The organism is Persicimonas caeni, from assembly GCF_006517175.1.
Classification (GTDB): domain Bacteria; phylum Myxococcota_A; class Bradymonadia; order Bradymonadales; family Bradymonadaceae; genus Persicimonas; species Persicimonas caeni.
On sequence record NZ_CP041186.1, the window covers coordinates 5,125,885 to 5,183,555 of the forward strand.

A 57,671-nucleotide genomic window follows, 5' to 3' on the forward strand; every position below is an offset into this window, starting at 1 on the left:
CTCGAGGATGCCGATGCGTTGTTCATCTTCACCGAGTGGGAAGAGTTCCGCAGCCCGAACTTCGATCGGCTCAAGGGACTGATGAGCGCTCCGGTCATCTTCGACGGGCGCAACCTGTACCAGCCGGACAAAATGCGCGAGCGAGGCTTCGACTACTTCAGCGTGGGTCGTCCCTAAAATCGATCAGTCGAGCCCGAGTTCGAGTACGCTGTGCCAAAGCGAAGCCGTCACAAATCGACCGTCACGGCCAGAAGGCTTGCCGCCGTCTGTGTAGTCGCCGTGGTGTTGGCAGTCTCGCCGCCGGAGACGGCGGCTTCGGATGAAGAGGCTGTTCGCGGCGGTGCTGCCGTCGAGATGGGCTATGGCCAGTTGGGCGAAGACAGCTTTCTAAACTTGCGACTCAAGCTCGGCTACACCTTCGAGCTTGCGCAAATTGGTTGTGACGAAGACCGAGAGCCTGAAAGTTGCCAGACCCAGCTTCGTCTGGCGGCCCAGGCCCCGCTGCGCCTTCGCGTCCAAGACGCCACGCCGAGTGAAGGCACGTTGCTTCGGCGTGCAGATTGGGACGAGCCGGGCGACTATCTGCGCGTCATTCGCACCGTCGAGTACGGGCACCCCACCGAAACCCTTCATGCCAAAATCGGAGAGCTCGGGCCGGTCTCGCTGGGTCATGGCACCGTCGTAGGCGACTTCTACAACGTCGTCACCGTCGATCATTACCATCTTGGCGTCACCGGAACCGTCAACACTGTCTACGGCGGCTTCGAGATGCTGCTCGACGACGTCATCGCGCCGTCTGTGGTGGGAGGGCGCGCGTTCGTTCATCCGTGGTCCTTCGTCGACACCGATAGCATTCTATCGCGTGTGGCTGTCGGAGCGACTGTCGTGTCGGACGTCAATGCACCGTCCAAGCTCGCCGCCGCAGACACCACGAGCGGCAGAACCGCTGTCGACGATACGTATAACCCGGTGGTGACCGAAGATCAGGCGACCGGCCTTTTGGGTGTTGACCTCGAGGTGACGCTTCTCGACTCCGAGCATGTCGGGGTGGTCCCGTATGCCGACTATGTGCGACACACCAGTCTCGGCTCGGGATTGCACGCAGGCACGTTCATCAGTGTGCGTCCGAACGAATCACTCGAGTTTCTCTCGAAGCTCGAGTACCGCCGGGTCGGCGAAAACTACCTTCCGGACTATGTAGGCCCGCTCTATGCTATCGAGCGCTACCAATTCAAAGGTTGGGGGCTGAACTTGCCTGCGCCGAAGGTGCGCGCGGCCGCGAGCATTGACGCTGGGGCCTCGCACGGATTCTCGGGATCGATCACCGCGCGCATGCATCGCCTCTTCAGCGTCACGGCCACGTACGCGGATCATCAAGGCCCGGCGAATCAAACCGTACGCTTTAGAGCCTCCGCCCGTCCGGTCGAGACCGTTCAGCTGGGTCTTTTCTACCACAAGCAGAATTTCGACGAGTTCTCTCAGGTCCTCGACCTCGACGGTGCATTGGTGGTCGCCGAGTCGCGCGTTGGAATTTACGGGCCTGTCTTCGCCCTGGGCACCTATGGACGCATGTGGCGTCTGGCGGACAACGGGCAGTATCAGACCATCGACGACTGGAATGTGGGCTTGGGCGCATCGATGGGTTTTTAGAGCGGCGCTGCGATGGACCGATTCTCCAAACGTACCGGCGGTCTATGGTTGATGCCCCTGCGGCTATTGGTCGTGCTGGCGATCTGGCTGCCGGTGTTGCTCGCTGCGGGTGGCGGCTACTACCTCGCCCAACTCGCTGACGAAGTGCCGCAGACCCCAGACCTGGAGCGCCTCGTCTCGTCTTCGCCGAGCGCCGTCGAGACACGCACCGGATGGCGCCTCGCTGGGCGCCGTGCCAGCAGACCAATCGAGCTCTACGACCTGTCTCCTGTGACAATCAGCGCGTTTCTGGCCGCCGAGGATGCCGAGTTCTTCGAGCATGACGCGTACAATGCCAAGGCGATTGTTCGAGCCTTCTTGGCGAACATGCGCGAAGGCGACACGGTCCAGGGAGCGAGCACGATCACCCAGCAACTCGCCAAACGATTTGCGTCGCGAGAGAAGACACTTCGGCGCAAGGTCAAAGAATTGTTGATCGCCCGGCGCCTCGAGGCCACATATTCGAAGACACAGCTTCTCGAGACGTACCTGAACACCGTGTACTTCGGTGAAGGCGCTTTCGGCATCTCGCAGGCGAGTTGGACCTATTTCGGCAAGTCCGCAAGCGAGCTCGAGGTGGCCGAGGCTGCTGTGCTGGCGGGTCTGCTGCCGGCTCCGAGTCGGTACAATCCGGTCGCGGATCCTGAGCGAGCGAAGAGTGAGCGTGACGCAGTGCTTCGTCGCATGGCTGAGTTGGAGCTACTCTCCGAGGAACGTGCAAGATCCGAGGTAGCAAGGCCGGTCGAGGTCGTGTCCCAGCGTGACGTGCAGCCAGAGCGCATGCCTTATGCTGCGTCTAGCGCCCTGAGGGCGCTCGAGCGCCATTTCGACGACAAGGCGTGGGCAGAAGGCGGGTATACGGTGGTCATGTCCCACAGCCCGGTCAGGCAGGCGCGTGCGCGAAGGAGTGTGCGCGCCAGCGTCGAGGCACTCGACCGCCGGCAAGGGTGGCGCGGCCCGCTCGGTCGGGCGTTGGATGCAGAGGCCGTCGATTCCCGGCTCGAGCAGCAGCCGACGAATGCCGCGTACGTCTTGGCGCGCGTCGTCGCCGTAGAGCGGGAGCGGGCGATGCTCCGCGCGACAGGCGAGAAGAGGATTTCTCTTGCGCTGGGGCAGGCCAAATGGGCCGCACCGGCCGAGCGCGATCGCCACTATAAGCGTCCAGCCGAACTCGAGGATCTGCGCGATATCTTGCAGCCCAACGACCTCGTCACCGTGCGCCGTGGCGAGGACGGCTGGGCGCTCGTGCAACCGCCATCTTACGAGGGCGCCTTTGTCGCGATCGACTCGCGCACCGGCGGCGTGTGGGCATCGGTTGGCGGTTTCGACGCCGACCAAAGCATCTTTCATCGCGCCGAACAGGGGTGTCGCCAGCCGGGAAGTGTCTTCAAACCGATCGTCTACAGTGAAGCGATTTCGCAGGGATTGACCGCGGCGACCATGCTCGCCGACCTGCCCAAGAAGTTTGCGACCGGCCGCGGCACCATTTGGCAGCCGAAGAACGCCGATCGTGATTTCAAGGGATACGTGATCTTGGCCGACGCCTTGGCGTGGAGTCGAAATATCCCCACCGTGCACCTGATGGAGTATCTGGGGCGCATGAGCGTGGTGGCGCGGGCGCGAAAATTGGGCGTGCGTTCCGAACTCGACACCACGTCGTCTGTGGCACTGGGGGCGAGCTGTGTGCGTCCTGTGGAGATGGCATCGGTCTATGCCGCCTTTCAGCGGGGTGGGCGCATTGTCGATGTCTCACCTGTTGCCCATATCCGTGACCGGGCGGGCGACGTGTTGGTAGATCGGGAGCACTTCGCAACACCCGATTGGTCGACGGCCGCGCGTCTCGATCGCCTCGCTTCGGTCGACAAGCCTGCGAGTTCGGGGGTGAGCAGCGAGGTGGCGTTTATCATCACGCGGTTGCTTCGCCGTGTGGTCACCGCGGGCACGGCCCACGAATTGCCTGATGAGTGGCAAGTCGCAGGCAAGACCGGCACGACCAACGAGTTCGATGCTTGGTTTGTCGGATTCGACGGCGAGTTGACCGCGGCCAGTTGGATTGGAAGCGACAAAAATGAGCGCGCCCTTGGAAACGGCGAGCACGGAGCCACGGTCGCCATGCCAGTCTTCGAGGGGTTCTACGGCGACTATGTCGTCGAGGCGCCTGCGTTGTGGCAGCTTGAGCCACCGGAGCGCGTGGTGCAGCACCGCATTGATGCGCGAACAGGGCTGCGCAGCCGCCCGGGAGAGCCGGGCGTCGAGCTCCCGTTCATCCAGGGCAGCGCGCCCACTGAGTTGGCGCCAACGCGGGGAACGCGTCAGGCCGAGCAAATCGACTCGCTGATTCACGAATTTTAGGTGCTGGGGACCTATTCGTCCTCAACTTCGTACTCGATCGTGCCCGAGCCGGGTGTGGATTGTTTGGCCGGCGTTCCGCTCTCGAACGTCTCGGCGCGGTCGAGGATAGAGGCGGCGAGCTTTCGATGGGCTTCGAAGGATTTGGGCATTGCTTGCAAGCTGTACGACACGATGAGGTCGTCGCGGCGAAAGTGCCACAGCTGTAGCTTGCGCGCGGTCTTGTCGATATTTCCGGAGACACGCACCGTAAGTCCGCGTGTGGGTGTCAGGTCGGTAGGGGCCACCTCTTCGAGCTTGGCCTGTTGGACGGTCGCTTGCAGCGCATCGACCAGGCGCTTGCGGTAGGCGTCGCTGGCGAAATCAGGGCCGAGTGGATTGCCGAGCTCGACGGTTAGCTGAAGCAACGAGCCGTCGCGGTGCTGCGCAAACCAGCGTACCGGCCCGTGATCGGGTTGCTGGACCTTCCAGTCGTCGCCGAGCATCGACAAATCGAGTTCGAGCCCGGTGGCCGGATCTCGCCAGACACGCTCATCGAGGGTCGCCTTTTGCATGGTCTGCACCAATTCGTCGCGGCGCGTGGGCTCGAAGCTCGTGGGCAGGCCCTGTCGCGGTGTCAGTTTGACTGTGTGCGACTCGAGTAGATGCTGGGCGCGCTCGCGCTTTTTGGCGCCCGGCTCTTTGGAGAGGAGCACGCCGACTTTGAGGCCCTGCTGGAACACGACGAAGTGCGCATCTGCATCTTTGGCATTGGCGAAACGTTGACGCAGGCGCTTCTCGAAGGCGCGCGCGACCTGCCGTGCACTTTCTGGGGTGTCCCACAATGACAGCCATTCGAAGCGCGCCGGGGCGTCCTCTGTGGCGTCGAAGACGCGGTAGGCGTCGGAGACGTACCCGGCGTAGACGGTGCGCGCCAGGCGTGGATCGATCACGTCCTCGAGCCACATCGCCGCGATCGAAGGTCCGACGAGCCCCGCTTGGGTGGGCTTCGCGTCTTCAGGCCAAGTCCAATCGCCCACGGGCTCGCCGCCCATCCACTGGTCGGGGCGCACGACGTCTGAGGAGCGCTTGGGCGGCATGAGTCGGGTGAGTTCCACGCCCGACCAGCCACTGCTGCGATACAACGCTGCAGCGAGCGCCCAGCCTTCACGCTGCAGGAGTGCGCGCTCGCGGGCGCGAATCCGGACGGTTGGTGTTGCGTCCTGGGCACCGGTCGCGCGCAGCCACTGAGTCAGCACCGGCAACTCAGTCGCGAGGGCGGGGCGGTCGGTCACAAGCGTCACGTCCAACTCCGGGTGGTGGGCGTCGAGAAGGTGGTGCGTGAGCGCCAGAGAGACCGTCGCGTTTTGGGCTGTGGCGACCGCCAGATGCTCATCCCAGGAGGAGGGTGTCGGCATCGGGTCGAAGTGCTGGGCGTCGATACCCTCGACGAGCGCAGCCAAGATCGCGGCTTCACGTTGTGGGGCGCGAGTGTGTCCGCCAAGGTACAGGACGCGGTTCGTCTCGGCATCGTAACGAGCGAGGTCTCGAAACGGCGGGGTGGCGATGGTTTGGGACGGAGTCGAGTCGACGCCGAAGAGTTGCTCCAATAGGAGTCGTCGCTCCGTGGCGACGGGCTGGGGGAGAGCCGGAGGGGAGCCGAGGTCATCGGCGGAGGAGACGGCGACGAGTTCGGGCTTGCGCTCGAAGGTCCGGTCGCGCAGCGTCTCGGCACGAGCGACCAGCCGGGTTGCTTCATCTTCACTCAGCGCCGCAGCTTCGGCGGGTGACGTCGACGTCTCGGGTCGCTCGGGCTTGGATGTCTCGCAGGCGGCGGCGAACGCCACGAGCGCGGCAGCGAAAAAGACGTAATATCTCATCGACATGAGTCGAACCATAGCTGGAAGAGGAGGCGGACGAATTCGACCGCTATTACTGGGATACGGCGTGAGGCGGCCGACGTCAATTTTCGCGCCACCGCAATTACCCAACCGAACGGTGTCAGACACCGTGTTGAAGTGGCTCAGATGGCCTTCTGGGCTGGATCTGGAGGGGGTGTACGTGGGGAGAGGGGCGGCCGATTGAGTTGGCAGTAGCCTCTGGTTGCAATTGCGTCCAAACCTAGGGGACTGAGAGTCCTTGTCGGGCGGGGCGTTTTGTACTGTACGGGGAGCACGCAGATTCGAGCACGCATATGTGCGCGCTCGCTTCCGGTTTAATGGCGCGAGTGGGGGTACAAAGGCTGGGACAGCGAATTGGGGGGCCTCAGTTGAGGTGAGACGGTGGCTCGCGCCGAATACTGCAGCTGCCGCCCACGCAGAACTGGTGGCCCGGTGGGATGGTCCCGTCGGGAAACTCGACCTCCGACTTGCCCTCGCGCCACCTGCCGACTGCGGTTCGGTACCGATCGACGAGAAGTCGTCGGTCTTCGCGGTACTCCTGGCGCTGCTTGAAATCGCCGCCGTGGCACAGGGGCCGAGGCGCCTTTTTCGGCTTCCTCGGAGAATCGCTCCATTTCACACTGAGCGCCTTCTTTGGCCCAGGGCACGGCACGGTGCGCAGTTTGGCTAGTTCCCCAGCGTGTGTGTGGCACTCGTCGACGATCTTTTGGTGATAAGCCTCGTCGTCGAGGCCCTGCCACTGCGGCAGCTTGGCCATCTCGAGGGCATACCGCTCGGTGGCCATCTCGATGAGCTCGGCTTCGGTCTTGTCCTTGTTTTTCCGTTTGCGCTTCTCCTCCCAGTACGTCTTGCGGTTGACCACCTCGCCCACCATGGGCTCGCCAGACGTGTGGATGTCCCACGAGCACAGCCCTGGCCACTGCTTCGGGTGGTGCACGAGGTTCGATTCACTTGGGTTGCACACGATGTAGCGCAGACGCTGGAGCATCGCCTCGTCTGTGAGGACCTTGGTCGCGGTGTAGCGGCGCTCCCAGAAGGTGCCGGTGCGGTTGCGTAACTTGTTGATCTTTCTGGCCAGCTGGCTCTGGAAGTCGCGCATGAACAGGTGCATCTGCAGCGAGCGGCAGCGCGCCAGGATGTGGAAGTGGTTGGACATGAAGCAAAACGCGAAGATCTCGACCCCATACATCCAGGCGTATTTGGCCAAAAGCCCCAGGATGATGGCGTTGACCTGCTCTTCGGGCAGAAGCGCATAGATCTGGTGCAGCGTGCGGTTGCCGAGTTCGTAAATGGCGTCTTTTTCTTGGTTACGCAGCGGGTGTCCCATGTGCCGTGCTCCGTGAGTAGATGAAGGTTCGTCTACAGCCCTCATTACGGTTTTCGGCAAAAGGGGGCGATTCGTTGCGTGATCGAGCAAATTTTTTTGCGGAGACGCGGCAGAAGATCGGCTCTCCGATCGCGCTGTGACGCGCATAAAAGCTAACCCACACGGTGTCTGACACCGTCTCGGGGGTGGGGCGAGATCGGGGTGGATTTTCTGTTTGCAGAAATGGTGTCAGACACCGTGTGGCTGGTTTGCAGAAATGGTGTCAGACACCGTGTGGGCGGCGTGTCAGTCGTGGTGGAAGATGTGGCAATGCCGTGGCGGTTCCGTTAAGTTGACACTGTGAACGGTAACGTCGCAGGAAGTATCAGTGCCCAGTCACGCTCCGTCCCAACATCCCGTGGTCCTACGCTCAGAGGACTTTCGCTACTTTTTGTGGCGGCGCCACCATCAATCTACTGCGCTCGACGGGTTCGTGCCGGAGTTGTTGGCTACCGACGGGCAGACCGTGCGGAGGATGATTGCCGACCGCACCCAGCTGGCCTTTCAGCAGTTCGACTGTGAGCGCACGGCCCAGGCGATTGTGGACTCGGTCGAGTCTCACTCGACGGCGGGCATCGGGATTTGCGGCTACTCGATGTACTCCGACGCCGAGGCCCTAGCGATCGTGCACACCGGAGAGAAGCTCGACGCCGGATGGTTGGCCTTCCCCTACACGACCAGTGCCTCCGGTCGGCCTGCCGGAATCCCGACCCTGCCGGTCTACTTGAACGAAATTCCGACAGTCCGCCTCTGTGGCGGCGCCCACCTCCACTGGCGGCACTGCCGCCTTGTGCTCGAGGTTGCCATCGAGCAACGCTCCGAGGGGCACGATGCGCCGCTTCAGATCGATCTGCTCGACCACCTTGCCAGTTGGAGACTACGCACCACCGTGCTCGAAAATGGACGCGCCAAACTTGTGCGGCTGCCGGCCAGACAGCACTCGGAGGTCGAGATTTGCCGCCCGTCTCCCACTCGTGCCGAGGCCAGTTTCGAGATTGACGCCAATCTCTATCGCCAACTTGTCGATCGCGACGAACTCAGCGCCTGGCTGGTCCTCGACTTCGACCGCCGCCTGTTTTGTCTTCCGTCTGAATGGGCCACCTGGTGGTTCCAGGTGCGTTTTCCTCGCCATATTCAGTGCTGACCGTGGCGAGCTGTTCTCCTCCACAAGTTGCTTTTTGACGCTGCGGAAACACCTTTGGCGTCGACATTGCCAACAGTGCGCATCTCATGCATCCTCGTGGGCAACTCCCGAGGCTAAAAAATTCTGACATCACGGAGCCACCAAATGAATCCGGACATCTTCCGCAAGTACGATATTCGCGGCATCGCCGAAACTGATCTCGACGACGCGACGGTCGGCCTAATCGGCCGTGCCTTCGGCACCAAGCTAACCCGTCAGGCTGGCAAAGGTCTGCGCGTAGGCATCGGTCGCGACGCGCGCGGCTCGAGCGACCGCATCTTCAAGGGGCTCTCCGACGGACTTCGTAGTTGCGGCATCGACGTCATCGAACTCGGCATGGTGCCCACTCCGCTGGTCTACTTTGCCGCGCACACCCACAAGCTCGACGGCGCCATCCAAATCACCGGCAGCCACAACCCCGCCGAGTACAACGGCTTCAAAATGATGATGGGCACCGACACGCTGCACGGTGAGGCCATCCAGGAGCTTCGTGAGATCGCCGAGGCGGGTGATTTCGCCTCAGGTGACGAGGGCGAATTGCGCGAGTACCCCGATCTCATCGACGAGTATGTCGACTGGGTCAAAAACGACATCGAGCCGGGTGAGCGCACCTTCAAGGTAGCGCTCGATAGCGGCAACGGTGTCGCCGGGGTGGCCGCACCGCGGCTGGTGCGCGAGGTCTTCGGCTGCGAGGTGGTCGAGCTTTTCACCGAGCCCGACGCATCGTTCCCCAACCACCACCCGGACCCCACCGTCGAAGAGAACCTCGAAGACCTGATCGAGACGGTGCGCGAGCAGAACTGTGATCTCGGCATCGCCTACGACGGCGACGGTGACCGTATCGGCGTGGTCGACGAGAACGGCAAGACCATCTGGGGCGACAAGCTCATGATCGTGCTCAGTCGGGCGCTGCTCTCAGAGATCCCCGGCGCCACCATCATCGGCGAGGTCAAGTGCTCCCAGACGCTTTATGACGACATCGACGCCCACGGCGGCGAGGCGATCATGGCGCGGGTCGGTCACAGCCTCATCAAAGCGAAGATCAAAGAGACCGACGCCGAACTCGCCGGCGAGATGAGCGGGCACATCTTCTTCAATGATCGCTTCTTCGGCTTCGACGACGCTCTCTACACCACGTGTCGCACGCTCGAAATTCTGTCGAAGACCGATCAGCCGTTCTCCGCACTGCTCGAGGGTGTACCCGAGACCTTCGCCACTCCCGAGCTTCGCCTCGATTGCGACGAGAAGCTCAAGTTCGAAATCCCCGGAGTGGTCGCCAAGGAGTATGCCGACGACCACGAGGTCAACACGATCGACGGCGTTCGCGTCAAGTTTGACAACGGGTGGGGACTGGTGCGTGCTTCCAATACCCAGCCGGTACTGGTCGTACGTGTGGAAGCGAAGTCGGCCGACGACCGCGACAAATACCTCAAGGAACTCAAAGAGGCGATCGAGCGTGCCAAGCAAGAGTTGAAAGGATAAGGGGCCCGTGCGAGGGCCGTTCGCTCTCCTCCCGATGAAGGGCTACAAGCCCTCGCACGAAAGGTTCAAACTCGCCAGGGAGCGGTGCGCTCCTCGCGCAACTCGACGAGCATCTCGGCCGTCTCCTTGATGACGGGGTGCAGGTGCGTCGAGTTGCGCACCTGGCGAAGCTTGTGGATGCCGAGGGTGGGCAACAGCTTGAGCGACACGCCGGTGCTGTTGTACGGGTTCATGACCAGCGAGTGGCGCACCTCACGTCGCTTGTACCAGCGCTTGTGAAGCGCAATCTTGAGCAAAATTTCGGGGGTGTTCGGGCGTCGTGACGAGATCATCAGCACGTCTTGCTCACGCAGGTTCCGGTTGTCGAGGATCTGCTCGACGACCAACGGGTGCGGGTCGAGCAGAAGCTTCTCGATCACGAGCCGGTTGCTGCCGCGTGCCATCTGGCGTTTCTCGCCGACGGTGACGTCGCGCCCCAGGTCGAGCTTGGGCTCGGGAAGCTTCTTTCCCTTTGGCAGCGCCTGATGAGGCGGTGGGTCACGCAGGATCGCGATGACTCCCTTGCGCTCATCGGCGTGAGCGGCCTCGAAGATGCTTTTGAGCAGGTCATAGTCGTCGTCGAGGCGTTTTCGCACGAGCCAAAGAGTACACGCCATCATCGCATCGATCTCGGGCGATTTTCCCCACAGCGCGCCGCGCATGAGTTGGTCGAGCCACCAGGCAGCCTCCTCGGAGGTGCGCTGGCGGATCGCCTCGTCGAGCGCGGCGACGCGCATGTCGAGCTCGGGGAGCCGCTCGATGCGGTGCAGGTGGGCGGTGTAGGCCTCGTGGAGTTCGTCGAACCCGTCGGCAGCCGGCCGATAGTCTTCGGCCGTATCTTGTTCGGCGCCTTCCAGTTCGGCGCTTTTTAGTTCGGGCGTCTTTGAAGAGTCGTCGCTCATGGCGTGGTGCCCTAGTTGGTCGTGGCCGCGGCGGCTTCGCCTCCTTGCGGCGTTTTCTCAGCGATCTCGACCCGATAGCTGACGTCCGGGCTCTTGAAGGCTTTGGCAGGAACGTTGGTGAAGATGAGGCTAAACGGCTCGGTCGACCGGCTCGCCAACGTGGCCGCGCTCTCGGGCAGCAGAGACTTGGCAGCATCGGCCGAGCCCTGCTCGATGATCTGGGACTGGAGTACCCGAGCTCCGAGCGGCGCCTTCGTTTGAGCGATCACCCGCTCGTTCTTGTCGTACAAAATGCCGCGCACGACGACATCGCCGTAGCCGGTCTGGTCGACGTTTTCGACTTTGCCGCGCACCAAGATGACTTTGTCGGATTTGCCCAGCTCGACGGGGGTGGCGAACACGCCCTCGAAACGCATCGGCTCTTCGGGCGCCGGAGCCGCAACCGGAGCAGCGGCCGTTTTCCACTCCTCGCGTGGTTCGAACTCGGCGCCCTCGAAGGCCACCGAGAGCATGTGCGAGAAGCGCTTGAAGTCGACAAATCCTCCGCTGAGCCCTGCGATGAGACCCACAAAGCCGGCGCCGATCAGAAGGGCGATGAGCGTGAAGTTGGCGAATTTCTGCAGGCCCGAGCCGCCCACCGTGTGTGGGGCAATGGGCTCGTCGACAGCGTCGACTTCCCATCCCCCGTCATTTTGGGTCGACGGGGAGGGCGACGCCGCAGGCTGGGGGGTCGGCTGGGCGGCGGGCTTGGCTGCCGGTGCACGCGCCGGGGCAGCGCCCGCAGGTGCGTTGCTGGCCGCGGCGGGCTTGGCTGCTGCCGCGGGTTGCTCTCGGACCACGCCCTGCTCGGGATCGAATGCCGGGCCGTCCTGACCAAAGCTCGGGTCGACCATTTCCTCGGGTCGGTAGGGGCTGTCTTTTTGAGCCCAGAAGTCGGCATCTCGCTCTTGCGGCGCGGCATTTGCCGGCGCCGCCGGCTGCGCGCCCGCCTGGGCCACGGCGGCAGACGCCTGCGCGGCTGCGGCCGGGCCGGGAGCCGGTGACTGCGTCGGAGCTTGTTGGACCGGAGGCGCCTGAGCTGCGGGCGGAGCCTGAGCCGCCGCCGGCGGAGCTTGAGTCGCCGCCGGTGCACCTTGTGTTGCTGCGGGCGGAGCGTGAGCCGCCGCCGGTGCTTGGGCAGGAGCTTGGGCTGCAGGAGCGTCGTCTCCTTCGTCGAACGCGCCTCCGAACGGATCGTCGTCTCCAGCCGCTTCTTCGTCATCAAACCCGCCCGCGAACGGATCATCCGGATTGTCGGGGTCGGTTACCCGGGTCGCTTCTTCGCCCCAGCCGAGGTCGTCTTCAGGCTCTTCGGTTTGCGCCTGGCTCGCGACTTCCTCGCCCGCTGGGTCCTCGCTCGCTTGTTCCTCGACTGCAGGAGCGTCGGTCGCCGGGGCCTCTTCAGCCTCTTCGTCGGCCGAAGGGCTGCTCAACACGCTCTCCTTTTTGGGCTTGAGATCGAGATTGGCGTGCGGGAATGGGTTGTAATTCGACGAGGCACTCTTCGAGCGCTTTTTGACGCTCCCCGAGTCCTCGGCCTTTGCGGGCATGCCAAACTGGGTCTTGTTGCCTTCGTCTGGGTCGACCGCCTCGTCGTCTTCGTCGGAGGCCGGCTTTCCCGGTGCCGCCATCGGGCGGCCGAGTTGCGTGTGCTCGGCCTCCTCCCACTCGTTTTCCTCGGGCTGCGCGTCAGCAGAATCTTCCTGCGCTGCCAGCGCTTCGTTCTGCTCGCGATCCCCGTCGTTATAAAAGATCTCGGTCTCGCCCGCGTCGTTCGCGCGGATACGAAAGACATGGCTGCACTTCGAGCAGCGCAGTTTGACGCCTTTCTCAGAGACGCGATCATCGGGGAGCTTGAAACCGGTCGAACACTCGGGGCACCGGACAATCATGAAGCGACCTCGGTAAGCTGCGGATCTTTCGGATATCTAGGTGTTCCGACACAACTGTACTACCGACGAGGCTCTTTTTCCAAGGAACTTCAGTGGGGGCACCTGACGAACGGCGTCGTCATCACGGTAAGTTTTCGTGGGGATTGGTCACCGTCGGCTGACGGGTGGGTTGGGCGGCACGCAGGTCGCGCTCGAGTCGCTCCAGGCGTAGCTCGAGGTCGATCACACGACGTTCGAGCTGATGCATGTCGCGATTCATCTCGGGGATGTGGGTGAGCTGGTCGACCGCATCGCGCAGGCGATCGTCGATGCGCCGCTGCATCTCGTCGATGGAGCGCTGAGTCGAGTCGACGAAGTCACGTACGGCCTTGCCGCCTTCCTCGATCGCCTCGGCTTTTCGGCGGAATTCGTCGCGAAATTGAGTCACAGGGGATTGCAACCGATTGATGAAGTCCTCGCCCGATTGGATGATGCCGCGCAGTGCTGACAGCGGCAGCATACTCTGCTTCGACTTTTCCTGCTCGAAGATGATGTGGGCGAGCGTCGCCTTGGTGATGTCCTCGCCGGAGGTATTGTCGACGATCTTGACGTCTTCGCCGGCTTTGACCATCTCCTCGATCTGGTCGAGGGTCACATAGGCGCTCTGGTCGGTGTCGTAAAGCTTGCGGTTGGGATAGCGCTTGATGATTTTCGTCATGAGTCGGCTTGGGCGATGCGGGAACTGCTCGAGAGAGTGCGGCGGAACTTTTCGGCGTCGTCAGACGCGCATTCCGCCGGATGCTCGCCCGTTCTGTCTCAGAAATCAACCCCACCTGACAAGGTAAGCTGGGTGACGTTGTCAGCAAGGACGCCCTCGAGCGAAAAGCTCATGATCCACACGTTGAGCCGGGTGCCCACGAAGAAGCGATTGATCGCCTCGTGGTTCTGCGAGAAGACGAACTCCGGCGAAAATGTCTCGTTGCCGTCGGAGGGATCGTCGTCGAATTGCGGCGGGCGCGGATCCTGCGGGTACGCGTTGAGCAGGCGGCTCGAGGCAATGATGTGCAGCTGTTGGTAACCGGCGTACGGGGCCAGCGACATGACGCCGGAGATGTCGAACGCCTTCGAGATCGAGATATCCCAACCTGCGTTGATCAGGTTGAGATCTTCGGAGCCCAACAGCGTGTTGACCGTGCCGCGTACCGCGATGTCGGGGAAATAATAGAAGCCTTCGTTGAGCGCCCACTTGACGTGGCTTCCCAAACTGAACATCTCGCTGGCGAACAGATAGGCCATGTCCGCGGCGAGTTCGAACGAGAAGGGAAGGCCCTTTCGGATTTGGAGGTGGGCGGTGAACAGCGACGAGGAGGGGTCTTGGTCCTCGACGGCGGTCTGCCAGTAGTCGGCTTCGTTGTCGATGAACGACAGGCTCGTCATCAGGTTGACCGCAAAGCCCGCTTCACCCAGCGTCTCGGCCGGGTTGAGGAAGCGAGGGGCGAGGACCTGGCCCATGTCACGCGCCAGCGCCCGAAAGGCGTCGGTGTCCTTTTCGACCACGCCACAGGCGTTCGTGCAGTCGTTCTGGAACCGTTGGAACGTGCCGAAGCGTGACAACACGAGGTCATTTTCGGCGGCGCTCGCCGGCAGAGCCGACAGAGTCGCCAGAGCGACTACCAATACAGCAAATACGCGTTGCATCTTGGGCATCATACAAGTACCTCCGGCCGCAGATGATGCCGCACCGGACATCAAGCTCACAATAACATTCGGCAAACGCGTCATAGAGACCCGCAAGGTCTAACAAGGCCCCCTAAAACCGTCAAGTTTGAGGGAGGGCCGCGCGTCGGCATTGGTGCGTCATCTGTGCCGATGATAGGGCATCGCGCCTCACGGGTCCAATTAATAACGGAGTCGTTCGAGGCGGACTCATCCCTTTTCTTTACATTTCGCGATTGTCGATGCACCCTTAGCCCGTTAAACCGGAATTGAGTTGTACCGGCCACGGATGCAGTAACCCGTGTTTCTTACCTATTCGACAGCCCCGCGACCCTTCCCGATCCGTTCGGTGTACCGCACCGCGCCTGGATACGGGAAGTCATTTCACTGGCTCGAGGCCGGTTGGGAGAACCGCGAGACGATCGTGTTACTCCACGGCCTGATGGCCCACTCGATGGCCTACCGCAAGGTCGTGCCGAGACTGGCGTCGCGCTATCGCCTGATCATCCCCGACCTTCCGGCCCACGGGCGCGACCAGACTTTTCGCTCGCAGATGCTCGGCCCACGAGTCGACGGGATGGTGGGGTGGCTCGAGCAGCTTCTGGCCGCGATCGACGCCGAGCGCATTCACCTCGTGGGCCATTCGCTCGGGGCGTTGGTTACCTTTATGGCGGCGCGCCACCGCACGTTGTTGTCCGAGGTGGCCACGGTCACCCTGGTCAGCCCGGGGATTCGTCTCGGGGTGCCTCGATGGACGCACCGGGTGGTCGAGAAGCTGCCGTTTCGCCTGGCGAAGCTCGGCGCCAGCCCGCTGGGGATGCGTGCTTACGAGCCGATTCAGTGGCGAAAGAGCCGCATGACCAGCATGGAGATTAACTCGTACGTCGAGCCCTTTCGCGACCCCGAGCGGCTCCGGTTCATGAAAGCGATCGGCACCGATCTGGTGCGCGAGCCCGACCGCCTGGTCGGCGCCGAGCAGATCGACCACCCCACGCTCATAATCTGGGGCGACAAAGATCATTTCCTGCGCTTGGAGACCGGTAAGGTGCTCCAGTCGATGATCGACGGGTCGCACTTCGAAGTGCTCGAAGGCGTAGGTCACTGCCCGATGGAAGATTCCCCCCATGAATTCAGTCGGATCTTGGACCGCTTTATCCGCGGCTGAGTGCTCGCCGGCTCTCCGAGTGGGCGTCAGACCACTAATTCAAACCTCGCGAAGCAACAACTCGCCGGGGTCTTGGCCTAGCTTTTCACGAAGCTCGCGGCGTCCGTCGTCGAGCTCGCTGACGATGATCTTGCCGCTGCCGCTGGCAAGCTCCCCATTCTCCAAGGCTTGATGCCAGCGGAACGTAATCTGCTCGCCCTTGATGGCGCCGATAAGGTGGCCGCGCTTGACCGGGGTGCCCCGGTACTGCGCCTCGAGGGTCGAGCCGGACTGGCGAAACAAGAAGACGCTGCCGGGCGGCAGGGTGGCCTTGTCGGTCGTGTTGTGAATCAGCCGAAAAGCGCACTGGTCGAGGCCTGGCTGCTGGGGCTTGTAGCGTCGCACCATCGGGAAGGAGCCCGACGGTGCGTGAGCAAACGCAGGGTGAGCGCGTACGCCGTAGGGAATGGTGTCGGGCTCGACCAACTCGAAGGAGAAATCGGCGAAGAAGCGCTTGGCCGAGCGTGTGGTCAGATAGATCGCCTCGACGGGCTTGTCGTCCATCGCTTCGCCCAGCACGGTCGCCAGCAGCGAGGCGCCGATGCCGCTTCCGCGCGAGGGCGAGGCCACGGCCAGCGAGTGGAGCACGATGCATTCGTCACTTCGCGTCCAACCCACGCAGGCCGAGATTCCCCCGGCGGCCGTGCACGAGACCAGGTAGGTCGACGGCTCCCAGGGGCCGGCCTGCGCAGCTTCTCGAAGCGGCTCGACTCCGCTGGCCCGCAAAAGGGGGCGAACCTTGTCGATGCTGCGTGTCTCTTCGAGGCGAAAACCGAGGCTGGCGATATGTCGATTGCGTGTCACGGCCTTCCTCCCTAGTCGTCGGCGTGCCGGCAAGGTGCCGGCCCTGTGCTGCTTCATCGGAGCGCCTTACTCGCTGTCGGCGACCGGCTTCGCTTTCTTCATGCAGTCCAGCGAGCTCTTGAGCGCGACGACCTGCTGCTGCAGATCGCTGTTCTCCACCCCGGCCGGCTGCAGCTTCGAGGCTTCCTCGCAAAGCAGGGCCTGAGCTTTCTTGCGCCGCTCGGTGAAGAGATTGTGGGTCTCTTCGCGCTTCTTGCGCGTCTCTTCGACCTCTTTGCGATACTCGGCGGCCTTTTCGGCGTTGCCATCTTTCTCGGCCTGCTCGGCGGCCTTGATGAGCCACTCGTCGCTCGAGCCGTCCGCGCTCAAGACCATGTCGATGCGGCCCAGATACTTGTTGAGGTGATTGACGACCAGGTATTGCGCCTCGACCTGCGTGTCGAGATCGTCGCTTTCTTTGGCCCAGGCCATCGTTTCTTTGTAGACCTTCTGGGCGTCCTCGCCGATCGAAACCGGGTTGGGGGTGTCCGCCTTGCGCGTCTTCATGCGCAGATCGAGCACCGACTCCAGACGCCGCAACCTCAGCCACGCGCTCGAGGGCATCTCCTCTTGCGCCTTGGCGAAGTGCTCGGCGGCGTAGCCCAGCGACTCCTCGGAGGGATCTCCGTCTTTGAGGGCGCTCCGGGCGCGCTGCAGGTTCGACCACTCGGCGCCGTACAGGGTCCACAGGCCCGTCTCTTTGTCGACCCGCACACCCCAGCGCACCGGGCCGGTGAAGGCGTGGGCGCTGACATCGCTGGTCATCTCGAACTTGTCGACCTCTTCGCTGCAGGCGACGTGCAGAATCTCGTCGGCTTTGTCGTCGAACAGTTCGACTTTGTAGAAGCGTCCTTCCGGCTCGGCCTTACGGCACTCTTCGACCGCCTTGGTGATGGCGTTCATCGCCTTCTCTTTCTCACTGGTGCAGCCGGTGCCGAAAGCCGACACGGTCATGCCGGCGGCCAATAGGAAAGACGCGGTGCGAATCCCGCGGAAGCTTCGAGTGGTAGCGCGACCCATGGATATCTCCTCGATGTATCTGTCGTCCGAGCGCTCGAGAGCGCCATTCGCTGTGCTTTTTTTCACGCAGAAGAAGTATCACAGACGCTCGAGATGTAACAGTCGAGGGTGCGGGGCAGGATCTCTGGGGCGCTTTGCGCTATAGTGGCGTCTATGAGCGGAGTGGACGGACAACTCGATCTTTTGGGCGGCCAGGCTCAGGTGCCGCAGGCGAACAATATTCACCTGCTGGTCGTGTTCGTGGAGGCCGTCGAGGCGGGCGTGCGCACGGTCGATGCGCTGGCCGACAAGCTCGACGTCGATGCGCGCACCGTGCGTTACTATGGCGACCTCGCACGCTGGCTGGGGTTTGTGCGCCCGAAGGGCAAAGGAGAGTGGGAGCCCACCGAGACCGGGTCGCTCTTCGCCGACAGCGTCTCGGCACGCGGGCGGCTGTTCAGCCGGGCGGTATTCAGCAAGGACGTCATTAAATTGGCCAACCAGCACAAGCGCCAGGCGCTCGACGAGGGCCGCGAATTGAGCACGCGAGATGCTTGCCTGCGCGCTATCGAGCGGGCGACCGAGCTCTCCGAGTCGACCGCACGTCGGCGAGCATCTTCACTTGCGAGTCTGTTGGAGGCTGCCTATCGCCCCTCTCGGGTGGAATGGGAGAGTGGCGAGGTCCTCGACGACCGGCGCCATCCGGCGCTCGAGTTCGAGGGCGAGTCCTTTCTGACCGCACTGGCCGTGCGGCATCTGGGCGTGCGCCACCGCATGCAGATCGGCTTTCCCGAGCAGGTCGTGCGCTTCACTGCCAACGAGGCGCACAAACTCGAGCGCGCCCATTGGAAGCGTGCGAGTTGGCAGGTCGAGCCCAACACCCAGTGGTTCGGGTCGGTGCCGATCAACGACGTCACCCAGGGGATCGCCATGCGCGGGGGGCGCGATCTGCGCCAGCTTCTGGTGCTCGCGGTGCCTTATGTCACGATGACATGCGCTTTTCTGGCGCTTCGCGACCCCCTCGACCGCCCGCTGACGAGCATCACCGACGACATGTACGGCATTCGCTTCTGGTTCCACGAGACCGATTTGGGAGCGCCACTCGAGGCGCTCGGCACATTGGCCCTCGAGTTGGGGTTGGAGCCGGTCGACGCGCCGCCGCATCTTGCGGGTGTCGAGGATCCGCACGCTGCCGCAGCGGGCGACGCCGGGCTACTCGACGTGCTCCTCACATCCGGCATTTGCCGGCGAAACGACACCGTTATCGAGATTGCCCCGGGCGTGCGCGCAGAATGGCGCGAAGGCTCGGAGGACTCGCCGTCGATTTTGGAGCGGCTGGAGCCGTTGAAGGATGAGATCTTCGAGAGCTTGAGGCGTTCGGGTTCGCGGTGACCCCCCATCCGCCGTTGTCACACCACTAGTGCCCGGACAACGTTCGCGCCGGATCCACGTGACTCGCCTGAAACGCCGGGATGAGCGAGCCGAGCCAGCAGAAGACCACCGCCACGCCCACCGCGCCGAGCATCATCCACGCCTCCACCACGAACAAACTCTCGGGCTTGAAGGGGAACTCTCCCACCTGGGTGGCGAAGAGATAGTCGATCAGCTTGATGACCAAACCGCCCAACACGAGGCCTGCCAGCCCGCCGAAGATGCCCAAGACGGTCGCTTCGCTGATGACCAGCTTGCGGATATCGCCCTTGGTGGCGCCCAGTGCACGCATCAACCCGAGTTCTTGGCGCCGCTCCAAAATGACCATCAGGAAGGTGTGCATGATGTTGACCGCCGAGATGGTCAAGATGATCAGACTGATGAAGTTGAACACCAGCGTCAGCAGCATGATCAGGAGGCCGGCGCGCTGGGCGTCTTCGTACTCGTCGGACAGCGCAAAGCCCATCTCCTCGATGCGCTTGGCCACTCGTGGGACGACTTCGTTGCTCTCGGTCTCGACCACGATGGAGTGGTACTCGCCGTTGTCGTCCTGGTTGCCGAAGCGCTGGTTGAGGCGCTGGACGTAGCCGATGGGGATGGTCGCGCCCAGGTCGATGGCTTTGTCGGAGAAGCCGACGAACTCCATGCGGTAGGTCACGCGCTTTCCGCGCGCGGCGCTGCCGATAAAGCTCTTGCCGAAGACGCCGTCGAAGCGAAAGCCGACGAGCGCGTCCTCCGAGAGCTTCGGCAGTTTGGAGAGCACGCCCCGAGCGCCCCCCATGGCGGTCTGAAAGCTGCCGTTGTAGATCTCGAGCATTTTGGGCGAGGCGATGACCGGGATGGGCATCTGGCACTGTCCCGACGCCTCGTGGCAGTACGATTTGCCGCCACAGACCGGGTCATTTTCGCCCGAGCATGCCTTGGGCTCGCATACGCCTGCCGAGCAGCTATGCCCGCCCGGGCAGTCGGCCGCCTCGGAGCACGACAGCTCTTGGCCCCAGTCGCGAAACTCGAGTTTGCCCGGAAGCTCCTCGTCGACCAGCCGGGGCGGAATGCCATCGGCGATGAGCTCGGCGACCATGTCGCGGCCCAAGATGCTTTTGCCGCCGCGAAGGCTGGCGGGAAAGGTGAGCTTCATCTTCGGGTAGACCTCGGCGACGCCGTCGACACCTGCGAAGCGCTCGACGGTCTTGTCGTCGAGTGACTTGCCTCCGAAGAGCCCTTCGGTCCGCATCCCGGCGACGTCGAAGGTCTTTTTGACGACCTCGAGCTGGCGCACCACGAAGATGCGCTCGAGCACGACCTGTTTGATGCCGCTCCCAAGCGCCGTGAAGAACAGCAGCGTGCTGATGCCCACCACGATGCCGATGCTCGACAATAAGAAATCGCGGCGGTTGCGCCGAATCGATTGGCTGACCAGTTGGACGAGCTTGTTGATTCTCACAGCGTCCCCTCGTTTCCAATGCTCAAGACGCCGAGCTCGTCGGGCTGGACCGGCTCGTTAGCCTCATCGGCGACGAGCACGCCATCTTCGAGGCGAATGATGCGAGATGCCATGCGCGCGATATGCTCCTCGTGGGTGACGACGACCAGGGTCATCTGCTCCTCACGGTTGAGGTCCTGAAAGATCTTCATGATCTGCAGGCCCGTTTTCCGATCGAGGCTGCCGGTGGGTTCGTCACAAAAGATGATTCTCGGCTGGTGGAACAGCGCGCGGGCGATGGCCACGCGCTGTTTCTGGCCGCCGGAGAGCTGGGGAGGGCGCTCGGCCGTCTTGTCTCCCAGGCCCACTTTCTGGAGCAACTCGCGAGCACGCTCATCGGCGCCGGGCGCGGTCGAGTCGGGCTTGGCGCCGAAATACGACGGCAGGCTGATATTCTCGCCTGCGGTCAGGTGGTCGAGCAGGTTGAACTGCTGGAAGACGAAGCCGAACTTGCGGTTGCGAAGCCGCGACAGCTCTTTGTCGGAGAGTTCTTCGAGGCGATGCTCGTCCAGACGCACCGCGCCTTCATAGTTACGGTCGAGCCCGCCCATGATGTTCAACAGGGTGGTCTTGCCGGAACCAGACGTTCCGACAATGGAGACGAATTCGCCGGAGCGGATGCTCAGGGAGATGTCCCTGAGCACCCGCGTTCGGCCTTGGCCCTTTCCATAATGCTTGGAAAGGTCGGTAATGGAGATATCCACAGCGGGTCGCTTACTCTTTCTTCGCCTTGTCGGCCTTCTTGGCCTGCGGCGTAAGATCGATGGTCAGGTCGAGGTACGCGCCGGTCTCACCGACTTCGCTAGTGAGGGCAGCTTCTTCCATCTTGTTGAGGAATTCGACGACCTGCGGCTGGCTTTGGGCCAGCGAGTCGCCGAGCTGCTTCTGGGCGCGCACGAAGTTCAGGTACAGGCCGTTATACTTGTCGTTGGTGGCAAATTCTTTGCCCAAGTCGAGCTTGTCGGCGGCTTTGAGGTTCTTCTCGTCGCGCTTGCCCTGGATGTATTTGACGACCGCGTCGTCGTTGAAGGCGTCGGTGGCGTACACCAGCAGGTTGTCCTGCAGGTAGACCTTGCCGTAGGGCTGGGCGACGTTTTTGAAGGCGAGCTTCTCGATGCCGTCGGAGACCTTCGTGCGGGTGATCGCGCCGCCGCCCTGGTCGAGCACGGTCTTGACGATCTTCTCGAGGCTGGCCTTGTCCTTGAACTGCACGGGCACGAGGAAGGCGAGCGCCTTGGTCGGGCCCATCATGGCCGCACGGGCGACGTCGCCGCCGGCCTGCTCGAGCATCGCCGGGTCGAAGCCGTAGAAGATGACGCCCAGGTTACCGGTCATCTTGTTGATGACGTCCTTTTCGAAGTCGAGGTTGGCCTGCTTGGCGCTGCGCTCGAGCTGGGCCATCATCTGCTTGCGCTGATCTTCGGGCAGGCTCTCCTTGTAGAAGGCCCACAGCTTGGGCATGTCGACCGAGGTGCGCAGACCCGCCATCGTGTTCACGGTGGCGAAGTTCTCGATAGGCGCTTGGGTCGGCGGAGTCATGATCTCGGTGGCGCGCTTGACGACCTTGTCGGGAAGGCCGGCCCAGCTACGCACCTTGAGCTTGTTGCCCTCGACGTGCATCGAGAAGCCCAGCGAGTCGACGTTCTCGTCGATCCAGCTGATGGTGGCCTTGCCGATGGGGTCTTGGGTCTTTTTGAGCTCTTCGACGCGCTTGTCGTCGAGGGCTTCGCCGGTGTTGACGAACAGCGCCATCGACTGGTCGGTGGCCAGCGCCTTGTTGAACTTTTTGTAGGCGTCGACCGAGGCGAGAGCCTTGGCGTCTTCGAGGCCCACAAGTTTGGCAGCGAGCTCTTTGGTGTCCTTGAACTCCAGCGAGCTCGACACCTCTTCGAGGTCGGCCGACTTCGGGAAGACCGCGGCGACGAGTTTGCCTTCGTAGGCCCAGGTCACCGTCTGATCGTCTTTGCCGAGCACCTTGACCTGCTGGTCGCCGGACTTCTCGTTTTTGACCATGCCCTCGATCCCCATGCTCTTTTTGAGCTGGTCGGCGAAGGCTTTCTCGAATTTCTGCTGGTCGGCCACGTAGGTTACGAGCACCGGGTGCTGGCCAACGGCCGCGAGCATCATGCCGCTGTCGGCGTCGATGCCCGACTTTTTCCAGCTCTCGGCGTCGAACAGGTCGATGCCCAGCTCGTTTTTGGCCTGCTCCTGGACCAGGTCGGCCATCGGCACACTGTCGCCGAGGGTGTCGCGCGCGGTCTGAAGCGAGTTGCGCATTCCCTTCAGGTCGCCGACCACCAGAGTGAAGGGCGTGTCCTGAGGCAGGTTGCTGGCCATGTCCTCGACTCGCTCAGCAGCCGAGCCGGGAACGTCGCCACCGCCGCAGCCGAGGGCGTCGCAGCCAACTCCGGCAAACAGCATGATGGCGATCGACAAGAGCGCCAGGCGGCCGTAGCCGCTGCGCAGAAGGGAGGTCGATGCGGTCTTCATGGGTTTCTCCATATCTTTCTGGCTACCAATCGCGTCCGCGACACTCGAGAATCGTCCGAACACGCCCGCGTGGCCGCTCGAATATAATGCCGGCCCGCAGGAGAGTCACAGTTGCATGCGTCTATCCGATGCCACGTTACATATCAAGCTGCGCGGCGATCGTCACGCGGGTTTCGTCTGGTGCTTGGAATCGTCCGGCGCTGCTCGCGGCCAAGCGAATGGACTGGGGCTAGCCGGAGATCAACAACTCCCCGGCGGTGATGGTGAGCTCCTCGAGATCGGGCACGACGAGCGTGTCGGTCGCAGTCGGCTTGCGATGCAGCGTATACTCTCCGTCGATCGGGCGCTCGAAGCTCTCGACCCGGCGCGCGCGCAGGTCGACCAGCCACACGACCGGCACGCCGTGCTCGGCATACAGCGGGATTTTGTGCTCCCGATCGTACTCGAGCGAGGTGTCGGCGACCTCGACCACAAGCAGCACGTCCTCGCCCGTGGGGTGGGCGTGACGGTAGAAATCGTCGCGCGGCTTCAACAGAGACACGTCCGGCTCGGGCTCCGAGAAGGTTCCAAGTTGGATAGGGCTCTGCACACGTACGATCGCACGCGTCGAGGTGATTTCCCGCAGCTTCGCGACGACCTTATCTACGTGACTGGCATGTTCAGTGCCGATAGGTGTCATCTTGACAATCTCCCCATGGATGAGTTCGACCCGGTCGTCTTCATCGAAGAAACCCTGCTCAGCCAAGTGGTTGTACTCCTCGACGGTAAACCGACGCCGCCAGGGGCCGATATTTGCCGATGTGCTCATCGTCTGCTCCGGTACCGGAAAAGAAGGCCGAATCCGCTCGGCCAAAGATAGCACCCACCCATGGGCGAGGCAAAGCGCTGCGGCGGGTGAGTATACGCTGCCGAGGCCGATTCGCTCTGGAGATCTGGGCGGCGATCGGTTACCTTTTTCGACAGAACGCATCTCCCGTTGAATGCTCACCTGGTTCGCATGTCGAATTACCAAGATGGCTCTACCGTAGCGGGTCGATTTGTCGTCCTCGAGAAGATCGGCGCCGGGGGGATGGGCGCCGTGTATCGGGCGCTGCAGACATCACTCGACCGTGAGGTCGCCCTCAAGGTGCTGCACTCCGATAAGGCGTTCACCGCACGCGCTCGCCGACGCTTCGGTCGCGAAGCGCGCGCAATCGCGCGCCTGAACCACCCGCACATCGCGGGCGTGTTCGATTTCGGGACCGACAACGACGACCAGACCCTGTGGCTGGCGATGGAGCTCGTCGACGGCTTCGCCATGAGCCGTCTGAAGCGTGAGGACATCGACGTCCTGCGATTGGCCTCCCTCACCGATCAAGTGTTGAGCGCGTTGTCCGCCGCCCATGCCCGCGGGATCATCCATCGCGATTTGAAGCCGTCCAATATCTTGGTCTCCCAAGATGACGAGGGCCGCGAGATCATCAAGCTGGTCGACTTTGGCTTGGCTGCCACCCAATCGGGCGACCTCGACCTGACCAACGCCCCCGGCGGTCTGGGCAACGAGGAGAGCGAGGTGAGCAACCGGCGGGTGATTCTAGGCACCCCGCGCTACATGGCTCCCGAAATCTTTCGGCGCAAGCCGGTCGATCCCAAAGTCGATCTGTACGCGCTGGGCGTGATCCTGTTCGAGATCTTGGCCGGCACGCCCCCGTATCCCGGCGACGACCCCAAAAAGGTGATGAAGGCGCACCTGCACGCGCCGATTCCGCAACTCGAGGTGCGCGGCGGGCGCGAGGTACCCCCCGAACTCGAGCGGTGCATCTATCGACTGCTCGCCAAGAACCCTTCCGAGCGTATCCAGACGGCCGCCGAGGCGCGCGAGAGCGTCCAGACGGTCATCAATCAATTCAGCTATGTGCCCTGGATGGTCACCGGGCCCCAGATGGGCGATGCCGGTGGGCTGAGTCACCCGGGCAATATCTCGACGGCGGGCTTTTTGAGCGGCTACGGCGGGCGCACGGTGCCTCCGGCGGCCATGTTCGGGGGCACGTCGTCCTTCGGGATGAACTCGAGCCAGAAGTCGCCGCTGGTCGGCCGCGTCGAGGAGCGTCGCAGCATCGAGCGCTACGTGCGCCGGGCGGTCGAGCAAAAAGAGGGCGCGCTGGTCTTCGTCGATGGAGCGGCCGGCTGCGGAAAATCTCGTCTTATCGAGTGGATTCGCGTGCGCGTCGAAGAGTCTGGGGTGATGCGCGTGGCCCAAGGCGCCTACACGCGCTCGATGAGCGGCTTCAACGGAGTCCGCGCCATCATCGAGTCGGTGTTGGGCACCGAGGACGCCTCGTACGACCAGCTCCCCTACATGGTGCGCACCAAGCTGGAGCAGTGGGGCTTCTCGGACAGCGAAATCGAGCTGACCGTGCGCCTGATGCAGCCCGGCGGTGAGGACGCGGTCTTCGACCCGGGCGATTTCGACGGTGCCCGGGCCACGACTCGGCGAGAGCGGGTCTTCTCGACGCTCGAAAGCATCCTGCGTCGGGCGGCCGCCGAGCGTCCGTTGCTCGTCATTCTCGAAGACCTCCACCACAGCGGCGAGCCCACGGCCGCCTTTTTGGAGCACCTGTCGGTAGGGCTCCAATTCAACCCGGCGCCGCTCGTGGTCGTCGGCTCGGTCCAGAGCGGCGAGCTTCGCAACGCGCCGTATTTGGCGCAGGTGCTCGAGCGGCTCTCCAAGGTCGGCGCCGAGGATGTCCTGCGCGTGACGCTGGACCGCTTGAGCGACCAAGAGATCGTCTCGCTCATCGAGAACCTGGCGCCCGTCGAGGCGAACGTGGCCACCGAGATCGCCCGGCGCGTGTCGGGCAACCCGCTGCACGCCACCGAGCTTTTGCGCTACCTCAAGGAGAGCGGCAAGCTGTTGTACGACAGCGGCAGCTGGGTCCTCGCCCAGGGCATCGACATCGACGACGAGATCCCCACCGAGATCGCCGACATGATGCGCTACCGGGCCCGCCAGGTCTGGGAGGACGCCGACGACACCGCCGCGATGAAGGCGATCTTGGAGCGCGCGGCGATTTTGGGCCGTCGCTTCGATTATCGCCTGTTTCGCTCGATGATTACCCGCGAGCAGGCCAGCCCGTTCGCCCAGGCGCTCGATCCGGCGCTGGAGGTGTTGGTGCGCGAGGGGATTTTGCGCGAGATCGGCCACAGCGGCGAAGATATCCTCGAGTTCGACCACGTGCTCATGCGCGAGGTGCTCTTGCAAGACATGCAGGGCCGTCGCGCGCTCCGCGGGCTGCATCGGTTGGCCGCCGAAGCCAAGATCGAGTTTTATACCGACCGCATCGACGCGCACGCCGAGGAGATCGCCGACCACTACCGACGAGCGCGTGAGCCGCAAGGCGTCTACATCTACACGCTCAAGGCAGCGCGAGCGGCGGCCAATGCCTCCGATCTCGACCGAGCCATGCAGTTGTACCGCGAGGCCGAAGAGCTGTCGGGGTCGGCGCAGGCCGAGTCGCTCGACGGCGTGCTCGCCGAGTCATCCTACGTGCTCGAGAGCGAGGAGGTGGCCCTCGAGGTCGCTCACCTGGAGCGTCGGGTCGGCGAGTACGACTCGGCGCGCTCGCATTATCGAAAGCTCTTGAGCGGGGGCAACGTCGCCGTAGGGCTGTGGGCGCGTTGGGGGCTCGGCAAGCTCGCCGAGCGCCAAGGTGATCTCTCCGAGGCCGAAGGCTGGTACGAGGCCGCGCGCCGCGAGGCGCGCAGCGCACGCGACATCGGCTTCGTCGACACCGCCGAGCGGGTCGACACCTTCAGTCTGTGCGCCCTCGGCGGAATCGCATCGATGCGCGGCAACTTTTCGGCGGCGGGTGTCTTGTTGGGCGAGGCGCTCGAGAAGGCCGAGGAACTCGAAGAAGCTTCGCTCCAGGCCGAAGCGCTGCAGTTGATGGCCGAGGTCAAGGCGAGGCGAGGCGACTTGGATGACGCCGAGTTGTTCAGCCGCCGCGCGGCGATCTTGGTCGAGAGTATCGGCGATGCCGAGCTCACTGCGCGTATCCAAATGAACGCAGGCACACTGCTCGCCGAAGCCGGCGAGTCGTCCCGCGGCCTGAAGATGCTCCAGGAGGCGCTCGCCAGCATCGAAGAGCTCGGCGAGAAGCACCTTCGCGCCGAGTGTCAGCTTCGACTGGGCGTCATTCATTGGCGCCACGGTGATTTCAAAAAGGCCGCCCGAAGCTTGCGCAAGGCCCATCAGGCCTTTAGCGGCTTCGACGACCGGCGCGGTGTGACCCGCTGCAAGCTCCACCTGGCCGCGCTCGCCTTGAGCATCGGGCGTCACAAGGAGACCCTCTCGCTCGGTCGGGACGCCCTCGAGGGCTTTCGCGACCTCGAAGATCGACGCGGTATCGCGCTGGCGCGGCTGTTGCTCGGCCGCCTGCAGCGCCAAATCGGCAAAGAGGATTCGGCGCTCAAGCTCGTCGAGCGCTCCGAGGCCGATTTCGAGGCCATCGGCGATGTCCAGGGCCAGTTGTCGAGCCGCGCAGTCAAGGCGCTGGTGCTCGAGGAGACGGGCGAGCACGATCGCGTCGACGCTTTGCTCGAGTCGATGATGGAAGACGCCTTGCTCGAAAAGGCGTCCGCCGAAGATGTCGCCACCTGCCTCGATGAACTGGCGAGATTGCTCAACCGGCGAGACCCCGGATTGGCGATTGAGGTCGACGAATACGCCGAGGGCGCTTATCGTCGTCTCGGACGACCGGCGCATACGCGTTCGTCGACAGCTGCCACGTAGTTGCATTGCTGCGAATTGTCACCCACAGTAAGCAGGTAGCCTGTTGAATCTGTTCTTGGTTCTTGGTTCTTGGTAGAGACGCCGATTCGTTTGGACGACATCGCGTAGATTCCAGAATCGAATACGCCGCGAAGATTGCTGCGAGCCTCGGACAGCACGCCAAGAACCAAGAACTAAGAACCAAGAACTAGAGCCATGAACCACGCTGAGTTTGAAGCCAATCTGAAGCCGTACGTGCTCACCATGGGTGACAACGTCGATCGGCTCCATCTCGACCTCCCCATCGGTAGCCCCATCGAGGTCTATCGTGTCGAGGACGAGGAGAACGCGGAGTTTTGCTCCATCCTCAATCGCGGCAATCAGGCGGCGTTTGGTGGCCCCAACGACATGGGCATGCCCCTGTGGGTGATGCTCGACTGCGCGATTCTTCCCTCGGCGATGATCGGCTTTATGCTGCCGCGTGATTTCGTCTCCGACGAGATCATCGACCGGCTCGAGGTCGACGACGACTACGACGGCTACGTGCCCATCTCGGAGTACTGCGCGTGCCCGACGGTCGAGCCGACCACCGTCTCCGGATTCTCGCTGCACAGCCACGTGCCCGGCCGCGGCGTCGCCACGCGCACCAAGGCGCTCGGTCTGCTGGTGCTCGGCGCCCAGCGCCAAATCGGCGTGACTCAATTCGACAACCCGGCCATCCGGGTGCATGTGCGCTTTGGCCCGCTGGAGATCAAGATCCACCGGCCGATCGTGCACACCCACCCCGAAGACAGCTTCGTCTACAGCCTCGACGTCCCCACGACCGAAGAGCTCATCGAGATCGCCCGCGGCGAGTCCGAGTTCGGCGCCGGCGAGCGCCCCCCGGGGCAGCGCTGGACCTTCCTGCACGACGACGAGCTCGCCCACGGCCGCTTGCGCCAGCACCTGCTCGACGGCGGCCGCGCCTGGGTCATCCCGCCGGGCTGGCGGGCGACCGAGCAGGGCTACCAGATTTCGGTGGTGTTGGGGGAGTGAGGGGGCTCACCCCGCCGGAATGCAACTCGAGCCGCCGTTGCCGTCGTCCTGGCAAACCCAGCCCGGCTCGGTCTCGCAGGTACCGTCGCACCCGTCTCCCCACTGGTCGTTGCCGTCGTCGCACTCCTCGCCGGTGACGGTGTCGATGACGCCGTCACCGCAGAATCCACCTCGCGTACAATCCGGGTTGCAGGTGCCATAGGTGCCGTCGTTGACGCCATCGTCGCACTCTTCACCGTTGACCGTGCTCACCCGGCCGTCGCCGCAGTAGGCGGCGCGTCCGGAGCAGTCGAGCAGGCACGAGCCGTACGAGCCGTCGTTGACGCCGTCGTCGCACGATTCGCCGGGGCCCACCACGCCGTCGCCGCAGGTCGCAATCGTACAGTTGTTGGTGCAAGCATCGGTGTCGACCGAGTTGCCGTCGTCACACTCTTCGACGCCGGCGTGGACCACGCGGTCACCGCAGGCGGCAGGCTGGCAGCGGTTGGTGCAGGCGTCGGTGGCCACGTCGTTGCCGTCGTCGCAGCCTTCGCCCAGATCGACCGTGCCGTCGCCGCAGCTCTCCAATTCACACAGGCTCGAGCAGCCGTCGCTGTCGTCGGTGTTTCCGTCGTCGCACTCCTCGGGGAACTCGATGACGCCGTCGCCACACTCGGGGCGCTCGCACGTGCTCGGAGTTCCCGTGCAGTTGTAGCCCGGCTCGATGGCGCACCCGGACGAGCAGCCGTCATTGTCATCGGCGTTGCCGTCGTCACACTGCTCGATGCCGCTGATGACGCCGTCGCCGCAGACACTCTCACAGGTGCTCTGGCCGGTGTTCAAAAAGCCCGACAGGGTCAGCCGATAATTCGACTGGGTGGTGTGGCGCTCGGCGTGGAACACCACGATCTCGTAGACGCCGCCCTCGAAGATATCGAAGCGCGCATCGTAGATCTGGCCGGTCTGGGCGTCCTGGGTGTCCGACAGCGTCACCGAGTCGCTCACCGCCGAGTGCAACCCGCCGATATCGACGGCCAACCGGCCGTTGATGAAGACCCACACGTCGTCGTCGCCCGTAAACGCCAGCTCCTCGCCGCCGCGGTACTCGAAGTAGCTGCGGAACTCGCTGGTGAAGTGAAAGTTCTTCGACTCACCCGGCGTGTTGCCAAAGCCGATGCCGGTCAGCGGGAAGAAGTCGTTGCTCGCGAAACGATAGGTGCGCCCGGTCGAGTCGAGATCGGTGCGCTGGGTCAGCTCGATGGTGTCGACCACCGTGATATTGACGCCGGGGGTGTCGTGGTACCACTGGTCGAAGCTTTGAGTGCTCGTCGCACAACCCGCGCCGGTGTAGACCGGTTTGCCGTCGGCGCCGAGTTGGTCCTCGACCATGCCCCTGTAGACGCCGCACGAGAAGCTCTCGAAGTCGGGATGACCGCCCGACTCGTTCGCGCCTTTGAAATCACGCAGCACGATGGGCACCTCGATGCTCGGCGGGGTCTGGTTCTGGAAGTCGGTGCACTGGAAGCCGTTTTCGACGGTGCAGGCTGCCGAGCAGCCGTCGCCTGAGGTGAGGTTGCCGTCGTCGCAGGCTTCGAACGGGTACAGCGTGACGCCGTCGCCGCAGACCGGGTCGCAGGTGCCGCCGGTGCAGTCCCAGATGAGCTCTTCACGGCACAGCGGGTCGCAGCCGTCGCCGGCGGTCAAGTTGCCGTCGTCGCACTCCTCGAGCCCTTCAATGACGCCGTCGCCGCAGGTTGTCTCTACGCAGCTCTGCCCGGCGGTGGGGCAGGCATAGCCCGGCTCGAGTTGGCAGTCGGCGTCGCAGCCGTCGTTCGCATCGGCGTTGCCGTCGTCGCACTGCTCGGCGCCTTCGACGGTGCTGTCGCCGCAGGTGGTCGCCACGCAGTCTTGGCCGGCGGTCGGGCATTTGTAGCCGATTTCGAGGGCGCAATTCGAGTCGCAGCCGTCGCCGCCATCGGTGTCGCCGTCGTCACATTCTTCCAACCCCTCGACGACGCCGTCGCCGCAGGTGGTCGGCTCGCAGGCTTGGTTGGGCGTGGGGCATTTGTAGCCATCTTCGATCACGCAGCGCTTGCTGCAGCCGTCGAGCGACACGCCGTTGCCGTCATCGCACTCCTCGTTGGCCGCAATCACCCCGTCGCCGCACGCAGCCGCGATACAGGCTTGGCCGACGAACTGGCAGTCGTAGCCGGGCTCGACGCTCGTGCACGTCTCGTCGCAGCCGTCGCCGGAGCTCTGGTTGGCGTCGTCGCACGCCTCGCCGTCCTCGATCGCGCCGTTGCCGCAGGTGTTCGCCTGGCACAACTCCCCGGGAGTTCGGCAGATGAACCCGTCTTCGGGTTGGCAGGTGTCGTCGCAGCCGTCGCCGGCGTCGGCGTTGCCGTCGTCGCAGGTCTCGGCGTGCGTGATCAGGCCGTCGCCACAGTAGGGCGACAGCGTGCAGTTGACGCGGCAGGTTCCGTACGAGCCGTCGTTGGTGCCGTCGTCGCACTCCTCGCCTTCGTCGAGATCGCCATCGCCACATTCGGGGTTTGGCGCGGTGTCGCTCTCCGAGCTGTCGGGCTCGGATGTATCGGAGGGGGAGCTGTCTGTCTGAGCATCTCCAAGAGCGTCGGTACCGGCGTCGGACAGGGCCGACCCGGTGTCTTGGCCGCCTTCGACGTCGTCCGAGCACGCGCTCAGAAGGCCGAACAGGATACAGATCAGGACGAAGAGGGGGAGGCGAAGCGACATTCTCACAGCAAATTCTCCACAGAGACTTGGTAATGCGTTCTCAAGGTACCAAGCAGCACGAGAGGGTTAAAGCGAAAGCCTCTCTAATATGTGCCAATGCTGTGAACTATCTTGGCCGCTGCGCCCTCCGGATCTTCCGGGAGCGCATTTTGTTCTCAGCCGGCCGGAATGCAGTTCGAGCCGCCGCTTCCACCGTCCTCGCAGACCCAGCCCGGCTCGGTCTCGCACGAGCCGTCGCAGCCGTCGCCCCACTGCTTGTTGCCGTCGTCGCACTCCTCGCCGGCGTCGGTGTCGAGCACGCCGTCACCGCATTCGGCTTCGGGGTTGCAGTTTTCGACGCAATCGCTCTCGCAGGTGCTCTGGCCGGTGTTCAAAAAGCCCGACAAAGTCAGCCGGTAGTTCGATTGGGTGGTGTGGCGCTCGGCCTGGAAGACGACGATCTCGTAGACGCCGCCCTCGAAGATGTCGAAGCGGTCGTCGTAGACCTGGCCAGTTTGTGGGTCGGTGTCGTCCGACAAGGCCACCGAGCCGTTCTCCGCGCCGTGGATGCCTCCGATGTCGACGGCGAGCCGGCCGTTGACGAAGACCCAGACGTCGTCATCGCCGGTGAACTCGAGGGTTTCGCCGCCGCGGTACTCGAAGTAGCTGCGGAACTCGCTGGTGAAGTGGAAGTTGAGCGATTGCCCCGGCGTGTTGCCGAAGCCGCGGTCGGTCAGCGGAAAGAAGTTGCCGCTCTCGAAGCGGTAGGTGCGCCCGCTCGGGTCGAGGTCGGTGCGTTGGGTCAACCCGATGGTGTCGACCACCGTCTGGTTGACGCCGTCCACGTCGCGGTACCACTGGGCGAAGCTCTCGGCGCTCTCGGCGCAGCCGGCCCCGGTGTAGACCGGCTTCCCGTCGGCGTCGAGTTGGTCTTCCACCATGCCCTGGAGCTGCCCGCAGACGTCACGCTCGAAGTCCGGGTGTCCGCCCGATTCGCCGACGCCTTTGAAGTCGCGCAACACGATCGGCACCTCGATCGTCTCGGGGGTCTGATCTTGGAAGTCGGTGCAGGTGAAGTCGTCCTCGACGGTGCAATCCTCCGAGCAGCCGTCGCCCGAAGTGTTGTTGCCGTCGTCGCACTCTTCGATGGGATAGAGGGTGACACCGTCGCCGCATGCCGGCTCACAGGTGCCGTCTTCGCAGTCCCAGATGAGCTCCTCGCGGCAAAGCGGGTCGCAGCCGTCGCCGGCGATCAGGTTGCCGTCGTCACACTCTTCACCGCCTCCGAAGAGGCCGTCGCCGCAGGTCGTCTCCACGCAGGCTTCGCCGGGCGTCGGGCACGCGTAGCCGTCCTCGAACTCGCAGTTGTCGTCGCAGCCGTCGTTGGGGTCGGTATTGCCGTCGTCGCACGCTTCGTCGCCGACCAGGAGGCCGTCGCCGCAGATCTCGGGGGGCGGGGCGGTGTCGGCGGCGTCTTCAGAGGGTCCCGAGTCATCGGAGGTCTCGACGTCCGACTCGGTCGTGTCGGCGTCGCTGCCGCCATCTTCTTGCAGGTTCGTGCCTGTGTCTCGGTTGCCGTCGGTGTCATCCGAGCAACCGGTGGGCAGACCCAGCAACACGAGGGCGAGTAATACGAGCAGGGAACGCAGCGACGCTTTCATGAATCCATCCTCTCCAAAGAAAAACCGCGACTGTTAGACTACCAGCCACCGAATCCAGGTGAAAGAGGGCGGATTGCGAGCTCAACGGCGGGCGCGTTCGATGAGCCCGTCGAGGCCGACGCTCTTGGCCAGCGCAGGATCGCGCTTTTTGGCGTCTTGCCACAGCTCGAGTGCCAGCTCGTTAGCGCTCATCTTGGTGAAGGCGAAGAGCCCGATTTCGTATTGCTGTCGCGGGGTGAGGTCGTCGCGTTCGGCCAGTTTGCGCACCGTTCTGGCGAGCTCGTTGCGCTGGTCTTCGTTGCGCCAGGCGTTCTGAACGAGCCCGAGGCGCGCCTCGACGTTGTCCGGATCGCGCTCGAGTGCCTTGTTGAAGAACTGCTTGGCCTGATCGGATTGACCTTGCGACAGGGCCATCTGTCCACGCGCAATGGTCACCGCCACCGGCTCGGCGGCTTGCTCGGGGGCCGGGGCTGCTTCAAGCGCCGCGGCTTCCGGCACCGCTGCTTCAGGCTCAGCCTCCGCAACCGGCGCGGCCTCCGCGACCGGCGCCGTCTCGGCTTGCGCCTCCGGCGCCTGCGCTTCGGATTCCGTCTCGGTTTCTTCCTCGGCATCCGGCGTCGGCTGAGCCGGAGCTTCACCCAGGGCGGCCACGGCCTCCTCGACGTCCTCTTTCGGCGTGCGCTGGCGCAGCGCAGAGAGCTGCTCGCGAAGCGGCGGCGCGCCTTGTTGCTCGAAGCCCTCGAAGTTGGGGTCGATCGAGAGCGCCTTTTGCCAGCTGGCGATCACCTTGGCGGACGCCTCTTTGGAGCCTTCGGCTTTGGGCAGCCAGTAGGCGCCGTTCAGAAACCAGGTCAACGCCTCGTCGCCACGCTCGGCGATTATCTCATCGAGCAGCTCGCGCGCTTTGTGCTCTTGACCCAATCGCAGGTAGGCGCGGGCCAAGCGCGGGGTCGCCTGGCTGGAAATACCTTGTTTCTCCACGACATTCTGGTAGATGCCGACAAGGTCGAGGTAGTGGCCCGAGGCGATGAAGACCGCCTCGATTTCGGGAAGGCGTCCCTCCGGATCTCCGCGCTCGAAGAACTTCAGCGCGCTCCTGCTAAAGCCTTCGACCACCGCGTCGACGTTCGCGCGCTCGTTTTCAGGCACGAGTTGCGGCTGCGGGATGGTCTGCGAGGTGACCTCGGTGGTCTCCAGCGGCGAGAAATACGCCGTGCCCGCGCTGTCGTCGACCGGACCTTCGCTGCAACCGGTGACCGATGCAGCGGAGACGAGCACGACGGCGGCCACCAACAGTTTTTCGAGCGAGTTAAGCATTCGGAGTCGCGGTATTCAGATGGAAAACAAAACCCAAAGCGCCTACGTCGGGCTGGGGTCGAACCTCGGAGATCGCGCGGCCAACCTGCACCGGGCGGTCGAGCTCATCGGCGAGCTTCCCGACACGCAGGTCCTCGCCACCAGTTCGCTCTACGAAACCGAGCCGCGGATGTACACCGAGCAGCCCGACTTTCTGAACGGCTGCGTGAAGATACGAACCGGCCTGCCGGCACGCAAGCTCCTCGACGCCTTGCTCGACATCGAGCAGGCGATGGGGCGGGTGCGCCGGCTCGAAAACGGCCCGCGCACGCTCGACCTCGATATCCTGCTCTACGGTCCCCAACAAATCAGCGAAGAAGGCCTCGAAATTCCCCATCCGGGCCTGCACGAGCGCGCGTTCGTGCTCGTCCCGCTGGCCGAGCTCGCCCCCGACCTGGTCCACCCCGGGCTGGGCGAGACCATCGCCGAGCTTCTGGGCCAATGCGAGGATGCGGGTTGGGTGAAGCGGGTTGGCGGCAAAGTGTGGGCGCTTTGCAGGTCAGCGACGCCTGCTAAATGAGCAATTAAGGATTTAGGGGTTGCGATTTGTGAATCTGTCTCGGTTCGCAGCCCCAAAATCCTTAATTGCCCAAATAGAAGGCCCTCCTTGCCCCACCCACGCCCCTACTTCAATTCTCCCAAGAAACTCTCACCCACCGTCCAGTCCACCCCGAAGTAGTCGGCGACCGTAGCGCCCACGTCCGAGAAGCACTTGCGGGTGCCCAGGTCTTTGCCCCAGCCGCCGCCTTTGATCAGCGCGACCAGCGGGACGTACTCGCGGGTGTGGTCGGTGCCGGCGTAGGTCGGGTCGTTGCCGTGGTCGGCGGTGATGATGAGCAGGTCGCCGTCCTGCAGCGTCTCGATGATCTCGGGGAGTTGCTCGTCGAAGCGCTCCAGCGCCTGGGCGTAGCCCTCGGGGTTTCGCCGGTGGCCGTACTTCGAGTCGAAGTCGACCAGGTTCGTGAAGATGAAGCCGTTGCGGTTCTTCATGCAGTCGAGGGTCACCTCGACGCCGTGGTCGTTATTCTTGGTCTTGATCTTTTCGGTGATGCCGCGGCCCGAGTAGATGTCGCTGATCTTGCCCACGCCGGTCACGTCGACACCGTGCTCGACCAACTCCTCCATCATCGTCTTGCTGGGCGGCGGGAACGAGTAGTCCTTGCGGTTGGCGGTGCGCTCGTAGTTGGGCCACTCGCCGACGAAGGGGCGGGCGATGACGCGCGAGATGCCCCGCGGGGTGACGATCTCGTAGGCTGCCTCGCACCACTCGTAGAGCGTGTCGAGGCCGACGACGTCCTCTTTGGCCGCGATCTGGAAGACCGGGTCGGCCGAGGTGTAGACGATGGGCTTGCCCGTCTCCTCGTGCTCGCGGCCGAGCTCCTCGATGATCACCGTGCCGCTCTCGGGGCGGTTTCCGAGCACGCCGTCGACGCCGATCTTGTCGCAAAACGCCTCGATGATGTCGTCGGGAAACCCGTTCGGGAAGGTGCGAAACGGCTTGTCCATCATCACACCGGCGAACTCCCAGTGCCCGCTGGTCGTGTCCTTGCCGGGCGCAATCTCGAGCATGCGCCCGAAGTTAGCGCACGGCTCGTCGACCGGCTCGAGGTCGTCGACCCCGGCGATATTGCCCAGCCCAAGGCTGCGCATATTCGGCATGTCGAAACCCTCGACGGTCTGGGCGATGTGGCCCAGCGTATCGGCGCCCTCGTCGCCGAAGTCGGCCGCGTCGGGCAGCTCGCCGATGCCTACGGAGTCGAGGACGATGAGGACGGCGCGTTTGTTGGTCATGGTGTGTCTCGTGTCTGTGGTGCCTTGCTACTTGCTGTTTCCTCTCCGCCCGAAGGGAAGGAGAGGATTAAGGAGAGGTCTCCCTTTCCGCAAGCGAAGCGAAGTGGAGAGGGACCGAGGGAGAGGTTGAAACGACTTGCCCATACTGTTTGCCTCCTCCTCGGTCCTCCTCCACTTCGCCTTCGGCTACGCGGAGGAGGAGGCCCCTCCTCGGTCCTCCCCGTGCTTCGCAGGGGGAGGAAGATGTCGAAAATCGGGCGTCAAACTCGTTTGAGCCCCTCATGCCACAAATCCAAATGCATCTCCCGCGTCGCCGCATCGATCTGCGGGTCGAACTCGCGGTCGACGCGCCACTCGTCGCGGATTTGGTCGAGGTTCTTGAAGATGCCCTCGGCCAGGCCGGCGAAGAGCGCGGCGCCCAGCGCGGTGGTCTCGGTGATGGCGGGGCGCACGATCTTGCGGCCCAAAAAGTCGGCCTGCATCTGCATGAGCAAGTTGTTGGCGGTCGCGCCGCCGTCGACCTTGAGCTGGACGAGCTTGTCGCCGGAGTCGTTCTCCATGGCGTGCAGGATGTCGACGTTCTGCAGCGCGATGCCCTCCAGCGCCGCGCGAGCGATGTGGGCGTCGGTGGTGCCGCGGGTCAGCCCCCAGATGACGCCGCGGGCGCTCGGCCGCCAGTGCGGCGCGCCCAGGCCCGATAGCGCCGGGACCGCCACGATCTCGCCCGAGCTGTCGACGGTGCGCGCGAGCGCCTCGATCTCGTGGGACTCTTCGATGATGCCCAGCCCGTCGCGCAACCACTGGACCATCGCGCCGGCGATGAACGCGCTTCCCTCCATGGCGTAGGTCACCTCGCCGTCGAGCTGCCAGCCCATCGTCGACAGCAAGCGGTGCTGGCTGTGCACGCGCTCGTGGCCGACGTTCATCAGCAAGAAGGCGCCGGTGCCGTAGGTGCACTTGGCCTCGCCGGGCTCGAAGCAGCACTGGCCGAAGAGCGCGGCGTGCTGGTCGCCGGCCATGCCGCAGATGGGCGTGCCGTCCTTGATGCCGGGCACGCCGTGGGTGACGCCGTAGACCTCTGAGTTGCTGGCGATCTCGGGGAGCATCGGCCGGGGCACGTTGAACAGCTCGAGCAGCTCGTCGTCCCAGGCGATCTCGTCGAGGTTCATCAGCAGTGTGCGCGAGGCGTTCGACGCGTCGGTCTTGTGGACCTGCCCGCCGGTCAAGCGCCACAGCAAGAAGCTGTCGATGGTGCCGAAGGCCAGCTCGCCGGCCTGAGCCCGAGCGCGCGCGCCGTCGACGTGGTCGAGGATCCACTCGACCTTGGTGCCCGAAAAGTACGGGTCGAGCAGCAGGCCGGTGCGCTTCTGGACCCACTTCTCGTTGCCGTCGTCGATGAGCTGCTGGATGCGCCCGCGGGTGCGCCGGTCCTGCCACACGATCGCGTTGTGGATGGGCTCGCCGGTCTTTTTGTCCCAGACGACCGTCGTCTCACGCTGGTTGGTGATGCCGATCGCCGCGATGTCGTTCTCGGTGATCTGCGCCACGCGAGTCGCCTCGGCGAGCGTGGCCAGCGTCGACTGCCAGATCGCCTCGGGGTTGTGCTCGACCCACGACGGGCGCGGGTAGATCTGCTCGAACTCCTTGTTGACCTTCGCGCGGATGCGAAGCTCGTCGTCGAGGATGATGACGGTGGTTCCGGTGGTGCCCTGGTCGATTGCGCAGATGAAACGGGACATAGGAGCCTCGTGTGGCGGCTTGGGTAAGGTTGTGGATCCTCTGGTTTATGCGAGTGACGGGCTTGTTGCAAGCCGTCACGGCACGCCCGCGTACACGAAGTCGAGCGGCAGGCTCTCGGCCTGCGACTGGGTGAACCGCTTCCAGCGTCCGATGCGGGCGCGCTTTCGGGTGGGGGCGTCGCAGGCGTCGTCTTTGAGGATGCGCTTGTAGAGGTATTTAGCCGCGCCGCGCTGCTCTTGCAGGTCGAGCGCCCAGGCCAAAAAGAGGCCGATCTCGGCGCGGCGCGCCGGGTCGACGACCTGCTCGAGGGCGCGGCGAAACGCCCCTTCGGCGCGCTTGGCGCGGCCGATGCGCAGGGCCAGCAAGCCGGCGAGCACATGCAGGTTGGGCTCCTGAGGAAAGAGCGCCAGGGCGTGCTCGATGAGGATCAACAGCCGGCTGTCGGTCTCGCCGGCCCAGTAGCGGTGGCAGGCTTTGCGGTACAGCTCGAAGGCTTGGCCGTGGGCGCTGTGGTGCCAGGCGCGGTCGGGCAAGAAGGGGTCCTGCGACAGGTCCGGCCCGCCGGTGTGGCTGCCGTTGGCGTCGAGGGTGAAGGGGATGAACCAGTTCTTGGACGTCGGCGAGCCGCCCGCGCCCACCCAGACGCGCCGATGCTCGGGCTCGAAGACGACGCTGGCGACCGTGTTGACGTTGGCGATGCTCTTGCCGAAGAGCCGGCGCCGCTCGGTGGTCGGGTCGACGAAGTCGCCCAAGACACCGGCGACGTCGACGGGGGCCAGGTCGCCGTCGCGCTCGCCCAGGGTGCGCAGGCAGTCGTTGACCCGCTCCTGGCGCGCGTAGTTGGCGCGACGGTACTGCGGGTAATAGTCGACCTCGGCGTCGACCAGATCGGCGCCCCAGTAGACGTTGGCGTAGCCGAATTTATGCTGCGAGGAGGGGATGACGTAGAAATTCTCGCGCCCCGGCGCGACCTCGTAGATCGCCGCGCGCCCGGTGTCGCCCTCGGTCATCACGTAGGTCCAGCCGGCCACCGGCGGGTTGTCGCGCAGGATCGCCACCGCCTCTTCGATGGTGTGCGCGTGGCGCATCACCTTGTCGCCGGCGTAGCCCACCGGCACCCCGTCGAGGTCGAACTCGTCGAGGAAATGCTGGTGGACGACCATCGTCAGCCCGGCCGCGTTCATGCCCGTGATGCCACCGCCCAAGATCCCGGCGCTGGAGACGGCCACATAGTCGATGCCGTCGTCGGGGTGGTAGAAGACGACCGTGGCATTCTTGTCCCAATGCTCGACGCCGAAATAGTCGAAGTTGCGCCCGTGCATCATCGTCGACGACAGCGGCGAGCGCACCACGGCGCTCGTGCAGCCAAACGAGGGCGGGGCGCCCAGGCCGTTGGCCGGGCCGGTGCCCAGCAATTTGTGGTACTGGCCGATGAGCCACAAAAAGCTCTCCGGCATCAGGTAGGCCTTGAACAGCGTCTCCGGCTGCAGCCCCGAGGTGCGTGCGAGTGCCAGGGCGGCCTCGTAGAACTCGCGCGGCAGGTTCTCCTCGAGGCGGTTCGTCACCCATCGGTGGGTCGCCCAACGCAGCACGTTGGAGACCTTGGCCACCGGCGAGTTCTTCTGCAGCACCGCCTCCAGATAGGTCGCAAAGAAGGGCACGGCGCCGGCGTGAATCTGGTCGCCCATGCGCTCGCCGAGCTGGCCGGCCATGTCGGCGAAGCTGCCGCGCACGTTCAAGAAGAGCAGGTCCCCGTGGGGCGTGCTCACGCGTCCGGGCTCGTGTGGGCGCTCCGGGTGAACCACGCAGGGCGGGGCAGTGGGAACAGAGGGGTTCCACGGACTCGTCTGGCGGGCGGGATTTGGGCTTTCCGAAATGTCGTGCATGGGCGGGAATTTGGATTTAACGCTCGTTTACCTCTTACCCCAATTTGAGCATTGCAGCAAGTTAGTGTAGGCGGCCGTTGGCGCCCTGCTGCGCCGCCAGTGCCCTCTCGACCCCCTCCAACACGTCGACTTAGGTGGTTGTGACATTGAAAACCGACGCGGTTTCATAGATAGTGCGTGGCGTCGATGTCACAGGGGGTGAGAAATCGGCAAATAGAATTGCAATAACTACGTCCCGCGCTCGAATGTTGCGTGGGCACGTTTGGCGCGCTCTGATGATCTCGCACAGCGCACCGTCTCATACTTCCAACGCGGCAAAATTAAGATGGCTTCTGCAGTACTTCCTTCCCTTCGCGGTCTCGTATTTTCTTCATTGCTCGTGGTCTTTGCGGCGTTCGGTCTGATCGGGTGCGGCGGCGGCTCGGAGTGTGACGACGTCTCGTGCGAATTCGGCGTCTGTCAGGCTGGCGCGTGCGTCAACCCCGACAGTTGCACGACCGACATGAATTGCCTGCCCGGCTCGGTGTGCGCCGAAGAGGGCGTGTGCAAGGCGCTGACCGCCTGCTCGACCGACTCCGAGTGTGACTCGGGCAGCTGCCAGAACGGCGCCTGCACCAACCCGGAGACCTGCGAGACCAACGACGACTGCTTCGAGCGCACCTACTGCGCCGAGGACGGCACCTGCCAGCCCGACCCGTGCAACACGTTCCAGTGCACCACCGGCCAGTGCGCCCGCGGCACGAAGACCTGCGAGAGCAAAGAGTCCTGCACCCTCGAGACCGAGGGCGAGGACTGCGTCGAAGGCGAGCGTTGCCTCGACGGAAACTGCTACGCACCGGAAGCCTACTGCGATGCGATGGCCTGCGAGCAGGGCGTCTGCAGCTTCGAAGAGCGCACCTGCGTCAACGCCGACGACTGCAAGGGCGACAGCGCCAACTGCCTCGACGGCTACTACTGCAACGACGCCAACGAGTGCGTCGAAGACCTGTGCACGGTCAACAACGTCGAGTGCACCGACGGCGGCGTCTGCGTGCCGTCGCTCGGCGAGTGCGAGAACGCCGACCCGTGCGCCTCGAACGACGAGTGCCTCTCCGGCCACCTGTGCGTCGAAGGGACTTGCCGCCTCGAAGAAAACGCCTGCGGCGACGCCGGCTGCCTGGGCAACCAGATCTGCGAGCACGACCCCGACACCCTCGAGGTGAGCTGCCTGGAAGCCACCGACTGCGAGACCTCGCTCGGCTGCTTCGACGACCGCCAGTGCGCCGGCGGCATCTGCATCGACCCGGTCAGCTGCGAGGCCGACCGCTTCGAGCCCAACAACTCGGCTGGCGAAGCGACCGACTTCGACGCCCACTCCTCGGCGCTCGCCGTGGCCGCCACGGCCTGCAGCGGCGACACCGACGTCTACAGCATCAACACCCGCGCGATCCCCAATTTCCCGCTGCGCGGCACCTTCGTGGTCACCGCCGAGTACGCCAAGCGCGACATTGGCCTGGGCGGCCTGACCCTCGAGCTCATCGACCCGCAGGGCAACACTGTGGCCACCGAAGACAGCGGCGAGATGGGCAAAGACGGCATCGTCGAGATTCGCCACACGCTCAGCGCCGCCGCGCACGGCATCTATACCCTGCAGGTGACCGACTCGGGCGACATCTCCACCGCCGGCGTCTCCTACACGCTCAGCGCCGACATCGTCTTGTCCGACACGGTCGACGCGTGCAACGCCGCCACGCTGCTCGAGGCGGGCCAGCCCCTCAACGGCAACACCAGCGACGGCACCAGCTACATGCTCGGGTCGAGCTGCGCGGGGATTCACAACCCGTCGCTCGAGAATATCTACCAGTTCGAGCTCACCGAGACCTCCGACGTGACCCTGACGGTCACGCCGACCTCGGGCAACAACAACGTCGACATGGCCGTGTCGGTGCGCCGCGCGTGTGAGCGCCTGGCCACCGAGCAGGCCTGTTCGAACACGTCCACCTCGGGCGGCGAAGTCGTCGACGCGGTGCTCCCTCCCGGAACCTACTACGCCATCGTCGAGACCGCCGAAGGCACCAGCGGCAGTTCCTACCGCATCCACATGGCCGCCAACGCGGTGACCTGCTCGGAGGCCGACAACAGCTGCCTCGACGCGAACACCGCCGAGGTCTGCGTCGACAACAGCACGTTCACCTCCACGTCGTGCAACTTGGGCTGCGACCCGAGCACCGGCGAGTGCTTGGCCTCCGAGGGCGACACCTGCGAGCGCGCCTACCTCTACAACGGCAATATCAGCGAGACGATCGACTGGTCGCTCTACACCAACCGCTACGAGATGGCCGTGGGCGGCTGCGTGCCCGCCGAGCGCGGCGACACCTACACCCGCGGCTCCGAGGCGGTCTACGCCATTCCGCTCGACGCCGGCTACGGCCTGTCGGCCAGGCTCGAGTTCCCTCCCGGCGAGTACGGTTCGCTGTACTTGCTGTCGGGGTGCCTGAACGCCTCGGCCTCGTGTGAGGCGGGCGCCAACGACGGCAGCTCGACGAGCGAGACGCTCAACTACATCAACGACACCGGCCGACCGACCACCGTCTACCTGGTCGCCGACAGCCGCTCGGTGGGCCAGACCACCGCTCAACTCGACGTGCAGATCGGCGAGGTCATCTGCTCCCCGTCGAGCCGCATCTGCAACGCCGACGACAACGTCGAGCAGTGCAACGGTGCCGGCACCGCCTACCGCCTCGACGAGACGTGCAACTACGGCTGCGACGGCGGCGTGTGCAATGAGCCGCCCAACCAGGAGTGCAACGGCGCCATCGAGGTCGTGCCGGGCACGCCGATCACCGAGCCGATCGACGACTTCACCAACAACCTCAACGCCGGCCAGTCCTGCTCGGGCACCGCGACCGCCGGCCCCGAGGCGTTCTACAAGGTCGTGACCACCCAGGCAGATCAAGTCGTGACCGTCGAGGTCGTCGCCCCCTACGACGTCGTCCTCTACGCGGTCGACAGCTGCTCGTCGAGCACGCCCAGCTGCACCGCCGGCGTCGACAACGCGGGCGTGTCGACCCCCGAGATCTTGGAGTTCTTCGCCCCCACCCCGGGCGAGTACGTCGTGGCCGTGGACACCGACAGCACCGCGCCGACCGGCAACTTCATCATCTCGGCGTCGACCCAGGCCACCCAGTGCACCGCCTACCAGATGATCGGCTGCTCGCAGACCAATCCGGGCACCCTCGAGTATTGCAGCGCGCTGGGCGTCGTGCGCGAGTTCGACTGCCCGAGCGGCTCGTGCACCAACGCCGCCTGTGACAACCCCACCGGCGACGTCTGCCTGGACGCGATTCCGACCAGCGGCGGAAGCACCCACACCGGCGACTTCTCGACGCTGACGGCAGACTACGCGCCCGACGACAATTTCTGCCCCGGACTCAACTTCACCCAGAATGGCCCCGAGGCGGTCTACGCCATCGACCTTTTGGCCGGCGAGACGGTCACCGCCGACATGACCAGCTCGACCACCGATATCGGCATCTATATCGTGCGCGACTGCAACGATATGGAGAACTCGTGCCTCAACGGGCAGGACAGCGGCGGCACCGAGTCGGCGACCTACACCGCCTCGTCCGACGAGCGGGTCTATATCGTGGCCGACTCGTACAGCTCGAGCACCACCAGCGGCACCTACCAACTCGACGTCACGGTAACGCCGTGATATTCGTGGGATAACTCGCGTTTAGTCGACCGACTCGGTGCAAAGGGGCGCCGAGTCGGTCTTGGAAAAGAATGGTCGGCAGCCTTCGCAGGCGAGGCCGGGCAGGACATAGAGATGGATAAGTCAATGAGAGCAGTCGTTCACCAATGGAAGCGCTTGGCCACCATCTTGATGCTGGCCGGCATGCTGATGCCCTTTTTGTCGGGTTGCGGTGGAGAGGAAGACGCCTGCGCCGACGTCGAATGTGATTTCGGCGTCTGCCAGGACGGCGCTTGCCGAAACCCATCGACGTGTCAGTCCGATCTCGAGTGCCTACCTGGCTACTCTTGCGGGGACCAGTCGGTCTGCAAGGCCCTGACGGCCTGCGAGGCGAACTCCGATTGTGACAGCGGCTGGTGCCGAAACGGCGCCTGCGCCAACCCGGAGACCTGCGAGACCAACGACGACTGCTTCGAGCGCACCTACTGCGCCGAAGACGGCACCTGCCAGCCCGACCCCTGCAACGAATTCGAGTGCACCACCGGCCAATGCGCCCGCGGCACGAAGACCTGCGAGAGCAAAGAGACCTGCACCCTCGAGACCGAGAGCGAAGACTGCATCGACGGCGAGCAGTGCCTCGACGGCAGCTGCTACGCGCCCGACGCCTACTGCGAGGCGCTCGCCTGTGACAAGGGCGTCTGCAGCTTCGAGGAGCGCGCCTGCGTCAACGCCGACGATTGCAAAGGCGACAGCGCCAACTGCACCGAAGGCTACTACTGCAACGACGCCAACGAGTGCGTCGACGACCTTTGCGTGGTCAACGACGTCGAGTGCACGGACGGCGGCGTGTGCATGCCCTCGCTGGGCGAATGCCAGAACGCGTCGACCTGCACCACCAGCGACGAGTGCTTGGGCGGCCACGTCTGCGTCGAAGGGGAGTGCCGCCTCGAAGAGCTCGCCTGCGGCGACGACGGCTGCCCGGGCAACCAACTTTGCACCTACGACGCCGATGAGCTGACCGCCACCTGCGGGGAGAACCCGAACGTGGCGTGCACCACCTCGCTCGACTGCACCGACGGCCGCCAATGCGCCGGCGACGCCTGCGTGGCGCCGTTCTCGTGCAACCAGGACGACTTCGAGAGCAACGACACCGCCGCCGAGGCGACGGACCTGAACGCGGTGGCCACCGGCATCTCGGCGCGCGGGAGCATCTGCTCGGGCGACGTCGACTTCTACACCGTCGACCTGTCGCAGTACTCGGGCCTGCCCATTCGCGGCCGGCTGATGATCACCGCCGAGTACGCCCAGCGCGACATCGGCCTGGGTGAGCTCGTCATGACCGTGACCGACCCGCAGGGCAACGTGGTGGGCACCGACACCGGCGGCCTGATGGGCCGCGACGGCATCCTGCAGGTGACCGCCAGCCTCAACGCCGTCAGCCCTCGCCAGTACACCATCGAGATCGCCGAGGCCGACGGCGGCGACCTGAGCTCGGCGGGCGTCGAGTACACCGTCAGCGCCGACCTGCTCGAGACGAAGAGCCTCGAGGCGTGCAACGACGCCACCCCGCTGACTGCGGGCACCCCGGTGCGCGGCGACACGCGCCAGGCGCTGGGCTACCACCTCGGGTCGAGCTGCACGAGCATTCACAACGGCGCGCGCGAGGACATCTACTCGTTCGAGATCACCACGCCGTCCAACGTCCAGCTCAACGTCATTCCCGACACCGACTTCAACAGCGTCGACTGGACGATCAGCATCCGGCGCGCCTGCGAGCGCCTCGAGACCGAGGTCGCCTGCGTCGACGCCAGCGAGCAGGGCGGCGAGATCGTCAACCGCCTGCTCGGCCCGGGCACCTACTACGCCATCGTGCAGACCTCCTCGGGCTCGGAGACCGGCGGCGAGTACCGCCTGACCTTCAACGCCACCCCGACGACCTGCGCGCCGAGCTCGAACGCGTGCACCGACACCAACACCGCCAATATCTGCAACGACGCCGGCTCGCAGCTGGTGACCACCGCCTGCAACCTGGGTTGTGACCCGCGCACGGGCACCTGCCTGCGCCGCGACGGCGACCTGTGCGTCGACCCGATCTTCGTGAGCGGCGGCGACACCGAGACGATCAACTGGGGCGACTTCCAGAACGACTACCAGATCAACCTGGGCGCCTGCCTGGACAACGACGCGCGCGCCCACACCAGCGGCCCGGACGCGGTCTACGCGGTCAACCTGCAGCCCAACGAGGGCGTGCAGGCCACCGTCGAGTTCGCCGACGGCGACGCCGGCGCGGTCTACATCGTCACGAGCTGCGCCAGCGCCGAGAACTCGTGCGTGGGCGGCGGCAACGACGACCTGGGCAGCACCGAGTCGGCCAGCTACCTCAACGAGACCGACGGCACCCAGACGGTCTTCATCGTCGCCGACACCGAGTCGAGCACCAACCTGGCCCAGGCCACGCTGACCGTGGAGACCGGTCAGAAGGTCTGCCAGCCGCGCACCACCCGCTGCACGGCCAGCGAGGACGTCGAGATCTGCAACGACGTGGGCATCGCCTACCAGCCCAGCGAGTCGTGCGACTTCGGCTGCACCGGCGGCCAGTGCAACGAGCCGCCCAACCAGACCTGTGAGGGCGCCATCGCGCTCACCAGCGGCCAGCCGGTCACCCAGCGCATCAAGGGCTACGCCAACAGCTTCGAGTACGACCCGAGCAGCGACGGCTGCACCGGCGACGCCGAGGACGGCCCCGACGCGGTCTACTCGCTGACCACCACCCAGGCCAACCAGATGGTCGACGTCTACGTCGACGCTCCCTGGGACGTCAGCGTGACGGTGGCCGCCGGCTGCTTCAAAGACCAGATGCAGTGCCTCAAGGCCGTCGACACCACCAGCCAGGCCGAGACGCTTAGCTTCGCGGCGCGCGAGGCGGGCGACTACTACATCATCGTCGACACCGACGAGGCCAGCCCCACCGGAAGCTTCACCATCACCGCCACCGAGCGCACCCCGTCGTGCACCCCGGGCGAAGTGATCGGGTGCAACGCAAGCAGCCTCGAGTACTGCGACGAGGGCGGCAACTCGCGCACGGTCACCTGCGCGACCTCGTGCACCAACGGCGCCTGCGACGGCGCCGACGCCGAGACCTGCGAGCAGGCTGTTTTGATGGGCCACGGCGACTCGGTCACCGACACCCTCAGCGGCTCCGACGACCTCGAATTGCCCGACCGTCGCTTCGGCGGCTGCGCGCTCGACAGCTACGACTACACCGACGGCAACGACCACTTCTACCGGGTCAACCTGGCCGCGGGCGACCTCTTGCAGGCCAACCTGCAGACCTCGTCGAGCAGCGTGTACGCCTTCATCGTGGAGAGCTGCTTTTTGGCCGAAGAGACCTGCGTGACCAACAACCCCTCCGGGGGCACGGCCACGCTGAGCCACTACGCCGAGACCGCCCAGAGCGTCTACATCGTGGTCGACTCGAGCTCGACGAGCTCCTCGCAGTACACCCTGAGCGTCGACGTGACCCAGGGCAAGGTCTGCGCGCCGGGCGAGACGATCTGCACCGGGCCGAACACCGTGCAGAGCTGCAACAGTGACGGCACCGCGATCGTCGGCGAGTACACCTGCCTGGGCGGCTGCTACGCCGGCGGTTGCTTCCCCGACCTGGCCGCCTCGAATAGCTGCGCGACCGCCCCCAATATCGGCGACGGCATCGCGGTGTACGCCGACTTCGGCGACCTGACCAACGACGTCGAGATCTCGTCGAGCGGCTGCACCGGCGATACCGGCGACGGCAACGACCTCATCTACGAGATGGATCTGCTGGCCGGTGAGCTGGTCAACGCCCGCGTGGAGGCCTACGGCAACGAAGAGCCGATGGTCTACATCGTCACCGACTGCGCCGACCCGACGAACACGTGCCTGAGCGGCGCCGACGAGGGCCCCGGCGATATCGCCGAGACGCGCTACCAGGCCACCACCGACGAGACGGTCTACATCGTGGCCGACTCCGACTACTCGGGCGACGACGAGGCGTTCGCGCTGTTCGTCGACAAGCTGCAGCCCGAGTGTGACTCGCAGTCGCAGAACACCTGCCTCGACCCGAGTACCGCGCGCTACTGCGACACCGGCCTGTGGACGGTCACGACCTGCGGGGCGGGCTGTTCGAACGGCGGATGCACCGGCGAGGACTGCAGCGCGCCCGCAGATGTGACCAACGACGCTCGCCTCAGCGGCGGCACGGTCATCAGCGGGGTGTGGGGCGACTATACCAATGACATCAGCGGCAGCGGCTGCGGGCTGACCTCCACGCACACCAACGGCGAGGACGTGGTGCTCACCGCCACGCTCATGGCCGGCCAGACGATCACAGCCACGGTGACCAACCCAGACGACCCGAGCACCTGGTACGGCGACCCGGGCGTGGTCATCACCTCGAGCTGCGGCACGATCTCCTCGTCGACCTGCCTGGCCGCCGACGAGGGCGAAGACGCCCCGGCCACCACCAGTTACACGGCCACGACGACCGAGACGGTGTTCATCATCGCTGATCACGACGATACGACGACCAGCTCGACCAGCGAGCGGTTCGACATCAGCGTGAGCATTCAGTAGCGCCGCACACTCGCCGACTCGGCGCACCGGCCGGGCTGCTCTCGTGGAGGGCAGCCCGGCTTTTTTGTTGGTCTGCTTGGAAAAAAAGGGGGTTGGTTGGCCCACCAACCCCGCGCTGGCGCACGGGTTGGCGCGCGCGCTGGAACCAAGCCGGCGCTGGTTTTCAACCTCGGGGTTGTTTGGTCAACCAACCCCGCGCCTGCGCACGGGCTGGCGTTTGTAAGCCTCACAAAGCCGAGCTGGCAAAAAAAGAGGCACCTGGTTCTGAAACCAAGTGCCTCCTGCTGCGCCAGCGCGGGGTTGTTTGGCCAACCAAGTGCCCGCTGGCGCAGCAAAACGGGGTTGTTTGGCCAACCAAGCCCGCGCTGGAATTCTTGCGCGGCCTTGGTTGGCTCGATCAGGCCTCGTCGACGATCGGCTCCGGGGTTGGTTCGTCCCCACCCGCCGGGTCGACGGTCGGGTCGTCGTTTGTGGGCGTTCCATGGCCCGCGCGGATGATGTCGTGCAGGGCGGGCACGATCTGGCCGAGCTTGTCGATCTGGCCGGTCTGGCGCAGGATGCCGCGCATATGGTCGCGGAAGCTCAAGTAGGCGTCACGCACCTGCGCACGGCCCGCCTCCAGGCTCGCCTGCGCCTCGACCCACTTGCCCTCGGCCCGCGCCTGGCCTTCGACGGCCTGCGTGAAGTTGTCGAGCGCCGGCTGCGCCACCGCCATCACCGGCGCGCCCAACTCGTCGGGCACCAACTTGTCGACGTAGGTGACCGCGCGCTCCAGGTTCGTGCGCGCATCGGCGTGAGACATCGACTTGAAGTCCGAGGCCTGCACCCGATCGAGGTATCCCTCGGCCTCGCGCGTCTCGCGGATGACGCCTGTTTCATTATTCGCCCGCATCAGCGCCAGGCCGGTTCCCAACGACGAGCGAATCGCGGTGAAGGCGTGGTCGGCGGTCTGTCGGGTCTCAGCCACGCTCGACTCGGCCTCGATGCGCGCGACCTCCTGAACATCCTCGCGCTCGATGATCGTCGCGAACGTGTCGACCGCCGCGCGCCCATCGGCCACGGCCGCGTCGCGAATGAGCGCGTGGTTGTCGGTAACGTCGAGTTGTTCGGCGCGCGCCAGCGCATCGCTGAATTTGTCGCGCAGGCGAGTGTCTTGCAGTGCAGCAGCCATAAGCTTCCCCTCAAAGGCTTTGCGCGCACGGCTGCGCCCCGTCGATGGGGCCGGCCCGAAACGCGCGTGGACATGAACGAATTGTAAAACGTCGTGTCGACGAGATTAGCGGGTGGGGGGCGAAGGGTCAATTGGGGGGATTGGGGGGGCGGTGACGGAGGCCCCAGGTGTCAGGATAGTTGTCGCCTCTTCGATTGTTAGTTTCATGGAACGAAGGGGCAACAAGGAGATCCGAGATGAGTCCATATCCTAAAGAGCTAAAAGAGCGTCTTGTTCGACGGATGCTCGACGAAAAGATCAGCCCGGAGAGCCTGGCCGAGCTGAGCGGCGTGGGCAAGACGACGCTTTGGCGGTGGAGAAAGGCGGCGCTCGATGGTGCCTTGCGTGCTGAGGCAAAGCCAGAGTCGGCACCCGAGAGACGCTCTTCGGCCGAAAAGCTGCGTCTTGTGATGGCCGCCGAGGCGCTCGAGGGCAAGGAGTTTGGCGCTTTCCTGCGCGAGGAAGGAGTGCATACAAGCGACCTTCGACGCTGGAGAGCGCAGATGTACGAGGGGCTTGATGGACGCACCAGGGCCAAGAAGGAGGCCACCCAGAAGCTGCGCCAGGCCCAACGGGACAAGCGCGAACTCGAAAGCGAGCTTCGCCGAAAGGAGGCCGCGCTGGCCGAGACGGCCGCCTTGTTGGTGCTCTCAAAAAAGGCGCGCCGGTTGTGGGGGGACGAGGACGCTCCCATGATCGGCAAGAGCGACAAGTCATCCTCGACATGATCGCAGAGGCGGTCTCCCACGGCGCGCGTCAGGCCCAGGCCTGTCGGACCCTGGGCATCAGCGAGCGCACCATACAGCGGTGGCGAAAAGACCCGCAGGCCGAGGACGCTCGCCAGGGACCCCACAGTCGGTGTGCGCACGCGCTCACCGACGAGGAGCGAGCACAGGTGGTCGCCATCGCCACAGGTCGTGAATTCTGTGATGTGAGCCCCCGGCAGATCGTATGCAGCCTGGCCGACCGGGGCGAGTATGTCGCCAGCGAGTCGACATTTTACCGCGTGTTGCGCGAAGAGAAGATGATGACCCACCGCCAGCCAAGCCGGCCGCCGAAGCCCAGGCCGAAGCCCGAATTAGTGGCCGCCAGCCCCGGCCAGGTCTGGGTGTGGGATATCACATACTTGCCCACCCAGGTACGCGGCCGGTTTGTCTACCTTTACTGGATCATGGACTTGTTCAGCCGCAAGATCGTCGGCTTTAGCGTCGAAGACCAAGAATCGATGGAGCTGTCGAGCCGCCTCATTGAAAAGACGATCCTCGCCGAACAGGTCGAGGCGAGCGGACTTTGCATCCACGCCGACAACGGGGCTGCGATGAAGGGCTCGACGCTTCTGGCGACGCTGGAGCGCCTGGAGGTGGCCGCTTCGTTTAGCCGCCCGGGCGTCTCCAACGACAACCCTCACTGCGAATCGAGCTTTCGCACGCTCAAATACCGGCCTGGCTACCCCAAAAAGCCGCTCGACGGCGTGCATGAATGGTCTGAGTGGGTCGAGGCGTTTGTCCGCTGGTACAACACCGAGCACTATCACAGCGGGATCGGCTGGGTGACCCCCGAGCAGCGCCACGCGGGCGAAGACGTCGAGCTGCTACAAAGACGCCAAAAGCTCTATGAACAGGCGCGCCAAAAGAATCCCGCACGCTGGAGTCGAAGGCCGCGAGGATGGACGCGCCCCGAAGAGGTGCGGCTTGCGCCGCTCAATTTACAAGAGACGTAGATAATTCAGACGCGACAACTATCTTGACACATACCGCAACCCTTCGGCGAGGATAGCGCCGCCAGCTTCGGATGCGAACCCCGCAGGCGATGCAGCGCATCGTCGAGGAGTGAGCGCCGAAGCTGGTGGTGCTAGACCGGCGAAGGTGAATCGAATCTCGGTGTCACACCACTAGCTACACAGGCTCATTCACCCGCGGGACAAGCCCGCGGGGGTCTTGGGGAGGCGGGCGTATTTTTAGCTACACAGGCTCATTCACCCGCGGGACAAGCCCGCGGGGGTCTTGGGGAGGCGGGCGTATTTTTAGCTACACAGGCTCATTCACCCGCGGGACAAGCCCGCGGGGGTCTTGGGGAGGCGGGCGTATTTTTAGCTACACAGGCTCATTCACCCGCGGGACAAGCCCGCGGGGGTCTTGGATGGGGCAGCGGCCTCTCTAGCGACACCCCCAGGTGTCAGGATAGGGCGAGCGCCTTTCCGAGCACGGACGGCCGCGCACGCGGCACGTCTCCGTGGTCAGTGTTCTTCCACGCGTCCATGGTTCTCCATGTGCTCTTCCGTGATTCCATGGCTCAATGTTTCCGTGTTTCCGCGCCTCCATTTTTCCGCGCCTCCGTGTTTCCGCGCCTCCCCAAACCCACAAAGTAGACGTTTGGCCCCATCACCCATAAGATGGCCTCCGATGTGTTGTGCTCCCGCTACGAGTTGTATTGGAATGAGACGGATTTCCACTGCCCTAGTTGTGATTGGCCTGCTGAGTGCGGGTCCGCTGTGGCCGGCGTCGTCGGCCTGGGCGCAGCAGCCGGAGGCGTCGGGCGACGCCGAGGCGCAGGCCTCCGACAAAGAACGCTTTCGCCAGCTCGCCGCGGCGGGGTCGAAGGCGTTCGCGGCCAAGGACTACGAGACCGCCGAGAAGGCGTTTCGCCAGGCCTACGCGATCAAGCCGGTTCCCAACCTGCTCTACAATATCGGCCGCGCCCTCGAGAAGCAGGGCGACTTCGAGGCGGCGACCGACTTCTACGAGAAGTTCGTCAATGAGCCCGACGTCGAGCTCAAGGCGCGGCGTGACGCGCTGCAGCGCCTCAAGACGCTGCGCGAGGTGCTCGCGCTTCGCGAGGAGGGTGAGGAGGTCGACCAGGAGGAGGTCGAGCAGAAGCAGGGCGACCACGAGCTCGCCGAGGCGGGCGAGGGTGAGCAGACGCAGCCCGACGCGGTCGAGGAGCCGCCGGTCGTCGTCGAGGATGACTACACGCTCGCCTACACCTTCACCGGCCTGGGCGCCGCCACGTTGGTGGGCAGCGGGGTGTTCGCCATCCTCGCCGCCGGCGAAAAGAGCAACGCCGACGACGCGGCCACCTTGGCCGAGCGGCGCGACGCCGCCGACACCGGCCAGACCTACACCACCGTCGCCGACAGCATGCTCGCCGCCGGCGCCGTGCTCACGGGCGTGGGGATCTATTTCTTTGCGTCGCCGCCGCAGGAATCCGTGTCGCAGGAATCTGTGTCGCAGCCATCGGTGTCGCAGCAGGCACGCATCGCCCCGTCCGTCGGCCCCGACGGCGCGTCGGTGACCTTTACGCTCGATTTTTGAGGAGTATCAGTCGTGATTAGACGCAGCATCAAACGCTACGCCGCCGCAGCCGTGATGGCCGGCGCGCTCGTCGCGGGGGCGGCGGGTTGTTCGTTTATCTTCGACTTCACCGAATGCGAAGCCGACGCGGACTGTCAGCAATTCGACAGCCCCGAGGCGGGCGAGTTCTTCGTCTGCTCGGCGGACGACAAGTGCGTGCTCGAACCCGAGCGCGAATGTCGCACCGACGCACACTGCGCGGACGGGCAGACGTGCGACGTGGCGTCGGGCGTGTGCGGCGAGTGATCAATCCATCGGCAACAACTGCACGTCGTCGTTCGACGGCTCCTCGGCCTCCTGCTCGCCGATAGGCAGCAGGAGATTGTCGTCGGAGGCCTTTTTCGGCTTCGAGGCGGGCTTTTCGACAGGCTTGCTGGGCTTGCTTGTCTTGCTGGGCTTGCTGGACGGGCGAGGCTTGGCAGCCGGCTTGGACTCGGCGACGGGCTCCTCCTCCACAGCCTCGGCCGCAGCTTCCTCACTTTTTTGCTCCTTCACTTCTTCTTGCTCCCTCACTTCTTCTTGCTCGCTTCGCTCTTTTTCCTCCCTTAGCTCTCTTTGCTGGCTCTGCACCTTCGCCAGCGCTGCCCGCGCCTCGTCGTGCTCCGGGTTGCGGCTCAACACCTTCCCATAGGTCGAGGCGGCCTCCTCGAGCTTGTCCTGCTCCTCGAACAGCTTCGCCTCGCTCATCAGTCGGGCGACGGCGAGCTTGTCCTGTGAGGCGGCGTAGCGCGATTTGAGCGAGGGATGATGCTCGAGATCGGATTGCAGGAGCTCGAGCACGCTCGCGGCCTGGCCGAATTTGCCCTCGTCGACGAGGCGCTCGGCCTTGGCGAGCTCGCCCTGCACGTCCTCGACGCTCGGGCCGGTGTCGCGCAGCAGCAAGAAGGCGGCCAGGCCCCCGGCGACCACGAGCATAGCGACCATCCCGATGATCAGGGTGCGCCGGGTGCTCTGCTTTTGCAGCTCGAGCATCTGCTCGTTGGTGATGAACGTCGCCTGGCTCGGTCGCGTATCGAATTGAGTTCCACTGCCCGGCTGGTGCAGCCCGGAGGGCGACGTCCCCGGCGAGGCCTGGCCCATCGGGGTCTGAAAGCGGCCGCGCCCGAGGCGATCGCTGGGATCTTCGATGGGCGACGACCCGCTCAGCGAGCCGAACTCGCCGGTGTTCCATGGGATCTGCAGCGAGGTGGTCGCCATGATGTCGGCGAGCTCGTCGTGGATCATCGCCGCGTTCGTCGGCCGGTCCTCGGGCTCCTTGGCGAGCATGCGCTCGATGAGGCCGATGACCTCGGCGGGCACGCGGTGGCCCTCGGGGAGCTTGTCGGCCAGCGGAGGCGGCGGGTTGTGCACGTGCTGGTAGAGCACGGTGATGTCGTCGTCGGACTGGAAGGGCTTCTCGGCGCTGAGCATATAGTAGAAGAGCACGCCCAGCGCGTAGACGTCGACGCGTTGGTCGATGTCGTTGCCCATGATCTGCTCGGGCGCCATGAACGCCGTCGAGCCCACCAACGCCTGCTCCTTGGTCACGTTCTGCGAGCCTTTGACGAGCTTGGCCAGCCCGAAGTCCAAGATCTTGGCGTAGTTTTCCTGACCGTGGCGCTCGGTCAGCATGATATTCGACGGCTTGATGTCGCGGTGGACGAGCCCCAGGGAGTGGGCCTCGCCGATGCCTTTCAAGATCTGGCCGGCGATGGGCGCGAAGGTCTCGACGTCGAGCGGGCCGTCGCGCTTGATGCGCCGGCTGAGCGTCTCGCCGTCGACGTACTCCATGCAGATATAGGCGTGGTCGTCCTCGTGGCCGAAGTCGTAGATGGCGACCACGTGCGGGTGCTGCAGCCGGCTCATGCCCACCGCTTCGCGCTCGAAGCGGCCCAGCGCCTCTTCATCGTCGACGAACGAGCTCGGCAGCACCTTGATGACGACCTTGCGGTCGAGCGCCTTCTGGCTGGCCAAGTAGACCACGCCCATGCCGCCCTTGCCGATGCACTTCTCGACGAGGTAGCGCCCGCCAATCGTCTTGCCGATGAGCTTTTCGGGATCGTAGGGCTTGCGCGCCTTCGACTGGCGGCCGGCGGTGGAGCTTCCCCCTGCAGAAGCAGAAGTCTTGTCGGACATCGACGCTACCTACGCTGCAAAAAGGAGACGAGCATGCCCATGAGGATCAAGATGCCCACGGCGATCATCATGCCGGCGACGACCGGGTGGAGCACTCCGAGCATGTCGGAGGTGCCCAGGCGGAGTCCGCCGGCGACGATCATGGCCAGCGAGCCGAGCAGGGCGCCCACAGACAGCAGGCGCGACTCGGCGCCGCGGAAATCGTCGAGCGGCTCGTCGTCGACCGGCATGCTTGCCGGGGGCTGGGCGTCCCGAGGCTTGTCGGCCACAGGTGCCGGCGGTGCGGGCTGGGCCGGCGGTTCGGTCGGAAGGGCGGGGGCTTCGGGTTCTGCGGGCGCTTCGAGTTCTTCGGGGTCGTCGGCGGTCAACTCTTCGAGCGAGTCGAACTCGGGGTCGTCGAGCGGGTCAGCGAGAGGGTCGTCTTCGGCGCCGAAGACCACGGCGTGCAGGTCGGCGTCGCTGAGTTCGTCGAGGCCTGCGGCGGGATCTTCGTCGGCTGCCTCGTCCTCGTCGCCGAAGACGATCGCGTGAAGGTCGGCGTCGCTCAGTTCGTCGAGGCCGTCGGTAGAGAGCAAATCCCCGTCGTTCTCGTCGTCCTCGTCGTCCTCGTCGAGGACGAATTCGGTCGTGTTGGGCTCGTCGTCGCCGCGCGCCTGCTCGACGGCGGCGTTGACGATGGCGCCGTCGGCCAGATCGTCGGCCGAGGAGTGCTCCTCGAGCATGGCCGACAGCTTGCGTCGGTCGAAGGTCTGAGTCGCGTCGTCCTCTTCGTCGGCCTTGCCGCTGCGGTTGCGGTTGATCTCGCGCAGCATCTCGGGGGTCATCGACCCATTGCTCGCCGACTGGCGGATGGCGGCCAGCTCGGTCTTCGAGATCTGGACCGTCGCGTCCTCTTGCGCTGCCTCGGCGCTCTCGGCGAGCGCTTCGGCCAGCGATTTGGCTTGTTTTTCGCCGTCGTCAGACATCAGCTCCAATCATCGCTTGAAGGCTGGGTTGGCGCGCAAGCCGCATGAAGCATGCTGCAAGAGCGTTTGCGTCAATGGCCTCGTGTATGAGCACGTCACTAACCTAAACCGTTCACCGCAAAATGAAAACGATCGCACTGATTTCATCTTACTGCATCTTGCGGCCGCGCACGAGGACGATAGCCAATAAGACGTTGAAGACACTGGCCAAAACGGCTTGCCCCCAGATGAGCACCTCGAGGTGGATGGCCGCGGCGGCGATCGATGTGTAGATGAGCAACATGTGCGTGCCCAGCCCCATCCAACTGCACAGGCGCATCGTGCCGCGATGCTGCTGGCGAAACGCAGCGATCTCTTCGAGCGTGCGTCCACGGGTGTCGTCGTGCGTTTCGCCCGAGGCCAGCCGGTCCTGCACGGTCAAGTAGCCCAGGTAGACCAAGAGCAAAAACCGCTCGAGGAGGCTGCCGTCACGCTTGGCGCGCTCGTAGTCGGCGCGCACCTCCTCAGGCGTCTCGATCCCGCTTGCCTCCCCGCCGCTGGGGTTGGTGCGGGCCAGGTACAGCCGCTTCATCTTGTCGTACACAATGGTACGCGCCCAGGTCGAAAATCCAGCGACCGCGGCGATCCAAATCCACAACTGGCCGAATTCTTGGAGGATTCCGAAGCCCAAGATGACGTAGGCGGGCAAGAGCACCAGCGCGTCGACGAAGCCGTCGAGGATGCGCCCGACGCGGCTGCCACCGCCGCGGGCGCGGGCCAATTGGCCGTCGGCGCAGTCGAGGATCACCGAGGCGAACAGGAAAAAGCCCGCCAGCACGAACAGCAGGGGTCGGTCGAGGCCCATCTGCCGCCAGAGCTCGCCGAAGAAGGCCTGGTACAAGAAGAACGAGCCGGTCCAGCCGGCGACCAGGCTCGAGATGGTGATCTGGTTGGGCGTGACGGGCGTGGAGAGCGCCGCCACGGTCACCAGGGCGGCCAACGGGCGGTGAAACCGCACGTCGATCGGCTCCTCGACGTCCATGTCCTTGAACGCCAGCGCCTGGCGATACTGCTTACGAAAGCTCATGGTGCGGCTCTACTTCTGCCAGTTCGCGAACAGCTCGCGGGCGTACTCGAGGTCCTCGACGGTGTCGATCTCGGTCCACGCGTCGACGGGCACCTCGTGGGCGTAGAACGTATGCTCGTCGCCCATCAGCTCGGCGAAGATGTCCTCGTAGTACGAGTTGGCCTTCTCGTTGGCGCTCATCCCATCGAGGCGATCCAAGAGCGGCCCGAAGAAGTCCGCGCCGATCGTCTGGACCCCGAGCGACTCACCGGCGCTCTTGGCCGGGTCGAGGCGTTTGCTCAACCCGACGACCGGGCGTTCGCCCACGGGAGCGTCGCCGTCGGCCAGCGCGATCTTCATCTCTTCGTCGCCCATCTTCTCGGGCGAAATCATCGCGAGCACGTTGTCGTGTGGGTGGGCGAGGAGATCGCCCAGCCAGCCCGACTTTTTGACCAGGATATCACCGTCGCACAGGATGAACGGATGGCCCTGCAGCGCCGGCATCGCCAGTCGCAGCGACTCGGCGTTGTTGGTCTCGGCGTAATGCGGGTTGTGACGGATGGTGATGTCGGGAATGCCCGAGTAGCCGGCCACGCAGGCACGAATCTTCGGCTCGAGATAGCCGGTGGCGAGCACGGCGTGCTCGATGCCGTGGCTGTGGAGCTGGCGAAGCAGCCGGATGAGCAGCGGCACGTCGCCGACCTCCAGCAGGCATTTGGGTAGCTCGTCGGTCAACGGTCGCAGGCGCGAGCCGACGCCGGCCACGAGCAAGATAGCGTGTTGGATTTCGTTGGGTTGGGTCATC

At 64.5% G+C, this 57,671-nt stretch carries 39 protein-coding genes (1 of these 39 running past the window's edge); 16 read left to right on the forward strand and 23 right to left on the reverse strand.

Going from position 1 to position 57,671, the window contains the following annotated elements; translation table 11 throughout:
• The 3 genes in view from FIV42_RS18910 to FIV42_RS18920 are tightly spaced (at most 33 nt apart) and all read left to right on the forward strand, a layout consistent with a single transcriptional unit that may run on beyond the window.
• Positions 1-177, forward strand: the 3' end of a protein-coding gene (locus tag FIV42_RS18910) for a UDP-glucose dehydrogenase family protein (protein ID WP_141199200.1). 1,131 nt of this gene lie to the left of the window's left edge; 177 of the gene's 1,308 nt are visible here — the last part of the coding sequence; the start codon falls outside the window, past its left edge; the stop codon is at positions 175-177.
• A gap of 33 nt (positions 178-210) precedes the next feature.
• Complete coding sequence (locus FIV42_RS18915) at positions 211-1,650, forward strand: hypothetical protein (RefSeq protein WP_141199201.1); 1,440 nt, start codon at positions 211-213, stop codon at positions 1,648-1,650.
• A 12-nt stretch (positions 1,651-1,662) separates the two neighbouring features.
• The gene (locus FIV42_RS18920) at positions 1,663-4,041 is read left to right on the forward strand and encodes a penicillin-binding protein 1A (protein WP_141199202.1); all 2,379 of its coding nucleotides are present in this window, start codon (positions 1,663-1,665) and stop codon (positions 4,039-4,041) included.
• An 11-nt stretch (positions 4,042-4,052) separates the two neighbouring features.
• On the opposite strand, the gene FIV42_RS18925 is transcribed toward FIV42_RS18920, so the two are convergent.
• Both FIV42_RS18925 and FIV42_RS18930 read right to left on the reverse strand, forming a co-directional pair.
• Positions 4,053-5,897, reverse strand: coding sequence for a hypothetical protein (locus FIV42_RS18925; RefSeq protein WP_141199203.1), 1,845 nt, complete (start codon positions 5,895-5,897; stop codon positions 4,053-4,055).
• A gap of 385 nt (positions 5,898-6,282) precedes the next feature.
• The gene (locus FIV42_RS18930) at positions 6,283-7,245 is read right to left on the reverse strand and encodes a transposase (protein ID WP_168210763.1); all 963 of its coding nucleotides are present in this window, start codon (positions 7,243-7,245) and stop codon (positions 6,283-6,285) included.
• 472 nt (positions 7,246-7,717) lie between these two features.
• Between FIV42_RS18930 and FIV42_RS18935 the strand changes: the two genes are divergently transcribed.
• Positions 7,718-8,428 carry a hypothetical protein gene (locus FIV42_RS18935; RefSeq protein ID WP_141199205.1) on the forward strand — a complete coding sequence of 237 codons (711 nt, stop codon included), beginning with the start codon at positions 7,718-7,720 and terminating at the stop codon, positions 8,426-8,428.
• Between the two features lie 144 nt (positions 8,429-8,572).
• The gene (locus FIV42_RS18940) at positions 8,573-9,949 is read left to right on the forward strand and encodes a phosphomannomutase/phosphoglucomutase (RefSeq protein WP_141199206.1); all 1,377 of its coding nucleotides are present in this window, start codon (positions 8,573-8,575) and stop codon (positions 9,947-9,949) included.
• Between the two features lie 65 nt (positions 9,950-10,014).
• On the opposite strand, the gene FIV42_RS18945 is transcribed toward FIV42_RS18940, so the two are convergent.
• The 4 genes from FIV42_RS18945 to FIV42_RS18960 form a co-directional block, all read right to left on the reverse strand.
• Positions 10,015-10,890: a hypothetical protein gene (locus FIV42_RS18945; protein WP_141199207.1), complete on the reverse strand. Its 876-nt coding sequence runs from the start codon at positions 10,888-10,890 to the stop codon at positions 10,015-10,017.
• Between the two features lie 11 nt (positions 10,891-10,901).
• Positions 10,902-12,821 (reverse strand): zinc-ribbon domain-containing protein, encoded by a 1,920-nt coding sequence (locus FIV42_RS18950; RefSeq protein WP_141199208.1) that lies wholly within the window; start codon positions 12,819-12,821, stop codon positions 10,902-10,904.
• Positions 12,822-12,942: 121 nt separating this feature from the next.
• Positions 12,943-13,518 (reverse strand): polyhydroxyalkanoate synthesis regulator DNA-binding domain-containing protein, encoded by a 576-nt coding sequence (locus tag FIV42_RS18955; RefSeq protein WP_141199209.1) that lies wholly within the window; start codon positions 13,516-13,518, stop codon positions 12,943-12,945.
• A gap of 98 nt (positions 13,519-13,616) precedes the next feature.
• Positions 13,617-14,510 carry a hypothetical protein gene (locus FIV42_RS18960; protein ID WP_141199210.1) on the reverse strand — a complete coding sequence of 298 codons (894 nt, stop codon included), beginning with the start codon at positions 14,508-14,510 and terminating at the stop codon, positions 13,617-13,619.
• A gap of 355 nt (positions 14,511-14,865) precedes the next feature.
• Here FIV42_RS18960 and FIV42_RS18965 point away from each other — a divergent pair, with 355 nt between their 5' ends.
• Positions 14,866-15,681, forward strand: a complete 816-nt coding sequence (locus FIV42_RS18965) for an alpha/beta fold hydrolase (RefSeq protein WP_141199211.1) — start codon at positions 14,866-14,868, stop codon at positions 15,679-15,681.
• Between the two features lie 39 nt (positions 15,682-15,720).
• On the opposite strand, the gene FIV42_RS18970 is transcribed toward FIV42_RS18965, so the two are convergent.
• Both FIV42_RS18970 and FIV42_RS18975 read right to left on the reverse strand, forming a co-directional pair.
• Positions 15,721-16,524, reverse strand: a complete 804-nt coding sequence (locus tag FIV42_RS18970) for a GNAT family N-acetyltransferase (RefSeq protein WP_168210764.1) — start codon at positions 16,522-16,524, stop codon at positions 15,721-15,723.
• A 66-nt stretch (positions 16,525-16,590) separates the two neighbouring features.
• The gene (locus FIV42_RS18975) at positions 16,591-17,583 is read right to left on the reverse strand and encodes a hypothetical protein (protein ID WP_141199213.1); all 993 of its coding nucleotides are present in this window, start codon (positions 17,581-17,583) and stop codon (positions 16,591-16,593) included.
• Between the two features lie 153 nt (positions 17,584-17,736).
• On the opposite strand from FIV42_RS18975, the gene FIV42_RS18980 reads away from it, so the two are divergent.
• Entirely contained in the window at positions 17,737-18,954 is a 1,218-nt protein-coding gene (locus FIV42_RS18980) for a hypothetical protein (RefSeq protein WP_141199214.1), read from the forward strand.
• A gap of 25 nt (positions 18,955-18,979) precedes the next feature.
• On the opposite strand, the gene FIV42_RS18985 is transcribed toward FIV42_RS18980, so the two are convergent.
• The 4 genes from FIV42_RS18985 to FIV42_RS19000 all read right to left on the reverse strand — a co-directional run bounded on the left by FIV42_RS18985 (position 18,980) and on the right by FIV42_RS19000 (position 23,774).
• Positions 18,980-20,437 (reverse strand): ABC transporter permease, encoded by a 1,458-nt coding sequence (locus FIV42_RS18985; protein ID WP_141199215.1) that lies wholly within the window; start codon positions 20,435-20,437, stop codon positions 18,980-18,982.
• A complete protein-coding gene (locus tag FIV42_RS18990) occupies positions 20,434-21,180 on the reverse strand; it encodes an ABC transporter ATP-binding protein (RefSeq protein WP_222615266.1) in 747 nt (248 codons plus the stop codon). Before FIV42_RS18990 ends, FIV42_RS18985 begins: the two co-directional genes overlap by 4 nt.
• A gap of 10 nt (positions 21,181-21,190) precedes the next feature.
• Positions 21,191-22,966, reverse strand: a complete 1,776-nt coding sequence (locus tag FIV42_RS18995) for a hypothetical protein (RefSeq protein ID WP_141199217.1) — start codon at positions 22,964-22,966, stop codon at positions 21,191-21,193.
• A 229-nt stretch (positions 22,967-23,195) separates the two neighbouring features.
• Entirely contained in the window at positions 23,196-23,774 is a 579-nt protein-coding gene (locus tag FIV42_RS19000; RefSeq protein ID WP_168210765.1) for a Uma2 family endonuclease, read from the reverse strand.
• Between the two features lie 189 nt (positions 23,775-23,963).
• On the opposite strand from FIV42_RS19000, the gene FIV42_RS19005 reads away from it, so the two are divergent.
• Together FIV42_RS19005 and FIV42_RS19010 are read left to right on the forward strand one after the other, a co-directional pair.
• On the forward strand, positions 23,964-27,737 hold the full coding sequence (locus FIV42_RS19005) for a serine/threonine-protein kinase (RefSeq protein ID WP_141199219.1): 3,774 nt from the start codon (positions 23,964-23,966) through the stop codon (positions 27,735-27,737).
• Between the two features lie 195 nt (positions 27,738-27,932).
• Positions 27,933-28,751 (forward strand): hypothetical protein, encoded by an 819-nt coding sequence (locus tag FIV42_RS19010; RefSeq protein ID WP_141199220.1) that lies wholly within the window; start codon positions 27,933-27,935, stop codon positions 28,749-28,751.
• 6 nt (positions 28,752-28,757) lie between these two features.
• On the opposite strand, the gene FIV42_RS19015 is transcribed toward FIV42_RS19010, so the two are convergent.
• The 3 genes from FIV42_RS19015 to FIV42_RS19025 form a co-directional block, all read right to left on the reverse strand.
• On the reverse strand, positions 28,758-31,484 hold the full coding sequence (locus FIV42_RS19015) for a DUF4215 domain-containing protein (RefSeq protein WP_246099101.1): 2,727 nt from the start codon (positions 31,482-31,484) through the stop codon (positions 28,758-28,760).
• A 155-nt stretch (positions 31,485-31,639) separates the two neighbouring features.
• Positions 31,640-33,124 carry a DUF4215 domain-containing protein gene (locus FIV42_RS19020; protein ID WP_141199222.1) on the reverse strand — a complete coding sequence of 495 codons (1,485 nt, stop codon included), beginning with the start codon at positions 33,122-33,124 and terminating at the stop codon, positions 31,640-31,642.
• Between the two features lie 81 nt (positions 33,125-33,205).
• The gene (locus tag FIV42_RS19025; protein ID WP_141199223.1) at positions 33,206-34,441 is read right to left on the reverse strand and encodes a tetratricopeptide repeat protein; all 1,236 of its coding nucleotides are present in this window, start codon (positions 34,439-34,441) and stop codon (positions 33,206-33,208) included.
• 19 nt (positions 34,442-34,460) lie between these two features.
• Here FIV42_RS19025 and folK point away from each other — a divergent pair, with 19 nt between their 5' ends.
• Positions 34,461-35,000, forward strand: a complete 540-nt coding sequence (gene folK, locus FIV42_RS19030) for a 2-amino-4-hydroxy-6-hydroxymethyldihydropteridine diphosphokinase (protein WP_141199224.1) — start codon at positions 34,461-34,463, stop codon at positions 34,998-35,000.
• A 104-nt stretch (positions 35,001-35,104) separates the two neighbouring features.
• Here the strand turns inward: folK and FIV42_RS19035 are convergent, their stop codons facing one another.
• From FIV42_RS19035 to FIV42_RS19045, 3 genes are all read right to left on the reverse strand, one after another.
• A complete protein-coding gene (locus FIV42_RS19035; protein WP_141199225.1) occupies positions 35,105-36,271 on the reverse strand; it encodes a phosphopentomutase in 1,167 nt (388 codons plus the stop codon).
• A gap of 260 nt (positions 36,272-36,531) precedes the next feature.
• A complete protein-coding gene (gene glpK / locus FIV42_RS19040) occupies positions 36,532-38,010 on the reverse strand; it encodes a glycerol kinase GlpK (RefSeq protein ID WP_141199226.1) in 1,479 nt (492 codons plus the stop codon).
• Between the two features lie 75 nt (positions 38,011-38,085).
• Positions 38,086-39,780 (reverse strand): C45 family autoproteolytic acyltransferase/hydolase, encoded by a 1,695-nt coding sequence (locus FIV42_RS19045; protein WP_168210766.1) that lies wholly within the window; start codon positions 39,778-39,780, stop codon positions 38,086-38,088.
• Between the two features lie 442 nt (positions 39,781-40,222).
• Between FIV42_RS19045 and FIV42_RS19050 the strand changes: the two genes are divergently transcribed.
• Together FIV42_RS19050 and FIV42_RS19055 are read left to right on the forward strand one after the other, a co-directional pair.
• Complete coding sequence (locus FIV42_RS19050; RefSeq protein ID WP_141199228.1) at positions 40,223-43,591, forward strand: PPC domain-containing protein; 3,369 nt, start codon at positions 40,223-40,225, stop codon at positions 43,589-43,591.
• A 126-nt stretch (positions 43,592-43,717) separates the two neighbouring features.
• Entirely contained in the window at positions 43,718-48,181 is a 4,464-nt protein-coding gene (locus FIV42_RS19055; RefSeq protein ID WP_141199229.1) for a hypothetical protein, read from the forward strand.
• A gap of 397 nt (positions 48,182-48,578) precedes the next feature.
• On the opposite strand, the gene FIV42_RS19060 is transcribed toward FIV42_RS19055, so the two are convergent.
• Positions 48,579-49,352, reverse strand: coding sequence for a hypothetical protein (locus tag FIV42_RS19060; RefSeq protein WP_141199230.1), 774 nt, complete (start codon positions 49,350-49,352; stop codon positions 48,579-48,581).
• Positions 49,353-49,588: 236 nt separating this feature from the next.
• Here FIV42_RS19060 and FIV42_RS19065 point away from each other — a divergent pair, with 236 nt between their 5' ends.
• The 4 genes from FIV42_RS19065 to FIV42_RS19080 all read left to right on the forward strand — a co-directional run bounded on the left by FIV42_RS19065 (position 49,589) and on the right by FIV42_RS19080 (position 52,987).
• Positions 49,589-50,119: a transposase gene (locus tag FIV42_RS19065; RefSeq protein WP_141196618.1), complete on the forward strand. Its 531-nt coding sequence runs from the start codon at positions 49,589-49,591 to the stop codon at positions 50,117-50,119.
• Positions 50,116-51,111: an IS3 family transposase gene (locus tag FIV42_RS19070; RefSeq protein ID WP_141196617.1), complete on the forward strand. Its 996-nt coding sequence runs from the start codon at positions 50,116-50,118 to the stop codon at positions 51,109-51,111. The genes FIV42_RS19065 and FIV42_RS19070 overlap by 4 nt, the downstream gene beginning before the upstream one ends.
• Before the next feature lie 715 nt (positions 51,112-51,826).
• Positions 51,827-52,702, forward strand: a complete 876-nt coding sequence (locus FIV42_RS19075; RefSeq protein ID WP_141199231.1) for a tetratricopeptide repeat protein — start codon at positions 51,827-51,829, stop codon at positions 52,700-52,702.
• Between the two features lie 12 nt (positions 52,703-52,714).
• Positions 52,715-52,987 (forward strand): hypothetical protein, encoded by a 273-nt coding sequence (locus FIV42_RS19080; RefSeq protein ID WP_141199232.1) that lies wholly within the window; start codon positions 52,715-52,717, stop codon positions 52,985-52,987.
• Here FIV42_RS19080 and FIV42_RS19085 read toward each other — a convergent pair whose 3' ends face one another.
• The 4 genes from FIV42_RS19085 to FIV42_RS19100 form a co-directional block, all read right to left on the reverse strand.
• Positions 52,988-54,856, reverse strand: a complete 1,869-nt coding sequence (locus FIV42_RS19085) for a serine/threonine protein kinase (RefSeq protein ID WP_141199233.1) — start codon at positions 54,854-54,856, stop codon at positions 52,988-52,990.
• A 5-nt stretch (positions 54,857-54,861) separates the two neighbouring features.
• On the reverse strand, positions 54,862-55,821 hold the full coding sequence (locus tag FIV42_RS19090) for a hypothetical protein (RefSeq protein ID WP_141199234.1): 960 nt from the start codon (positions 55,819-55,821) through the stop codon (positions 54,862-54,864).
• Positions 55,822-55,969: 148 nt separating this feature from the next.
• Complete coding sequence (locus FIV42_RS19095) at positions 55,970-56,887, reverse strand: CDP-alcohol phosphatidyltransferase family protein (RefSeq protein WP_141199235.1); 918 nt, start codon at positions 56,885-56,887, stop codon at positions 55,970-55,972.
• Positions 56,888-56,896: 9 nt separating this feature from the next.
• The gene (locus tag FIV42_RS19100) at positions 56,897-57,670 is read right to left on the reverse strand and encodes a phosphocholine cytidylyltransferase family protein (RefSeq protein WP_141199236.1); all 774 of its coding nucleotides are present in this window, start codon (positions 57,668-57,670) and stop codon (positions 56,897-56,899) included.
• Between the last annotated feature and the right edge of the window lies 1 nt (position 57,671).

Excerpts from the sequence above, each read along its gene's own strand:
- FIV42_RS19075 (WP_141199231.1), top strand. The coding sequence starts at position 51,827 with ATGAGACGGATTTCCACTGCCCTAGTTGTGATTGGCCTGCTGAGTGCG.
- FIV42_RS19035 (WP_141199225.1), bottom strand. The coding sequence starts at position 36,271 with ATGACCAACAAACGCGCCGTCCTCATCGTCCTCGACTCCGTAGGCATC.
- folK (WP_141199224.1), top strand. The coding sequence starts at position 34,461 with ATGGAAAACAAAACCCAAAGCGCCTACGTCGGGCTGGGGTCGAACCTC.
- FIV42_RS18950 (WP_141199208.1), bottom strand. The coding sequence starts at position 12,821 with ATGATTGTCCGGTGCCCCGAGTGTTCGACCGGTTTCAAGCTCCCCGAT.
- FIV42_RS19070 (WP_141196617.1), top strand. The coding sequence starts at position 50,116 with ATGATCGCAGAGGCGGTCTCCCACGGCGCGCGTCAGGCCCAGGCCTGT.
- FIV42_RS19100 (WP_141199236.1), bottom strand. The coding sequence starts at position 57,670 with ATGACCCAACCCAACGAAATCCAACACGCTATCTTGCTCGTGGCCGGC.
- FIV42_RS18930 (WP_168210763.1), bottom strand. The coding sequence starts at position 7,245 with ATGGGACACCCGCTGCGTAACCAAGAAAAAGACGCCATTTACGAACTC.
- FIV42_RS18940 (WP_141199206.1), top strand. The coding sequence starts at position 8,573 with ATGAATCCGGACATCTTCCGCAAGTACGATATTCGCGGCATCGCCGAA.
- FIV42_RS18960 (WP_141199210.1), bottom strand. The coding sequence starts at position 14,510 with ATGATGCCCAAGATGCAACGCGTATTTGCTGTATTGGTAGTCGCTCTG.
- FIV42_RS19020 (WP_141199222.1), bottom strand. The coding sequence starts at position 33,124 with ATGAAAGCGTCGCTGCGTTCCCTGCTCGTATTACTCGCCCTCGTGTTG.
- FIV42_RS18955 (WP_141199209.1), bottom strand. The coding sequence starts at position 13,518 with ATGACGAAAATCATCAAGCGCTATCCCAACCGCAAGCTTTACGACACC.
- FIV42_RS19015 (WP_246099101.1), bottom strand. The coding sequence starts at position 31,484 with ATGTCGCTTCGCCTCCCCCTCTTCGTCCTGATCTGTATCCTGTTCGGC.
- FIV42_RS19000 (WP_168210765.1), bottom strand. The coding sequence starts at position 23,774 with ATGAGCACATCGGCAAATATCGGCCCCTGGCGGCGTCGGTTTACCGTC.
- FIV42_RS18920 (WP_141199202.1), top strand. The coding sequence starts at position 1,663 with ATGGACCGATTCTCCAAACGTACCGGCGGTCTATGGTTGATGCCCCTG.
- FIV42_RS19065 (WP_141196618.1), top strand. The coding sequence starts at position 49,589 with ATGAGTCCATATCCTAAAGAGCTAAAAGAGCGTCTTGTTCGACGGATG.
- FIV42_RS19005 (WP_141199219.1), top strand. The coding sequence starts at position 23,964 with ATGTCGAATTACCAAGATGGCTCTACCGTAGCGGGTCGATTTGTCGTC.
- FIV42_RS19090 (WP_141199234.1), bottom strand. The coding sequence starts at position 55,821 with ATGTCTGACGACGGCGAAAAACAAGCCAAATCGCTGGCCGAAGCGCTC.
- FIV42_RS19085 (WP_141199233.1), bottom strand. The coding sequence starts at position 54,856 with ATGTCCGACAAGACTTCTGCTTCTGCAGGGGGAAGCTCCACCGCCGGC.
- glpK (WP_141199226.1), bottom strand. The coding sequence starts at position 38,010 with ATGTCCCGTTTCATCTGCGCAATCGACCAGGGCACCACCGGAACCACC.
- FIV42_RS18975 (WP_141199213.1), bottom strand. The coding sequence starts at position 17,583 with ATGGGTCGCGCTACCACTCGAAGCTTCCGCGGGATTCGCACCGCGTCT.
- FIV42_RS19050 (WP_141199228.1), top strand. The coding sequence starts at position 40,223 with ATGGCTTCTGCAGTACTTCCTTCCCTTCGCGGTCTCGTATTTTCTTCA.
- FIV42_RS18980 (WP_141199214.1), top strand. The coding sequence starts at position 17,737 with ATGAGCGGAGTGGACGGACAACTCGATCTTTTGGGCGGCCAGGCTCAG.
- FIV42_RS19010 (WP_141199220.1), top strand. The coding sequence starts at position 27,933 with ATGAACCACGCTGAGTTTGAAGCCAATCTGAAGCCGTACGTGCTCACC.
- FIV42_RS18945 (WP_141199207.1), bottom strand. The coding sequence starts at position 10,890 with ATGAGCGACGACTCTTCAAAGACGCCCGAACTAAAAAGCGCCGAACTG.
- FIV42_RS18925 (WP_141199203.1), bottom strand. The coding sequence starts at position 5,897 with ATGAGATATTACGTCTTTTTCGCTGCCGCGCTCGTGGCGTTCGCCGCC.
- FIV42_RS19060 (WP_141199230.1), bottom strand. The coding sequence starts at position 49,352 with ATGGCTGCTGCACTGCAAGACACTCGCCTGCGCGACAAATTCAGCGAT.
- FIV42_RS19025 (WP_141199223.1), bottom strand. The coding sequence starts at position 34,441 with ATGCTTAACTCGCTCGAAAAACTGTTGGTGGCCGCCGTCGTGCTCGTC.
- FIV42_RS19095 (WP_141199235.1), bottom strand. The coding sequence starts at position 56,887 with ATGAGCTTTCGTAAGCAGTATCGCCAGGCGCTGGCGTTCAAGGACATG.
- FIV42_RS19055 (WP_141199229.1), top strand. The coding sequence starts at position 43,718 with ATGAGAGCAGTCGTTCACCAATGGAAGCGCTTGGCCACCATCTTGATG.
- FIV42_RS18995 (WP_141199217.1), bottom strand. The coding sequence starts at position 22,966 with ATGAAGACCGCATCGACCTCCCTTCTGCGCAGCGGCTACGGCCGCCTG.